This window comes from Candidatus Protochlamydia phocaeensis, assembly GCF_001545115.1.
GTDB lineage: Bacteria > Chlamydiota > Chlamydiia > Chlamydiales > Parachlamydiaceae > Protochlamydia_A > Protochlamydia_A phocaeensis.
On the sequence record NZ_FCNU01000023.1, the window covers coordinates 1 to 57,671 of the forward strand.

Sequence of the window (57,671 nt, forward strand, 5' to 3'; positions counted from 1 at the left end):
ATCGCTACACTGCTTTTGGCGAAGAGACCATCCTCAATGCCAATGGACAAGACATAGCTGCTTCACAAGTCGGCAATCCTTGGCGCTATGCCAGCAAGCGGGTTGATCCGGAAACCGGCTGGATTTACTTTGGCAGACGCTACTACGATCCGGAAATCGGCCGCTGGACCACGCCAGATCCCTTAGGCTTTGCCGATGGCCCCAACCGCTATGCCTATTTGCACCATAATCCATTAAGCGCCTTCGACGCTTATGGATTATTCGAAGAGGATTATCAAGGAGATCCGGCCGACCATCCTATCTACGATCAGGATTTCGAGTATTTTGATACGTTCCATGATAAAGCAGAAATGGAAGCGACATGTGTAGGAGCCGCTCACGCTTTTTGGGACTATGGAATTTGCCAACTCCTCGGCATACAGGAAATGTGCTTTTTAAGCGGCCTTGATAGTTTAAATCTTTCTCAAAACGAAAGAGAACAAATCTTACAAGATCATCATAATACAGTAACAAATCAATGTGTAGCTTGCGAAGACTTCCTACAAGCTCATTTTGGAACGGAGCATGCAAATCATCCTGCCTATCAAACCTATCGCCAGGCCACTTTCATAGCACTAGAGGTGGGAAGCGCTATCTATGCTGGGTATGGTATTGCAAGAAGCCTAACGGGCGTGGCAAGATATGCATCCTTTGAAACATATAAACTTGTTAGTAAATCTATTGGCAAACAATCCACTTTTTCTTTGAAGGGGACCAAACAGTTAAACCATTTTCATCAAGCGGCCCGCAATTTAACTGCAGAAGGAAAAAACAATATAAGAATTTTACGCAATTGGGCTAAAAGTAAAGGTTGGAAGAGGTTCCCTAATGATGGACGACCAGAAAAATGGGGAATTTATATAGATGATAAATTCGAATGGAGACTTTTGATCAAACCCGAAGCTAGTAGTAGAGCAGGTTTAGAGCTAGGTAGCCAAATTCCAAGATTTGATGCAAGATTAGAAAAAGGAGGAAATTATTATATTAATCCTTTTACTGGGCAAATTGGTGGAGAGGAAATAGGAACACACATTCCTTTAGATTTTCCTTATTAATTTCAGATAATGAATTTATGGAGATTTATGCCTGACAGAATTGATTTGCTTATCTCTATTTTATTTGATAATGAAGCAAGAGAAGATGAAAGACATGATGCAGTGATGGCTATGGGAAAGTTTAATGATAAACGAGCCTTGAATGCTTTGTTAACCATCACACTTAATCCCAAAGAAGATAATATTATTTTAAGCTCATGTGGAGAATCTATTGCCCAAATTTGGATAAAACAGAATTCTTTTGATAAGATAGCTTATGATCAATTACCAAGTTTAGCTAAAACGGAAGCTGAAATGTATATTAGAAATAACAAACCGGAATGGACTAAATATATTTGAATATAAAAGATGCCAATTTTTCTAATTAATGTAACAATTCTAAAAAAAACTATTATACTAGAAGAAAAAGAAAAATTACTCGTCGGAATTTTATTTGATAAAAATGCATCTATTACAGAAAAAGATGATGCCGCCATGTATTTAGAAAAATATGATAGTGATTATGTTTTAAATGCTTTAATTAAAGCAGCTCAAGATCCGACTGAAAGTACTACTGTTTTGGAAACCTGTGGAGAATCTATCGGTTCTATCTGGGTAAGAAGAAATCAATTTGATGAGAAATCCTATTATTCTTTAGTTAAAGATGCTCGAGATGGCATTTATTTTGTAGTAGAGAGTAGAAAACCAGATTGGATCAAACAATTTGAGTTAAAATAAGAAATTTTATCATTTTTATAAAAACAAAGATCAAAAAAAAATTGCTCAAATATAAAGTGAATTAATTGCAAATTTTGACAATCCTAAATAGTTGTTGGAAGTACTAATAGTTAGAAAAGCTCTCATTGATCTACTGTAATTAGCCATCCAAGAATTTCGCTTGCTAGGCAATAGTCATGACGCCGAGCTTGGCGCGCCATTACATTAGAGCTAAATGGGCATTTGTTCGCTCCCCTGCACAATCATCAAGGGCATGTCGCTTGCCTGCTCGATGCTAAGATGAGCTTGGCAAGCTTATCGATACATCGCTTTTGGCCAAGAGCCTATCCTCAATGCCAATAAAAAAGAAATAGTCGCTTCACAAGTCGGCAATCCCTGACGCTATGCCAACAAACGAGTTGATCTAGAGATGAGCTAGATTTACTTTGGCAGATGCTACTATGATCCGGAAATCCGCTGCACCACCCCCATAAATTGATTGTAGATAATTAGGCTAAGTATGGTAGACAAGAATTAATTACAGGCCGAGATGGCATAGAGCGAATAAAAATTATCTTATCTGGTGGATATCAGGTAGAACTGGACATTTCGAGTGAATTATAGAAAATAATAAGACAATTAACCATAGATTGTTTATTGAAAATTAATTATACAACAAGAGTAAAAGATGATTAAATCAGAAATTAAACAAAAAATTTTAGCAAGAACAGTTTCTTTAGAAAAAATAGGGATTAGAGATTTGGCTTGGAATCAAGAAGACATCAAAAATTTAATTAATTCAATTATGTTTGATGACATTGGAATATTAGGAGGAAATGTTTATAAAATTGAAGATGAAAATATTATTCCTTTATCGGATAACTGGTCGTGTGATCCTAAAGCTAATGAAAAAAGAGAAGAATATTATTTAAGAAGTAAAATAGTTTCTAAGAAATACATTGAAAAATATCCAGTAAAAGACAATGAAATTATTCTATTTTCTCTCGTATTTACAGATGAAATAGGTTAAATTGAATCTTTATCAAGAAAAGGATCAATAGAACAAGCTCAAAGAATCATCCATGTAACTCCAGAGGTGTCGCTCTTCCACCCAATGCAAAATATCAAATTCCAAGTCATTAGAAAATGTAAATAGATCAGGAAGCTAAGGAGAATATGTGAACGGAAAATTTGTTGAAAGATTAAGAATTGATCCACCAATCGATCCAGGATTTAAACCATGAATATGAATTTCAATGATTTGCCTTGGCATGATGCTAATTTGCAATTTATTTTTATTGATAGACGAACCCCTGGTGAACGTGACATTGTTAGACTTTTAATAGATTGGCCAGAGGATAATAAATCTTCTATCCTTGAATTTAAGGATTGCTATGCTTTAACCGCAAATATGAATTTTGGTGTTATAGCCTGTGAATCCATTTTGACTGCGGAATGTATTTTTGATTCAAAAGAATTAAATTTTATTCGAGAAAAATGGTCAAAAGTAGGAGTCCTTCTCGATAATCTAAAATGCTTTAGAATAGAGACTAATTCCACGAATAGTATAATAAATATTTTTTGTTTGAATTTTGAAATATTAGACTCTTCTAATGAGAAAGAAAAGTTTTAGTTTTATAGGCAGTATTAAAACCCCTAGCTTGGCTCTTAAAAGAAGGAATTTAACATCCTCTGCAATCACCAGAAAGACTGTCCATACTTGATTCACGTAGCTTGTTTAGTCGAGCAGGCTTTTCCTTTATCTATGCCAATCGAATTTTAGTTTGATATTCCCTTGTAGAAGAGTAAATTGGTTACGAAGTTTATAAACGGGCTTTAAATACCTTGTTAACGCTTGCACTTAATCCCAAATAGGGGAATATTATTTTGAATTCATGAGGAGAATTTATAGGTTTGATTTGGATAAAAAGAAATCAATTTGATGAAATCTTATGAATCTTAATTTAGACGAGAATAAATTGAATTGCCTGGTGAAAACTTTATTAGATAAAACAGCTTCTATCTCAGAAAGAGATGATGCAGCAATAGATCTAGGTAATTTTGACAATGATCAAGCTTTAAATGCTCTTCTTACAGTTGCAAGCGATTTAAAAGAAGAGTATTCGATTATGGATGTATGTGGGGAATCAATCGCACAAATTTGGGTTAAAAGAAACCAGTTAGATCTCGTATCTTATAAAAATCTGCATCCCAATGCTCAGTACGAAGCAAAAATGTATATTAAAATCAATAAGCCTGATTGGCTTACATACCTTTGAGTTCAAATGGAGAAAAATTTTGAAGTCCGTTTATGCAGTGATTTAGACTATGAAGAAATGGTTGCAGATATAGTTCATAAAAATAATACATTTGCAACAGTTTCGCAAGAAAAAGGCATAGATAAGATGGAGATAGAAATATTTCCACCAGCTAAAAGTTCATCTTGGATATTTTATCTAGATGATCTAATAAATATTCTCCTATCTGCAAAAAAAAATTTAACCGAATCTAAAAAAATTGAAGAGTAAATAAATTAATAATTAGAAACTGTTGACAAGCAGGTGATCCCAGCCATTTCAATTCAATAAGAGAGCATTAGCTGTATTATTGAAAAGATAACTAGGCTGAAAAAGAAAAATTATTTGTTAAAAACCCTATTGACAAGGTTTTATCAGTAAGACTCTTTCCAATAGATAGAGTTAATCAGGTTGCCCTTTGAAAAATAGGATAAGACCAGATTGATGACTAATGACTGAGTTTTAATACACTCTCCTAGAAGTTTTATAGATGCAAAATGATAACGACTTTAAAATACTTGTAGCTAGTGATATAGATTATGAAAGATTAATCATCTTTTTTAAATACGATAGTAATACCATAGCAGTCCTAGACTGTGAACAGGGATTTGATGAAGCTAATATTAATTTTTTTAATTATGGGAAAGTTATTTTTCAGTTAAATTATAGAAATTTTATTGAAGTTTTGGAGCTAGCATATAATACTTTAAAAGGGTTAAACCAAACACATCTTCCCCTATCGAATCATTGCTCACCTATTATTGATACAAATAACTTTCAAGTTAGAAAGAGCGAATCTACCAACGATAAAATAGTTTTGATTCTAAAACATAGACAAAAAAATTTATTTTTTATAAGTCACTTTAAATTAACCAACGAATATCGAATTAATCTATTAAATGATAGTAATAAAATTGTATGGGATTTTGAACTTCAAAATTTTATTAAAAATTTAAAAGAATCCTATAAGGCATTAATTACAAACAATACTCCATTACCTCCTGTATAAGAATTAACTGAGAAAAGAAAATGGGAATTTTATAACAATAAATTTGACCTTGTCTCATTTTTATGGCCTACTCAGATTGCTTCAAAATTGAATCTGGAGGAGATTTGATTATTCAACTCTTGCTCACGTCAAACATCACCCCGTCATTTTAATAAAATTTTACAAGAAAAAGATGAACCTCACTACATGATCCCTCCTTGCGGTGGAGAGTTAGACCTGCTGACACATGGGAAATACCTAAATAAGGGAAATAAATCATGAATGATAATTTAATTTGGTTGTTAAAATGGTATTATAAGGAATGTGATGGAGACTGGGAACATCAATTTGGAGTCAAAATTGAAACATTAGACAATCCTGGTTGGAGCATTCAAATTAGTATTCAGGAAACTGATTTGCAAGATAAAAAATTTCAAGATATTGATAACGAATGCACAGAAAACGATTGGATTTTTTGTAGAGTTAGAAATGGATTTTTTGAAGGATATGGCGGACCATTAAATTTACCAGAAATCTTGCAGATTTTTAGGGAATGGGCGGAGAGCAATCAAAAGGAATCTTAAAATTAGATAGAAAGAGTTAGTTTGTGAATGAAGTTACCACAGTGCAGTGAAGACTTAAATTTTTACTGCAGAAACACAATAAATGATACATTTCAAATTGTCGATCAATTAGGTGACACAAATGGTTGGAGCAACTACCAGAACCATGGGAGATACCATGACAATAAATCAATTAGAACTGATACTATGGCTCCAAAACTGGTACCAACAATACTGTGACGGAGAGTGGGAGCATAATGAAAATATAACTATTCACACTATAGATAATCCTGGTTGGCATATAACCATAGATTTGGAAGGAACGCATTTTAAAGATCACTCATTTGAAAAAATAAAAGAAGAAAAAAGCCAAAATGATTGGTTTCATTGCTTTGTAAGAAATGGAAAATTTGAAGGAGCCGGAGGCCCTTGCAATTTAGTTAATATTCTTTATATCTTTAAAAATTGGGCAGAACATTGCCAATGCCACCCATCTCTAAACTGACAGCAAAGAATAATATTTAACATTTTATTCTTTGTGAGTTGCAATCCTATCAATGTTGCGGCTTTTTGTTCATTGTAGAATGTTTTAGAGGCTTGTCGTGAAAAAAAGTGTGAAAAATAGCAAAATGAATCTCTATATATTAAGATATCAAATACAGCTAAATAGCACTCAACCAACAGCTATCAAGCTGCCAATTGAGTGCCAGGATTAGCAATAGCTATTTCAGAGGCATTTACAGGCCTAAGAAGAGCGCATCCCTACTTTTTCAAATTTTCCAACTTCGCCGCCAATTTATCAATTTTCTCTTGAATTTTTATAGCCTGTTCTTGAGTGATATCTTGTGACTTAAGTTCTCTACGATATTTTCTTATCCTAGCTGCAATGTTGCGTTTTCTCTTATATTTCATTGCATCTGCAACCGCAGGCAGGCTCTTTTCCGTCTCATCAGCGAGGAGAAAAGGCTTATTTGAGGGCCGCTCGTCTTCTAGAATAGGCTGCCGGTCAGCTTTCTCTTCTGGGCTGATTTGCAACAACTCCATATACTCCTCTTTTTGAACGTCTTTTTCTCCCTCTTCAAAGAAACTGGTTCGTTCATTCCATTTTTCAGCTTCTGCCTCTTCTACCAAGCTTGCTATCTGCTCTTGTAGAATGATGGGATCGAAGTCTTCAATAGTTTCTTCTCTTTCATCAAGATCTAGAGAGGTCTTCAAACGAGTTTCTCTGCTTGGATTTTCATTTTCCGGCGCTTCCTTCTCGCCTTCTCCTGGCTCTAGAGGCGTATCAGTCCCTGCCTGGCGTACATGATTTTCACCGACAGTCTCCCCTCTCTCATCGCCAGAAGGCTCGTCTCTATCTCCTGGAAGTTGAAATGGATAGCCAGGCTGTTCCCTTTCTAGAGGCCGGGACGCTGACTGTTTATTATTACATGCAGGGAGGGGGTTAGACGATTGGCTAAGCCCGGGAGCCGGTGGTGGGCTATTCAAGCTATTTGATAATTGATTAAATCTAGCTAATCTTGCTAAATAGTTTTGCACTTCTTGCTCAGGATAGGAGATGGGAGCTTGTTCTTGGGAAGTAATAAAACTACCCTGTCTGAAAGACACTTTTTGTCCATTAAGAATATCTAGAATAGCTTGCTCCTCGTTTCCTCTTCTCCATCTCGCTCTATCTTGATAACCCACATTAACGCAGCTTTTAACAAATTCAGTGGCATCTTCCTTGGCTTGGTTATAAGCGGCGATTTTGGCATCAAGAGCCGCTTTCTCTTGAGCAAGCGCTAGCCTTTCCTGTTCGATAGCAGATGCTGTGGTACGAGAAGTTGGAGCCGGTTTTGAAGCTTGATTGGTTGCAGATTGTGCCGCCTTACTTAACCTGGAAATTCTGTGTGCAGATGGAATGGCATTGACCCCTCCATTTAAAGCACCAAAGAGGCCATCTCGTAAGATGTTATCCTCTCTTGATTCTCCTAAAGCTGCATCCGCTACCCGTTGAAGAATAGCAGTGGTAGCTCCTGCAAAGGTCCCTCCAATTACAATGCCTGAAGCACTCTCTCCGCCAATCGCATTTATTCCGGATCCGACCAAAGACACGCCTGCGCTGCTTGCGCCTGCTGCCAGAAGCTCTTTAGGCTTTAATTTTTTTTTCATTCCCCCTTCTATCGCTTTTAATGCCATATTCATACACCCGGCTGTAAGCGCATTCGATACGTTAGGATTGGTGGCACAGCCCAATACTTTATTAGTCGTATACCCCAGTGCTTTATTGACCCCTGATGAAACGAGATTAGTGGCAGCATACAAGGCCCCATTTGTAGCAGAATGAAGCCAACTATAATTTTTATTTTCTATCGTGCAAGAGACCTTCAAGGAACTCGTCCCCCAATCCACCATTAGTCTTCCTATCCATTCATATTTCGAATCTCCATGCATGCGTACGCACAGGCCCCCTATCGTCGCCAGGCTAAACATCCCAAGTGCAAACGCTCTGCGATTTAAGTTCACTTCATCAGGTTTAGTTCCAATTTTTGGCAAAATACCGCGTGGATCATATAAACGGAGGTCAGATAAATTGACATTCATAATTACCTTTATCAAAAAAGAATTTTTATAATGCTGTAAAAAAAATAAATGTAACGAGTAAATTTTAATAAAAAATCTAAATACGATCATTCACCAAACAGTTAGAGACAGTAACTCTAATGTCTGGTTAAAATTAGATTTATATAAGAGAATAAGTGAAAAAGGTGCCAAAGCAATTAAACAGATATTATTTAATCTAACTTTAGTGCGTACCTTTCCTTTGAAAGAAATTTGAGCGTTATACTATCAAATACATTATTTCATCGCAATTATCTTGTTTAATACTGATCTATTTCAATATTGAAATCATTTAATCTTTTATTCATAAAATGATTAGATTTTGACAATCCTCTCTTTATCAAGCAATGGCTATCAAGTTGCTTAAAATCAGGCATAGCAATAGAAGAGCATTTCATTTTTTTCATTCCTTCCTTATTCTGTTTAAGCACTATTCTTTAAAGTGAAGGTCTTATATGCCATTCCTTCCCCAGCTCAATAGCCTAAAAGATGATTTGCTGTCTCCTCTTCCTGACTGGATAGCTCCCTTATGGCCATTTGAAGGCGGACAATCCTGTTCCACGCAAAGCCGCATGATTTTGGTGGAGCATCAAATGCATTTGCAAAAAGAAGCTAAATATTATCGTTTGATTTATCGAATAGCCAACGATGCGGATGTGCAGCAGTTCTCTACATTGCGCATGTCTTTCGACCCTTCCTATCAGACCTTAAAGATCCATACCTTGCGCCATTACCGCGGGAATACCTGCCTAGATAAGCTGCAAACCGCTCATATCCGCCTGATCCAAAGAGAGCAAGATCTCGAACAGCATTTATATGACGGTCTTTTATCGGCTGTTATCTTCTTAGATGATGTGCGAGAGGGAGATTTCATTGAATACGCTTATTCCGTTGAAGGCTGCAATCCCGCCGTCAGCCCGCATTTTGGCTATGCTTTTTACCTAGGCTTTTCCGAATCCGTCGAGCACTATTTCATTCGCCTCATCGAACGGGATGGGCATCCCCTCTCTTTTTATCATTATTTGACTGATGTCAGGCCTGTCCTTAAGGGCAATGACAGCGGCAAGGAATGGCTCTGGCATTTATCTTCCCTTAAGGGCCTTCCCTATGAAGATGGCCAGCCTGTTTGGCATCAAAGCTATCCCTATGTCCAAATCTCTTCTTTTCCTGATTGGCAAACCGTTGCTGAATGGGGCCTCAAACTATTCCGGCTTTCTTCCCCTCGCTTAGAGGAATGCTGTTCGCAAGAGATGATCGAACTAGCCAGGGAATGGCAGCAGGCTTTCGCCTCAAAAGAAGAGCAGGCCTTATGCGCCGTCCGCTTTGTTCAAGATAAAGTGCGCTACTTGGGCATAGAAGACGGGATTAACTCCGTTACGCCAAGCGATCCGGTCAAGGTGTTTAAAAATCGCTATGGCGACTGCAAAGATAAGACCCAGCTATTGCGCATCCTTCTCGCCTTGCTAGAGATAGAGGCTTATCCCGTCCTGGTCAATTTCCATTTGTCCCATACCTTGCCCCATCATCTACCTTCACATGCGCTTTTCAGCCATGCCATTTTGCAGATTGTGATGAACGGAAAGACCTATTGGATCGATTCCACCCGTAGCCATCAAGGCGGCTCTTTGCCTGGCAATTATTGTGCCGATTTTCGCTATGGCCTGGTTTTAAAACCTGAAACAACAGCCCTGACTCCTATCCAAGCTTCCCTATTCGGCCACGCGGAATTTTTAACCACTTTCTTCCTCCAATCCGAGAAAGACACGTTAATGGAAGTCAAATCGATCTATAGGGGATTTGAAGCGGATTATATGCGGGGGTATTATCAAAGAACAGGGCAGGAAAAACTATCCCAGCATTATGAGCATGCCTACGCCAATCTGCTGGGCAATTTAAAGGCAGCGCGGCCGCTTGAGATCACAGATGACCGCGAAGAGAATATTTTTACGACAAAAGAATGCTATTCTTTGGAGAGTTTCTTCATCAAAGAGGACGAAGCAAGCACACTTGGTACAGCCAGTATCTTCCCCCATAACCTTCACGCTTATCTCACCACGCTCATTAATCCCGAGCGCACGCACCCGCTCTTCCAGTCTTTTCCCGTGCACCGAAAAGACGTCTATCAGGTGATCCGATCCGACCAAGAGTGGGAGCAAACCGAAGACGAGCAGCATTTTTCCAATCAGGCGTTCAGCTATTGGATTCGTTTAAAGGCTGATAAACAGACATTTATTTTTGATTTTGAATACCTCAGCTTATCCGATCACATTAAAGTGGAAGAGCTGTCCGAGCATCGCCAATTATTGACCAAGGCTTTAGAAAAGTCGGAATTCTGCTTTTCTATGGATTTTTCTGAAAGCAAAGTCGTGCCAGAGACAAAATTCGAAAAAGCAAAGCGGTTATTTATAAATGGAGTACTTGTTTGCTGCATCGCCTTCTTCGCTGTGCTAGCCATTGGTCAAATCATTCGGGGGAAAATAGATTCTTACAAGCGATCTGCACGCGTTCAAGAAGAATATGCCAAGAAAAAAGCCATCCAGGCTGCTGCCCCGCAGCTTCTTGAGGAGGAGAAAAAGGAGCTGGCTAGCGATGACTCAAGCCAGCGATCTCTTTAATCAGAGACCAAATGCTTGATCTCTCTTTTTATCAATAACAGTTTAGAAGGCCCATTCCCAAAGAAAGGGCTTAAAGCTGATTACGCTTGAATGTATAGGCCATAACCGTTGATTTTATCCAATTTGAAAAGGTGGCCTTTATCAATAAGGGCTCGGATAATACGGCGCAGCCAAATGTGTTTTTCTTGTTCTTCCTTTGAAGGTTTATTCGAATCAAAGCCAAGTTGATCATATTGGTTAAATAGATCTTCCTCCCTATCCAGCAGAAAATAGCGCTTCCCTTTTATGGAGGCTTGATCAGAACTTTCTTGAAGGAGCGTGTTGATTTTGGCAATGACCTGTTCTGCTGCCTGTCTTAAAGTCACTTTTTGCTTTTCCCATTTAACCCTTCTGTTTGTTTCATCCCACCCGATCCTTACGCTAATTTGTCCTTCTTCCGTTAAATTTAAATCTAAAGTGTCTACATCAACCTGGATAGGTTCTTTGCCTGTTCGAATCCCTTTTCTTTCATAGAACTCCCGTAATTGCTGATTCGATTCTAATTCTTTTAGCCTGCTTTCTTTTGCCTCCTGAATATCTCCTTCAGGCAGATTAACGACTTGCTTATTAGCTTCTTCTATTACAGTGCCAATTTGTTCTTCTGAGACGCAAGCGATTAAGCCTCGGCTGCCATTCCCTCCCCACGCCCTTTCGCCAGTAAAACCGGTCACCCCATTATCCATATGCTCAAGATCAATCAAACCCACTCGCCTAGAGCCTTGAAACTCCGGCGCCTCATTGAGAATAGGAATATTACGCCATGCCACATCATTGAATTGTGTTTTCGCAACAAAAGTAGCGAGCTGGCGGACTGTTTCATTTAACTGACTAGCCTGTTGATGATACAATTCCTCCTGAGCGCTTTCTGTTGGATTAAAATCAAGGGTCTCTTCTGCAATCAGCGTGTATTTAGCATTGTTAACTTTAATATCTACTTTTTTGGCATGGGGAATGATGAGCTGCCCGAGTTGATGAGTGAGGCACACCCCTTTGGCTTTAATCATATTGGCAAAACGCTCTTCACTAATAGCTTTTGCATCCAATAGTCTTCCGCCTCGAGCAACGGAGCGATGCGGCGGAGCCATTTTAAAAACAAGATTAGGAGCGTCTACTAATTTGAAGATTAAGTTATTTCCTCGGGATAGCCATACAAGGGTATCCTTATCCTCTATCTCATCTCCCCTTTCCTCAATTTGAGCCATTAAACGCTGAAGCTTCACGATGGTATCCGCAGGAATATTCATCCCCTTCTCTAATTTTAATTTGGGATCAATAATCTTAAAAGAATGAGTAGAACGCAAAATGAGCTTGGCCACTAACAGGAAGGTGGGAATAACCACTGTGAAATAAGAGACAACCTTGGCCACCCTAGCTAAAATAGACGAATCCGTATCAGCTAACACAGCCTTCTGTTTTCCGTCTTTCGTTTTGCTTTGTATGACGTGCGCTTTTTTTCCACCTAAATAGAAGTAATTATCAACTATCTCTAGAAGGGAATGGCTGAATGATCGGTCTGACTCTTCATATTTTATCGCAGTAAAGAAATTTATTCCCATTATCCTTGCCTTTGTTAATCTAATAATTATACTCAATATAAGTGAAAGTAATATAGCTGATTTTTATTAATTTAAAATTAAATTTACATAAAGAACAGCTAATTCTAACAATCCTCTTAAAGTCTAGGATCGATTATAAGGATCATTTTGTTCTATTATTTGCTACTGTGAATGAAAATAGATTAATCAATTAACATATCGAACATTTACTACAAAATACGCAAATAAATCATCACTAAATAATTTTAATTTAAAATATTCTAACATTAACAACATAATGTTAAAAGATATTATTTTATAATAATAAAACAAATTTTTTATTATAATTTAAATAGAACCAATATTAAATAAATCAAATTGGTCTATATGAATATAATAAATCCCTTATCTTCTTCATATCATGCAGTAAATGATTTTTCAAACTTATCAGCAAAACAAGCAGCTGCCGTTATTCTTGCCACAGGCGCAATAGCTTTATTAACTCTTCCTTTATTAGGTTTACCGGCTGTGGCAGTATTCCGCTCTTTAGTTAAATTATTTCAACCGACAGAAAAGGGACAAGATACAAGCTCTAAAATTCATAGAATAGCTGTGACTAAAGAGGATGCCGTGTTTACCTCTAAACCGCAACAGTCCAAGCCTCTCAAAGAAGAATTAGCTTCTCGAAAGGGCTTTTTATCCTCTCCGCAGTTCGTGGATCAAACGCCCGAAGGAAAAACAGCCGGATCGGAATCAGAGACAAAATTACCCGAACTGAATAAACCAAAGGCTCCCCTGTCCCAAACAATCCCGTCCAAAAAAGCCGTTCCAGAAAAAACCTCATTGGAAGCCAAAGTAGCAGAAAGCGGCATTCCAAAGTCGGATGAAAAAATAGCGGAAACAGAGAAACAGGAAGCAACGGAATCTGTCGCCACGGTAAAGATAGCCAAACCTTTCATAGAGAGCGCAGAGCTTAAGAAAATCAATCAAGACATCTTAGTTTTGCGAGAGCAAATTGAAAGTTTATCCCATCAATACACGAATGAGCCTATCGGGGCCCGTAAATTAGAGATCTTAGACGAAAAGCAGCAATTAATTGATCAGCATACAGAATTAACTAAAGCAAAAGTAGAATTTGTTAAGACTCATTTTCCAGATAATCCTATTTATGCCCTTGCCATTCCTCAAACGTTAAAAAAGGGAATGATCTTATCTACGGCAGGGAAAAAAGCAAAAATTGAGAGTTTAAAAGAGAAAGGGATTATTTTTAACCCTGCTCTTCCAGCGACAGGTCTTGATCCGTCTGCTGTATTAGGCCCATGGGGAATCAATGAAATGGGAGACCGAGGCATTTACTTCAGCGAAGGAGAGCCTGCCTATTTAGGAGATGAATACCCTATCGCTTTAGGCTGTCAATTAACAGATGATGCGTCCGGCATTTCCATCATGCCCCTATCGACCCTTCGTCACTTTGGATTTACCAATGAGCAAATTAATAAGGGCTTTGATCAGCTTCAAAAAGAATTTAATTTTTTACAACATGATGGCACCTACCCTTCTAACACGGAAATCATCTTTGTAAGAAATGACAATCTTTTGCAGTTAAGTAAGGAATATAAATTAAATATTCAAGGAGATGTCGTAAAAACCTCCGTTAATGGTCCCGTTCATAGTACCTGGAAGGCAAAAGAAAATCCCAACATTCAAGTGTTTAAGAAATCGGATTTCCTTCCTCCCAAAATGGGAAATGTAGACTTCAGTTCATTAAAAGAGGTCATTGGAGAAATAGCTTCTCGCCATGAACCGGAAAACCCTCAAATTAAAGCCTATTTCACAAAAATTAAAGATAAGGCGCTCAATGAAGCCCCTCTGAATATTTCTTTTATACAGGATGTGGGCTACTCTGTCGATCAGGGATTTGCTTTGCCCGTTAAAGCGGGAATTATTTTACAAGAGCCTGACGGTAGGATTTGGATTAGAAAAGTGGCAAACAACTTTGGAGGATATGCGTATTCTTTTCCTAAGGGAGGATTAGAGAAAGGGCTTTCTTTGCAGCAAAATGCGCTTAAAGAGCTTTATGAAGAAACGGGAATGCTGGGAGACATCCAATCGCTGTTAACAGATTATAAAAAGCCGAGTGGCATTGAGAGATATTATATTGCAAACCGGGCAGGAGGAACGCCAACAGAGGCCGGATGGGAAAGTGAATTCATGGTATTAGTTGAACCCGAAGAAGCAATCAATATGCTTAATGTTAAACACGATAAAAATATTTGTCACACCTTGATTGAAGCTAGGAATAAAAATAAAAGCCTTCCTTCTCTTTCGCTCAATGGTCCTGTTATTAAGCAAATCGACGATCAAGGCAGATGTATCGTCTTTGACAATCACTTGAATAAGAACATTTTCTTTAAGCCTCTTAGAGGCGGGCAAAAAGACATCGTGATAGAGGCAGAAATAGCCGCTTCTTCCCTAGCCAATCGCATGATGGGCAATTTGATTCCTGCGTCTTATCGAGCAGAAAGGAATCAAGTGAAGGGCCTAGGACAGGAAGCCCTCGACTTTAGTAAAACGAACTTGCCGGGTGCAATAGGAACCCCTGGAGCAAGCGATGAGAGGTCTTTTAATATCCAACAACTCACCCAACCCCAACTCGAGCAATTATTTGCTCATAGTCTAGTCGATTGGATTATATCAAATACGGACGTCTTTCCTCATAATTTTGGTATCGATAAACAGGGAAATGTCGTGGGTTTTGATAAAGGACAGGCCTTTAAATATTTTAAGGGAAGCCGTGTCCAAACACCGCATGCCGCTCTGGGAATCGAGTCGAGCCTTCCTACCCACCAGCCAAACTTTGATGACTTGCAAGAAGATAAAAGCGTTCATGTTCACGCCCTATTGAGAGATCAATTAAAAAGCAAGCAAGTCGCAATCGATTTTTCAGCACCCATTATTCAACAAACGATCAGCTCGATTAAAAATCTAAAAAAAGATGAAATAAAAGAGATATTTGGAAAATACGCGTCTTTAGCTTTTCCAGGTCAAGAGGAAGCATTTATTGATAGTGTCTGGGATCGGTGCCAAGATTTGGAAAGAGCTGTTAATCAATTTAAAACAAAATATAACCTTTAATTAATTATTTCTTATAAGGATAAATATGAATCCCATTACCTCTCATCCATGCCAACACCATTCTTCGGAAGAATGTCAAACCAATATCCGGCTCATTCAAACAGAATGGCAAGAAAAAAACATTCTATTAATTCTTCCCAGCGAGTATCCGGCTATAGAAACGTGCGAAAAGCTACATAAAGAGCCTTTATTTAGCGGCATTCTTGTATTGGACAATTTTGGCGATAAGCTGCCTAAAATAATTGAATTTAAGCTAATTAGACGAGATACGCCCATTAAGGTCATCAAAGAAAATGTTTGCAATTACTTAAGTAAAAAGACTTCCGATCTTGCTTTGGCTCTTTTTCCTACATCCGCCGCCTTAAAAAATGAGGATGACCTTTTTAATACCTTAAACTTTCACGGCCTAGGAGGCGAAGTCATTCATCTGCGCAATCTATCTCAGAGAAATCCAGAAGAAAGTTTTAAGTAAGAGGGAGGGGCAATTTTTATTGGATTGATTTAGGAGCTCTCTATTTTACCGAGGCACATTCAGAAAGTAATTGGAATTGACCTCGGTATTTTTCTCTTTTCTGCTTGCTATTCATTTCCATATTTCATAAATCAAAAAAAGATGAGGCATTCATCCGTCTCCTTCGAGTTCCGAAATTTGCTTCTTTTATTTCAACTCTTGGACACTCCTCAGACAACCCGCACTATAATCTCTTGTCATCTGTCGCTGTGGTATTCAAAAAACAAGGAGTTGACTATGGCAACAAGAGGAAGTTATTCAAACCGCCAAAGAACCGGCCAAAAAGCGAGTAGAGCAGTCTCTTCTAAGTATGGCACGGACCTTTATCGCTCTCGAGGCCGGTCCCAAATGAGCCGCCAAGAGGCTGGCCGTAAAGGGGGGTTGATTGTGGCTTCCAAATACGGTCCGGATTTTTATCGAGAGATAGGAGCGAAAGGCGGCCATGCGCGCAAAGGAAGCAAGCGATTGGAGTCGTTCATTGAGGGACAAAGTTAAAATGACCTCCTCGCGCTAAATGCCGAGCTCCAAATTCTCTTCGCAATTATCTCTTTTTGAGTTAAGATGATTTTTTTTAACTCAAATACGCCTTAACTGTTGAAGGGATAATGAAAAAATTCATTTTTATTTGTTTGCTCGTAATGGGAAGTTTATTCACTCATTTTGCCCATGCCCTCCTCTTCGATAGCCTAGGCAAAGGCGTATATGCCGGCGTCCGCGGAGGAGTCTGCTTCTCCGAAAGACAATCTCATTCGCATGCCACTTTTAAATTTGAACCAGGCTATTACCTTGGCGGCGCAATCGGCTACCAACTTTGCTATCTTCGATTTGAAGGAGAAGTCAATTATCAACGGACAGCGTTAGATACCGTCAAATTGGGATTCCATAACCCCCGCATCCATGGCGCCACTTCCACTTGGTCCTGCATGGGCAACGGACTGTTCTATTTGCCTGTCTACCTTTTTGTACAGCCCTATATTGGAGCTGGCATCGGATATGCGCATACTCATACGCATTGGAACTATAAGAGCACCGACTCTTGGATTTTTGGCTATGCCAAGCGTAAACATGACTCTACTCAGAATGGACTGGCCGGACAACTCATCGTCGGACTCTCTTATCCTCTTCTTTGCGATACAGACTTGGGACTAGAATACCGCTATTTTAGACAAGATAAAGATGTGAAAACTCATCGATTGGGATTAACATTCAACCTCGTCTTCTAAAAGAATGTCTTAAAACTGCTAATGACCTAAAAGAGATTCTAACAAATCCCTTTCTTCTTATCTCTTGTTAATTAATACAGCAACTTCAAACTTATTATTAACTATCTAATTAATAATAAATAAATAATTTATTTCATTTTAATAAAAATTAATGTAAAATAAAATACCAATTAAAAAAAACAACAAACAAGAGGTGATTATGATTAACTACTTAGTAGCTAGACAAATTGATTTATGGGGAGAATATCTTTCCAATAAGATTGAAAATAAAGATATTAAAAATATTCTTTCTACTATTTTCAAAGTCTCCCAAGCCGTTGCAGCTATGAGTGTTTTTACTCTTGCGGGAGCAGCCATCAGTCCTGTCGGAGCCTCTGTTGGTTTTGGAGTAGGATGTGCTTTAGTCGGCATGCATCTTGGCGCTGGCGTATTGCGTCCTTTTGTGACCTCTCGGGATGTATTGCAAAAAATTGATACGCTTGATCAATTTGCAAGCCTTGCGACTAAAACGGCGAATGCAATTGGCGTGACGATGATTGCCTCTGGAGCAGGCATCGGGCCTCTGGCTACTGCTGTAGTTGGGCTTGTGATGGCTTTATCTAGCGTTACTGTATACAACGACTCGGCTGCTAAATCTTACACAAATCGCGCTTTAGTATTCTAAGCCTCCAAAAGACTGCCGAAAATCTTAGATTTAGGCTCTAAATATCATCCTAATAGTGATATTTAGAGCCCTCATTGCTATTTTAACATTGCCTATCTTATTGCCGCGGGGGCAGAGATCCATTCTGACTAGGAGCTTTTTGCTTAGCAAAAGTGAGGATGACTGATCCCGGGATGCTGTTCGCGCTCACTTCTCCCTGTTCGGTATTTCCATTGGGATCCTCAAGAGTCCATTTACCTATAATTTTGCCATTCTCAAAATCGGCTTCCAACTTTTTGCCGTTGGCATAAAAGAGAAAACCTTTGCCATGCGGCTTACAATTATCAATTTCCCCTTCATACCTATCGCCATTGGGATATTCAATGCTTCCTAATCCTTCCATTCTTCCTTCATTGAAAAATCCCTGCAGCTTTATTCCTTGGAAAGTCGTAATCATGCCAGAACCATGGGCTTTGCCATTCTCCATATTTCCCGTATACTTAGTGCCATTACTATAAATAATCGTTCCTACAGGGGGAAAATTTCCATTTTCAAAAATTCCTTCAAGGACTATTTCTTGTAAAGGGATTGAAATTCGGCCAAATCCGTGAAAGCGTCCTTTGTCAAATCCGCCCTCATACGTCCTTCCTGCCAAAGTTGTCAGCTTTCCTTGACCATGCGGTTTCCAATCCTGAACGTCTCCTTCATAGGTATTTCCATTGGATTCTTTGATGGTTCCTTGCTCAAAATTTCCTTGTTTAAAGGACCCGTTGAACATTTTGCCATCCTGGCGAATCCAAGTCCCCTCACCATACGGTTTCAAATTGCGAATTTCCCCTTCATAGGTATCTCCTTCCGGATATTTAATGGTTCCTTTGCCTTCAAGGTTGCCCTGTTTAAAGATGCCTTTAAACATTTTGCCATCCTGGTGAATCCAGATTCCGTTTCCTTCCAGTTTATTATTGACAATTGTTCCTATTACGCACTCTCCATTTTTGAGAAGTTCGATTTGAGAAAAACTGACATCAGGAAAGATGTTCCTTGCCTTCAAAATTCTTTCTGCAATCTTTTCCATCTGATCATCATCTGGAGTATGCGAATGAATAATAGAAGGAGCTGGAGTAGCTGGCATAGCCGCCATATAAACAGGTTGATTGAAATAGAAAGGCTGCATGGAGACGGAAAATGGGGGCATTTGTTGGGAAGGAAAACTCAACGTTTGATTGGCGATTGGGGGAATAGGAAAAGGAGAGGCATTCATTTCAGGTGAAAAGAAAATGTTAGGAAATAAGCTTCTAAGAGGCGGTAATATATTTCCATTTGGCGGAATATTTGCCTGTTGAAAGCCAAGTGCCTGCTGAGCGACTGCTACAGTTGGCGGAGGAGCGTCCCTCTTTTCTCTTTGAGGAGGAGGATTTGGGTTTGAAGACAAGTGATAATTTACGCCAGAAACAGATTGAAAAGAATAAGACATAAACACTCCTCTTAAATTGTTATAAAGCTATAAATAGCGTAATAATACTATTTAGATATCGAATTGTTCACAATAAAAATACATTCCAAATTAGTAAACAAAAATTTTACAACTTAAAAATCTAACGAATTAAGAACAGATTTTCTTTGTTTAGAAGCCGCATTCCATCCATAACAACCTATTATTTAACCTAGATTCGAGATGATTTTTAATCTAGGCGTGCCCTTAGGAGAAAAGGACGCGCCCTCGAATCTAGGTCATCAACCGTTTTAGGACAGCTACTTAAGATCGGTGGTATAAAGAAACAGGTAGGTCGTTCTCAAATTTGCCTTCATAGCGCTTGCCATTCCTGCATGTCAAGATGCCCTGGCCATTCGCCATGCGATCGGCCACCTCGCCTTCATAGCGATCTCCATTGAGATATTCAATGGTTGCCGTGTTGCCTTGAAGGCTGCCGTCCACAAAATGTCCCTTCAACTTAATTCCGTTGATATAAGTAAATATTCCCTCGCCATGAGCTTGGCAATCTCTGGTCTCTCCTTCATATTGATCCCCATTTGAAAAGTAGATTCTGTCTATTTTCTCTATTTTTCCCTGCTTGAATGTCCCCTGGAATTTAGATTGGTTGGCTTTTATGAGCATGCCATACCCATTTGGCTGGACTTTCGTGAAATCCTCCATTTTGGAAACATCTCCTATATAGAGATCTCCGTTCTCTAAATGAATCGTTCTGCTCATGAGAAATTTTTCATTTTCAAAGACGCCGCTTCTCTTGATCTTCGCCTGATTATTAGAAGTGAAATGCCCTTTAAAGCCATTATCTTCTTGAAATATTCCTTCGTAGACTTCCCCGGATCTGGTCATGAGCTTTCCTTTGCCTCTCGCCTCTCCCTTGATGAGAAGCCCAATGTAAATATTGCCATTGGGAAGCTTCATTGTCCCATTCCCTGTCAATATTCCAAGATGTCCATACGGAAAATTGCCCGTATAGATTTTCCCATTCATGCAAATCCATGTGCCTTTGTCTTGCGGTTTCCAATCGACAATTTTTCCTACGTAAATTGTTCCATCCGCAAACTTAATGACACCCGATTGCGCTATTCCCCTGCGGAATTGCCCTTCATATCTTATCCCGTTCCTGCAGAAAACCTCTTGACCCTCCAGCTCGCCCGCTATCACGCCTCCACTTACCTCATTCCCCTCACCTGCCTGCTCTATGGCCGCCTGATTGTCATTCATTGTATGAAAAAGAGGCCGCGCCAGCTCTACTACGGGATGCCTGATTTCTTGCTGATTAAGCATTTGCCTCTTGCCCGCGGGATCTGCTTCCTCTTCTTCCTCAAGCCCCCGCTTTTTCATGGAACTCTGCGGCACGCTTTGAGGAAAGCCCAGCACTTGTTGAGCAACAAAGGGAATAGGCAGGGAATAGCAACTTGGACTAATCGGAGGAATAAAAGCTAGATGGCCAGGAAAAAATAAAGCATTTCCCGGCATAGGAATAGTGGGTCTGCCGAATGCTGAATCTTTTTGAAAATCAATCGCTTGTAAAGCAATATTTGTAACAGACGATGGCCCTGCCGCCTGCCTTTGTTGAGAAAATAAAGTTTGTATAGGAATTAAAGAACGATTCCCATTAGACGCATTAATATTATTATCATGCATATATATTCCTTGTAATAAATATTTATATCAAACAATTCAAACACAAAAGAGCCGATAATTATATATTCAATTGAATTATTGACAATAAATTTCAAATAAATCTGTGCTTATTTTATTTAATTATTAGATTCAACAAGGAATAAAGCTTATATCAATTCCAATCAAAGATTTTTTCAGAATTTTAATAAGCAAATAAAGGAGGGAAAAAGGGCGAACGGCTAGATGTGCTTAGGAGGCCATTCGTTTTCTTTATCTTTGGGCTTTCCGCATTCTGCGCAAGAATAAATTAAGTGAACCATCTACTGTCTACTTTGTAAAGGATGCCTTTAAGCGCATGCTCGAATTGGAATTTTAATTAAAATTGAGCACAGGCTGCGATTAAGCAGCCTGTGCAGACAAATTACTCAGCGAGAGCAGGTTCGTCTTCGAAGTTGAAAACGAGTTCTTCTTCTTGCTCGCTGTCGACAAACTTCTTGACGCGTTTGTGGTGTTCAAAGCCCGTTCCACCTGGGATGATGTGTCCCATGATGACGTTTTCTTTGAAGCCCATGAGGTAGTCTGTCTTACCGGCGCATGCCGCTTCTGTCAAGACACGGGTAGTATCTTGGAAGGACGCTGCCGAAATGAAAGATTCCGTGCTCAAGGATGCCTTAGTAATACCCAACAAGACAGGCGTTGCTTGGGCCGCTTTTCCGCCTTCCTTGCTGACTTTAAGGTTTTCTTGTTCGAATGCCTTCTTATCGACTTCCTCGCCATACAGCAAGCTTGTATCGCCTGGATCGATGACGCGGACTTTCTTCAGCATCTGGCGGACGATAATTTCGATGTGCTTATCGTTAATATCAACCCCTTGCAGACGGTAAACTTCTTGTACCTGGTTGACCAAGTACTTCTGCAGTTCGCGCACGCCGCAGATATCGAGGATTTCGTGCGGAATGACTAAGCCGTCTGTCAGCTGCTGTCCTTTTACCACGTGGTCACCGCGCTGAACGATCAAGTGTTTTGTATGAGGAATGAGGTGCTCTTCTTCCATTCCCGTCATTTCGTCGCGTACAACGACAATGCGCTTGTTCTTCTGAACGCCGCGGAAGTCCACGACACCGTCGATCTTGGCGATCTCGGCCGAATCTTTCGGCTTGCGCGCTTCAAATAACTCGGCTACGCGTGGCAGACCGCCCGTGATGTCCTTCGTCTTGATGGCACTACGTGGCAGACGTGCAAGCATCTTACCGGCTGTCGCATATTCGCCTTCTTCAACGGAGATAATCGCTCCGGCTGGCAGAGGATAGGTTCCAACCAGCTCTTCGCAGGCTTGGTCGGCATAAATGGCAATCTGTGGATGCAATTCGCCTCTATGCTGCTTAACGATCAGCTCAGCCTGGCCTGTTTGCTTGTTGACATCGCGTTCGGTTGACAAGCCTTCGACCAAGTCTTCGTAGCGGACGTAACCTGGGCGGTCGCAGATAATTGGAATGCTGTGCTGTTCCCACTCGGCGATACGCATGCCTGGCTTCACTCTAGATCCATCTTCGAGCAGAATCTTTGTTCCCAACTCGACGTTGAATGACTGCAGAGGTTCAATCGACTTTGTCGCCAACAACTTCTTGTACTCATCCAGCGAACGGCCTTCATCACGCACGATGTTCAAGCGTCCGTTCTTGTTCAATGCCACCCATGGACCTTCTTCGGTCTTAACGGTACGCAAGTCAGTATAAACGAGAAGTCCGTCATCATCGGCCACAATTTCTGGGCTGATGCCCGCAGACGCGATACCACCCAAGTGGAATGTACGCATCGTTAACTGTGTTCCGGGTTCACCGATCGACTGAGCAGCAATAATACCGACGGCTTCGCCCATGCTGACAGGACGGCTATTGGCCAAGTTAATGCCATAGCACTTCGCGCAAACGCCGCGGCGTGTTTCGCAAGTCAGAACCGAACGGATCCGGATGCTTTCAATACCGGAGTCATCGATGGCTTCCGCTTGCAGAACAGTAAGCGTATCTCCGCTCTTTGCCAGCAGTTTCGTGCTATCGCCCGGCTGATAGATGTCTTCGCAAACCGTACGGCCGAAGATACGATCTTTCAGAGGCAGGAGCTCTTCCTGTCCTTGCTTAACGGCTGATACGTCAATACCGTTCAGCGTGCCGCAGTCCTCTTCCGTAATGATTACATCTTGCGCAACGTCGACCAAACGACGAGTCAAGTAACCGGAGTCCGCTGTTTTAAGAGCGGTATCCGCCAACCCTTTACGCGCACCGTGGGAGGAAATGGAGAATTCGATAACCGATAGACCTTCCCTAAAGTTGGACGTAATCGGAGATTCGATAATATCTCCCGATGGCTTCGCCATCAGACCGCGCAACGCACCCAGCTGTCTGATCTGAGATTTGTTACCCCGCGCACCGGAGTCCATCATCAAGTACAAGGGGTTCATCGCGCTGTCTTTGACTTCGCTGATCAACTTAAAGAGCTCTTCAGAGAGAACGTCCGACACTTCTGTCCAGATACTGATCGTCTTAGAATAGCGCTCGCCCTCTGTGATGATACCGTCCTCGTATTGCTTTCTGACTAAAGCCACACGCTCGTGGGCGTCTTTCAAGATTCTTTCCTTGATCGGCGGAATCTTCACGTCGCACACACCCATGGACAGCGCAGACTTTGTCGCTTCCGCAAAGCCCAAGCTCTTCAGATTGTCTAAGAAACGGACTGTTCCTTCCAAGCCGGCTTTCTTGTAGCACTGCATGACCAACTCGCCCATTTTCTTCTTAGGCAAGCTATAGTTCTGGAAGCCGAGCTCTTTTGGCACAATCGTATTGAAGACAACGCGGCCTGGGGTGGTTTCGATAATTCCGTTTTCGGTACGCAGCTTAATCTTCTCATGGATGCGCAAGCCGCGGTTGTAGTCATAGCGGTTTTCGCCATTGGGGCTCTTCTTGCCGGCCTCGAACCAATTATAGCTTCCGCTCGCTTGAAGGGCTAAAAGCACCTCTTGGCTGTCGCGGAACACGCGCGTCTTCAAGCCGTGGTCTTCGCGGATATACAGCGGATCGAGCATCAAATAGTACAATCCCAACGTCATATCCTGAGAAGGAACCGCAACAGGCTTGCCGGAAGAAGGCAAGAAGATGTTGTCCGGAGCCATCATCAGCAACTTCGCTTCGAGCTGCGCTTCGATCGAGAGAGGAACGTATACGGCCATCTGGTCGCCGTCGAAGTCCGCGTTGAACGCCGAGCAGACGAGAGGATGGATACGGATCGCTTTACCTTCGATCAGAACAGGTTCAAATGCTTGGATACCCAAGCGGTGAAGCGTAGGCGCACGGTTCAGGAGGACAGGGTGACCTTTAATGATGTCTTCCAAAACGTCCCACACCTCAGGCGCGTGGCGCTGAATCATTTTCTTAGCGGAACGGATGGTGTACACATAGCCGAGGTCTTTCAAGCGCTTGACAATGAAGGGCTCGAATAGCTCAAGGGCCATCAATTTGGGCAGACCGCACTGGTTGAACTTCAGCTCAGGACCAACGATAATGACCGAACGGCCGGAGTAGTCCACACGTTTACCGAGCAGGTTTTGACGGAAGCGGCCTTGCTTGCCCTTCAGCATTTCAGACAAAGACTTCAGCGGACGGTTGCCGGCGCCCATGACAGGATGGCCATGACGGCCGTTGTCAAACAACGCATCGACAGCCTCTTGCAACATGCGCTTTTCATTGCGCACAATGACTTCCGGTGTCTTCAGCTTTAAAATGGCTTTCAAACGATTATTACGGTTGATCACGCGACGGTACAGGTCGTTCAAGTCGGAAGTTGCAAAGCGGCCGCCATCGAGAGGAACCAATGGACGCAGATCCGGTGGAATGACAGGCACGCAAGACATGACCATCCAATCCGGCTTGTTGTCGGAAGAGACGAAGCTTTCAATGATTTTTAAACGCTTTGCCAACTTCATACGCGCTTGCTGAGACTTCGTCTTGCGCAATTTCTCTTTCAGGTCAACGAGCTGTGATTGCAAGTCTTCTGCCGCCAGCAAATCGCGGATCGCTTCGCCGCCCATTTTGGCAACGAAGGCATCGCGTCCCCATTTTTCTTGCGCTTCGCGGTATTCTGTATCGTTAAGCAGCTGTTTTTTCTCCAAGTCCGTCTGGCCTGGATCGATGACCACATACTCTTCGTAATAAATGACGCGCTCGAGATCGGCAGACGTCATTCCCAAGACATTACCGATACGGGAAGGCATGGTTTTGAAGAACCAAATGTGGACAACAGGCACAGCCAGATCAATGTGGGCCATGCGCTCGCGTCGGACTTTTGATAAAGTCACTTCTACGCCGCAGCGGTCGCAGACAATCCCTTTGTGCTTAATTTTCTTATATTTTCCGCATGCGCACTCCCAGTCACGAGTAGGTCCAAAGATTTTTTCGCAGAAGAGACCGCCTTTCTCGGGCTTGAAGGTTCGATAGTTGATTGTTTCAGGCTTCTTGATTTCTCCGCGGGACCACTCATTACGTATGACATCGTCAGAGGCAATCTTGATGGTTAACTTATCAAATTGCCCATCGTGCTGATTTCTTTCAGACATTTATGTCTCCTAACAATTTTGTTAAATTTTTAAGCTATCTAGGCATGCCTTCAAAATGCTAACGCCCTAGATCGGAGTGCTTTTGCCCTCAGTGAAACTTTGAGCCAGGGACAATATGGATGTCATATTGCCTCAACTCAACAACTTCACCCTGGGCAAACTAATCTCGAAGCTAGGATGCTAGCATTTTGAAGACATGCCCTAATCAGACAGACTATTTTTTTAGTCGGAAAGAAGACACTCGCTGCCTAGTTGATCAGCGAGTGCCTTCCTTTTTCAGTTTCGATGGTCGATTGTCTGTTCAGATTATTGTTCGTCAACAGCTTCTGTGTAGACGTTCAAGCCAAGACCTTGCATTTCCTTGATCAAGACGTTAAAGGACTCTGGCGTACCAGACTTGAGGAGGTTCTCCCCTTTAACGATTGATTCGTAAATGCGTGTACGTCCTGCAACGTCGTCTGACTTCACGGTCAGAAGTTCTTGCAGAAGGTGAGCGGCTCCATAGGCTTCAGCAGCCCATACTTCCATCTCCCCGAAACGCTGTCCACCCATCTGAGCTTTACCGCCCAATGGCTGCTGGGTAACAAGCGAGTAAGGACCAACGGCGCGAGCATGGATCTTATCTGCTACTAAATGACTTAACTTCAGCATATAGATATAGCCAACCACGACGCTGTTATCAAAGCGTTCGCCTGTGCATCCGTCATATAGGAAGAACTTGCCGTCTCCTGGCAGACCTGCTTTTCTCATCATTTCCCAAATCTTTTCTTCCGGGAAACCTTCGAATACAGGGCTCTTGACATGGATGCCGGTGCTTGCGGCGGCTATGCCCAAATGCGTTTCAAATAACTGACCCATGTTCATACGAGACGGTACGCCCAATGGGTTGAGGATAATTTCAATTGGCTGTCCTGTCGATAAGAAAGGCATATCTGCTTCCGGAACAATTTTGGAGACAACCCCTTTGTTTCCGTGGCGTCCGGCCATTTTATCGCCGACTTGCAGTTTACGCTTAGAAGCGACATAGACTTTCACTTGGCGGATGACGCCTGGATCCAGATCTGTATCCCCTTTGCGCATAAACTCTAACTGCGTTTTGTATTGCGTTTCGACGGTTTGCAAAGCAATCTCGTAGTCATGCAGCGTTTGCTTAAGCGTATTGTAAATATCATTTTCGGGCATTAAGAGATCTTCAACGTTTTCCTTCTCCAATGCTTCGATCATGTCTTGCGTGATCAGATTGCCTTCTTCAATAATAATCTCAGCTGTTCGGCGGTGAATAATATTGCCAGGTGCAATCTCGTTCAATAAAAGCGCACCGACACGTTCGTGCTTTTCTGTACGCAATTCCGCTTGCTTAGCTTTGTATTCACGCTGAATGTCTTTCAGCTTAGAGGCCTCCTCTACCAATTCATCATCTGTTTTAGATAAACGGTCGCGGCGGCTGAATACCTTAACATCCATGACCACGCCTTCGGTTCCGGGAGGGGCAACCAAAGAAGCGTCTTTGACATCGGATGCCTTGTCTCCGAAGATGGCACGCAGCAAGCGCTCTTCGGGAGCCAATTCAGTCTCTGATTTAGGCGTAATCTTACCGACTAAGATATCGCCTGGCTTCACTTCAGCGCCAATGCGGATAATCCCGTCATCGCCCAAGTTGCGCAAGGTCTCTTCCGATACATTCGGAATATCGCGCGTAATTTCTTCCTTTCCAAGCTTCGTATCGCGGGCTGTCAGCTCGAACTCTTCGATATAAATCGATGTATAGTAGTCTTCGCGCAGCAGCTTTTCGGAAATGATGATGGCGTCTTCGTAGTTGTATCCGAACCAAGGCATGAAGGCTACGAGAACGTTTCTTCCAAGCGCTACCTCGCCTTTGTCTGTCGCTGGACCGTCAGCCAGAACGTCCCCGGCCTTGATTTTATCGCCAACATGGCAAAGCGGTCTTTGGTTGATGCATGTTCCGGCGTTCGAACGAATAAACTTCTTCAAATAGTATGTTTTCTTTTCCAAACGGTTGTCATCTGGAGAAATGACAATCTTCAAGCCATCGACATATTCAACCACGCCGTCTTCTTGCGCAATCAATACGGCACCCGAGTCGCGGGCCGCTCTTGCTTCCAGACCAGTTCCGACAATCGGAGCTGTTGGCTTTAAGAGAGGAACGCCTTGGCGCTGCATGTTGGATCCCATCAAAGCACGGTTCGCATCGTCATGCTCCAAGAACGGAATCAATCCAGTTACGATCGAAACCAGCTGCTTAGGCGAAACGTCCATATGCGTGACATTCTTCGTGTCCGTTTCAAATTGCTCGCCACGGTAGCGCGCCCAGCAAATAGGCTCAACGAACATATTATATTCATCAAGCGGGGCGGAAGCCTGCGCAATAACGCACTGCTCTTCTTGGTCTGCTGTCATGTATTCGATTTCGTCCGTCACAACGCCGTCTCGCACCATGCGGTAAGGCGTTTCAATGAATCCGAATTCGTTGATCTTGGCGAAAGAAGAGAGAGAAGAAATCAAACCGATGTTCGGTCCTTCGGGCGTCTCGATCGGGCAAATACGGCCATAATGGCTGGTATGCACGTCGCGCACCTCAAATCCCGCACGGTCGCGGTTCAAGCCGCCAGGTCCCAAGGAAGACAAACGACGCTTGTGCGTCAGCTCTGCTACCGGGTTTGTTTGGTCCATGAACTGAGACAGCTGGGAGCGACCGAAAAAGTCCTTCAACACTCCGGATAATCCCTTCGCGGACACGATTTTTCCAGGAGTCAGCGTATCGGAGGAGAAATCGAATAGGTTCATGCGCTCGCGGATGATTTTCTCCATGCGGGCCAGACCGATGCGGCATTGGTTCTGAATCAATTCACCGACAGAACGCACGCGGCGGTTGCCCAAGTGGTCGATATCGTCGATAGAGGACTCTTCGCTTCCGCTCTTCAATTTAATCAAATACTTTAAAGCCCCGATCACATCTTCTTTATTCAATGTAACCGTCTGTAGCGTTTCATCGTTCACTTCAAAACCAAGCTTGCTATTCAACTTATAGCGGCCCACACGGCCTAAGTTATAGCGCTTAGGATCGAAGAACAAGCGCATCATCGCAGAACGGGCATTGGACAAGGTCGCAGGTTCGCCTGGTCGGATTTTGCGGTAAAAATCTTTCAAAGCCGATTCATAAGAATCGGTCGGATCTTTGGCCAGCATCTTAATGATCGGACTGGTCTCATCCGCATCTTCTGCGATGCGAATCACGTCAATGCCTGCATCCATGATGCGCTTCAACATGGCAGTCGTCAGCTTTTCGGATGCCTTACCAAAGACAAGCCCAGAATCTTCATCAATGACATCCTGTGCCAGAATCTTTCCAACCAGCTTGGCAAATTCCTTCTCATTCTTAATCTTGTATTTGCGGGTCGTAAAGAATTCTTCGATGATATCGCTATTGGAAGAGTAACCTAAGGCACGAATGAAGGTCGTCGCTAAAATCTTACGGCGGCGCTTCTTGCGGTCAATATAGATATGGATCAGGTCGTTGGTATCAAAAGCTCCCTCAAGCCAACTTCCTCGATAAGGAATAATGCGGAAAGAGTAAATGACGTTACCGCGGGAGTGGCGTTCTTGCTCAAAGCAAATACCTGGGGAACGGTGCAGCTGGGAAACAACGACGCGCTCAGCTCCGTTAATAATAAAGGTCCCCTTGTCTGTCATGACAGGGATCGTTCCCATGTAAACTTCTTCTTCTTTAATCCCGGTCTCATCTGTGAGGCGGAACTTTACTTTTAGGGTCACATTATAAGTAATCCCACGGCGAATGCATTCTTCGGGGCTATACTTAGGGACGCCTAAATTGTATGACAGAAATTCTAAAATCGTTTTCTCGTCATAGGATTTAATGGGGAAAATTTCAGTAAAAACCTCTTGCAAACCAATATTTTCCCTTTCATCAGGAAACTTATCTGCTTGAAGAAATTGATTGTATGACTTAATCTGAATTTCTATCAGATTTGGAAGATCAATGATTTCTTCCTTATCAATAAAACTCTCGCGTTGTGGCGGCCTTTGCAACATTATGAAGGACTCCTACTATGGCTTTACTTGAGACGAATAGATATAATGGACTCGATATTTTTCTAAATGGCTGCTCGCTTGATTCATAAAATACCGATGTTAGTTAAATTTTCGCCAATTCCCCTTCCCTAAACGATGTCTAGAAAGCAGGGTTGCCAAAAATTCACAGTTTTACAATAAACTCAGGATTTTGAATTTTGAGAGATGGATTCGAACCAATCCAGCTTTCAAAAGCCAAAAACATCTTCTAGCGCGGGAAGTGTCCACTGCCAGAAACAATCAACAAAAGAAAAATAACATGGGAGAAAACGGGTCGAGTTGAATTGTAAGGAATTTTCCTGCATCTATTAGAACCCTAATAGTAATTATATCTTAAAAGCTTTCAAAAATCAAGTATAAAATAAAGCAATACCAAGAATAAGAGGTTTCCCTCTCATTCTTGGCTGAATTTCAAAGAATCGACTGGATTAGAGTCCTTTTAAAGTGACTTTTCCGCCAGCTGCTTCGATTTTCTTCTTGATGTCTTCTGCTTCAGCTTTTGGAGCAGAGGCTTTTAATTCTTTAGGTGTTGCTTCAACGAGGTCTTTCGCTTCTTTTAAGCCAAGGCCTGTGATTTCGCGAACAACTTTGATGATTCCAATTTTCTTGTCAGCTGGAGCATCTGTCAACGTAACTTGGAAGTCTGTTGACTCAGCAGCTGCAGCTGCTGGGGCTGCTGCGCCAGCTGCAGGAGCGGCTGCTACTGCGACAGGAGCTGCGGCTTTAACGCCCCACTTTTCTTCGAGAAGCGACTTAAGTTGAGCCATTTCTAAAACGGTCAATTGGCTCAATGCATCGACTAGTTCATCTGTTGATTTCTTACTCACGGTATTACCTCTTAATTTCTAAAACTTGTGTTAATAAATTTTAACAATGGATTAAAACCTTAGCTCTCACTGGCTGCGCTTTCTTCACTCTGCTTAGCTTTATTATCCAAACAGTATGCCACGCTAGCAAGAAGGGCTTCCACAACCGCCAAGGTTTGAGCCATCGGAGCTTCCAGAGTACTGAGGAATTGAGCTCGCATTTCATTTTTACTTGGCAATGTAGACAGCTTCTCGACATCAGCTGCTGCATAAAGCTGGCCATCAAAACGGCCGCCCAATACTTGGATCGCCTTCTCACGCTCTTGACTGAACTTGAAAACCATTTTGGTTGTTTCAATCGGATCTTGTCCTAAAAAGACCAGACCGATATGCCCTGTCAAAGTGGATAAGTCCAGTTCAATTCCTGCATCTTCAGCAGCTTTAAGCAAGACGCGCTTGCGAACAACTTCTATATCACCACCCATTTTACCGATCTGGCGACGAAAATCGTTGGCCATATTAGCTGTCAAACCGGCATAATGCATAATGACGAATGATGGAGAACGCTCGATTTTGTCTTTAATCTCTTGTTTAAGGAGTTCTTTTTCTGGTCTCATATGTCTATCACTCCCTAGCTGCTAAATCTGATTCGCGTAGGTCAATTTTTAGGCCAGGCCCCATTGTAGAGGAAATGACCAATGATTTCATATAGTGACCTTTGGCAGAAGCAGGCTTCGCACGTTGAATTGCCGTTAGAAACGCTTGAATATTCTCTACTAATTTCTCGGCAGAGAAAGACAGCTTTCCTACTCCGTTATTAATCACGCCATGACGATCGAGTTTAAACTCAATCTTACCACCTTTAAGTTCTTGAACAGCTTTGGCGATATCCGTTGTCACTGTTCCAGCCTTAGGAGTAGGCATCAAGCCTCTTGGTCCGAGAACCTTACCCAACTTACCTACGTCACGCATCATATCAGGTGTTGCAACGACAGCATCAAAATCTGTCCAACCCCCGTTGACTTTTTCTAAAAGTTCTTCGTGACCCGCATAATCGGCTCCTGCTGCTAAGGCTTCTTTTACCTTATCGCCTTTCGCGAAAACGAGAATTTTCATCGTTTTACCCGTTCCATTCGGTAATGAAACAGTTCCGCGAACGCTTTGATCCGATCTACGAGGGTCAACGCCCAGTTTTAAAGAAACTTCTACCGTTTGATCAAACTTCGCAGGTAGGCATTTCTTTAAAATTTCGACAGCTTCTTTTACGCTATATGCTTTTGTCACATCCAGCGAGCGAGCTATCTCCCGAGTTCTTTTACTTGGACGACCCATATTTTATTCTCTACTCGTTTATGAGTTCAATGCCCATGGAACGAGCTGTCCCTAAGACAATATTTGTTGCCATTTCCAAGTCAGCAGCATTCATATCTTGCATTTTTTCTTCTGCAATTTTACGCGCTTGCGAACGAGTAATTTTAGCGACTTTATCGCGGTTGGGAACGCTCGAACCCTTTGCTGCTCCTGTTGCTTTCTTAAGCAATTCAGAAACAGGGGGCTTCTTGGTTATAAATGAAAACGACTTATCTTGATAAACAGTAATCAGAGTAGGAAGGACATCTCCAGCCATGCTCTGTGTTTTTGCGTTAAATTCCTTACAGAAAGCCATGATGTTGACACCAGCAGCACCCAAAGCTGGTCCAATTGGAGGTGCTGGATTGGCTTTACCTGCAGGAATCTGCAGCTTGATAACTTTTACGACTTTTTTTGACATATTGTCCTCTATACTTATTATCTAACAGATAATTCCTGCTTTTCGAACTCGCACTTGGATAGAGGCGTCCACATACGATTTGCGCTCAGGTTTTATCTTATTCAAACACACCTAATCAAAGGGAAATAAAGTATACAAGAAGAGACAAGAAAACTCTAGAGTTTTCTTTTGCTTTTCTTACTTTTCTTGTTTTTCCCAAAAAATTAATAGAAATTAGGCGTTTTCCGCTTCCTCTGAAATTTCTTCTACTTGTGCAAATTCCAAATCATCTACGCGGGTATCACGCCCGAAAATAGAGACGAGCACGCTTAAGCGGCCTTTATCATGGAAAACTTCCGTCACAGTACCAATAAAGTTAACAAACACTCCATCGATAATTTTGACGCGGTCTCCCACTTCAAACTTATGCTTTTGCGTTACTTTCTGCTTTTTATCTTCCAGATCTCTTAAAATTTCATTAACTTCGGCATCCGTTAAAGGGGTCGGTTTATCCCCACCCAAGAAATCGATGACTCCATTGGTGTTTTTAACATACTGCCAAGATTCATCATCCAAGTTCATTTTGATCAGGAGATAACCAGGCCAGAGACGTTTTTCAACAATATGCTGCTGCCCTTTCTTAACTTCGGATACATTTTCGGTAGGCAATAAAATCTGCTCAACCTGATCAGCCATCCCCTTCAATTCGAGATGCTCTTCAAGCGCTTTCTTGACTTTCTTTTCGTGCGTGGATAGCACTTGCACAACATACCACTTAAACATGTATTACCTTACAGTTGTCTGATTCCTGCACAGAGAAGACCTATTTAAAGCCATCAACCACCCACTAAGCGAAGCAACAGGCTTAATCCATTTAATACGCCTTGGATCATTAAATCCATAAAGTAAATGGACATTCCAAAAACAAAAGTCGTAAGCACGACGATTTTGGTATAGGCAATCAGCTCTTCCTTACTTGTCCATTGGACTTTTTGGATTTCGCTTTTGATATCAGCTACAAAGTCACGCACTTTTTTTGTGCTTAACGCATTTTCTGTAACAGTATGTTGTGTCTTTTTTATATCCATGGACTTTACTTCTGCACCCACGTTTGTACCTCTCTTGCCTGACACCAATTCTATGACTTTATCTATCGAGGACCTTATTTATCGAGTGCGGAGGGATTCGAACCCCCGACCGACGGCTTTGGAGACCGTTGCTCTACCAGCTGAGCTACACACCCAAACGATTAATGCTAATGAGAGTCACAATAAAAGGGTAGGCGCGAAAGCCTACCCTTTAACACTTTTTGAAACAGCCGATTACTTAATGATCTCGGAAACTGTTCCGGCACCGATTGTACGACCACCTTCACGGATAGCAAAACGCATCCCTTTTTCCATCGCGATCGGAGCAATCAATTTTACGGTAATTTCAACGTTATCGCCAGGCATAACCATTTCAACACCGGCAGGTAGTTCGATTGTACCTGTCACGTCTGTTGTACGGAAGTAAAGCTGTGGACGATAGCCGGAGAAGAATGGCTTATGACGGCCGCCTTCTTCTTTTGTCAATACGTAGACAGGCCCTTTAAACTCAGTGTGGGGTGTGCAAGTACCAGGAGCAACGAGGCACATTCCGCGCTCGATGTCTGTCTTATTCAACCCTCTTAAGAGGATACCCACGTTTTCACCGGCACGGGCTTCATCCAACACTTTATTGAACATTTCAAGACCAGTCGCTACTGTGTCGCGTGTTTCGCCTAAGCCGACGAGCTGCAATTTATCGTTGATCTTAACAACACCGCGCTCAACACGACCTGTCGCTACTGTACCACGACCGGAAATAGAGAACACGTCTTCAACCGGCATCAAGAATGGCTTATCAGTTTCACGCTGAGGTGTTGGGATCTGCTCATCAACAGTCTTCATCAATTGCTTAATGGCCTCAACATACTTAGGATCGCCTTCCAGCGCTCTTAATGCAGACCCTCTGATGATTGGAGAGTTGTGGTAGCCTTTAGATTCGAGCAGTTCGTGCAGTTCCATTTCAACGAGGTCGAGAAGCTCTGAATCGCTTTCACCGAGCATGTCGACTTTGTTCAAGAACACAACGATAGCTGGAACTTGCATCTGACGGGCTAACAAGATGTGCTCACGCGTCTGAGGCATCGCACCGTCTGTTGCAGCCACAACGAGAATCGCACCGTCCATCTGCGCAGCACCTGTGATCATGTTCTTCACATAGTCGGCGTGACCTGGGCAGTCAACGTGTGCGTAGTGACGATTTTCTGTCTCGTATTCTACGTGAGTAGAGTTAATCGTAATCCCACGCGCCTTTTCTTCTGGTGTATTGTCAATAGAAGCGTAGTCTCTAAATTTCGCTCCGCCTGCTTCGGCGAGAACTTTTGTAATAGCAGCGGTTAACGTCGTTTTTCCGTGGTCAACGTGACCGATGGTTCCTACGTTGACGTGAGGCTTTTTCCGCTGAAATGTTTCTTTAGCCATTTTACTTCCTCCGTTAAGCTCGAGTAAAATATGTATATTTTGTTTTGTTAATGTTAAGTCTGCCCAGAATAGGAATTGAACCTACGACCTTTTGCTTACCATGCAAATGCTCTACCACTGAGCTATCTGGGCAAGCTAATCTTGCAAAAGCGCCTTTCTACCTGTGATCAAAAGTCAATAAGTGTAGAGAGTCAAACAAAAAAAATCAACACTATTTATGTTGACTTTAGCGCTGTCGAAAAATAATTCTTGCCTTGCTTAAGTCATAAGGCGACATCTCAACAGTGACGACATCCCCAACTAAAACACGGATATTCTTCATCCGCATTTTTCCACAAAGATGTGCAATCACATTTAATCCATTCTGAAGGGTCACTCGGAAATGCATATTAGGAAGCAATTCCTCTACCGTCCCTTCAATCTTTATTGTATCTTCTTTGGCCATGTTCCTCTTATATAAGGACTAAACAGTATCGACACCCCCTCTAAACAATAAGGAGCATCTTCGAAATAGTGACTAATAAGTTAACATTTTATAGATAAATGTCAAGAAAAAAGAGAGGAAAATCAGATTTCAAGCGTCAGGACAAGGAAAAATCGCCCTCTAGATTAGACTCTGCTCAACAATTTTTTTATCATCTCTTGCCTATCTAACAGTTCCCTGAAAAAACTTTTTCCATTTTAGCCATTTTTCCGCTGTCATCAGTCCAACCCCTATCTAGACAAAGGCCTCATAAAAAAATAAGAGACTCAAGCGAAGAGAACGCTTCATTCCTCAGTGAGATTGTAAACTATCCTCAATAGAAAATTATAGTACACATTGCATTTACAATCAAAATTAAATTAAAAACACTAAAAAGTTAAACATCAAATAAAATACTAAAAACACAACAAAATAAATAAATGTTAAAATAAAAATATAAATATCAATTAAATATTAAACAAACTAGTTAAATCAATAAAACCATTAATTACTAAAGGTGGAAAAATTATGATGAATACTAGTTATTCTCCCTCCCCAGAACCCCAGCCACAGCCTGTTTTATCGAGTCTCTCCCAAGGAGAAATTGAAAAGACGTTAGCACAGGCTGAAATCAAAGTCAGCGTTGATCAAGAAAAGCAAGTCGGAATTATTGAAGTAAACGGGCGGAAATTTGCCGTTCAATTAGTCAATGTTAACAACGGTACATCTTTAGATAGTACAACGTTAGAGCGCATCGCCAACCGCGTAGCCTATATGCTGGTATATAGCAATCTTCTCAACAAGGAAGAAAAATTTGAAGGCGCAACGATCAACCGGCAAGGCATCCAATTAAAAGACCGCACCATTAACCATGAAGGCGCCTTGAAGGATGCTTATGAACAGCTCGATTCAATGTTGACTCAAACAGGCAGTCAGTCGCCAACTACACCGACGACAATTGCTGTCCAGCATCAAGAGACAGAAGCGGATAAATGGGTGCAGTCGTTGGAAAGACAAGGATTAATTGTGCCTGGCCAATTAGAAGCCATGAAGAAGTATGGAACTTCTAAAGTCATGGTAAATGGCGTATTTAGTCCCGCAAGGGTTAAAGAGCTAGAAGAGGCGGAAAAAGGACAGAAAAAAGGAGCGCATAAACCTTTTCCATTAGCTAGAATTGGAAATTCGATCACAGGGTTTTTTAATCGCTCTAAAAGAATGAGCAAAGCAGACGAGCCGCAACCTCAAGCTGAGATTAGAAGTGCCCCTAAAGGGGAAATAAAAAGACCTGAAATAAAGATTAAAAAACCAGAAGTGCAAACCAACAAGCAGGAGCAAACAAAAGGCGCCGAATCTGTTGAGAAACAACATTTCAATTTAGATGAACTAGACAAGGCGGGACGTACCCAGCTCTCTGTTATGAAAGAAATCGCACAAACGGAAGCCAGCTATTTAGATGGGCTGGTCGAAGTGAAGGATAGAATAGATAGGATGTTATCCTCCACAAAACATCCAGAAAAGTACCCTGTCATGAAGGAAATGCAAGGGCGCTATCAAGTCATGATCGATAGATCGACAAAACTTCACGAGCAGTTGGTAAAAATTTTAAATGAATCGTCTTCTATAGATGAGGCAACAGCCCAATGCCATGGTCTATTCTCAAGCAAAGATTTTAAAGCGTATGTGGAGGATTTGACGTTTTGCGCCTTAAAACTTGAAGACCTCGCCAAAGAGGACAAGGATATACAAAAAGACCCTAAATGCGCTGGAATTGAAAAAAATGCCATCCAAAAGGCAAATGCAGAAGGCAAAGGGGCGCTTGCAATGGCCAATATGAGCTTTTTCATTACCCCTATTCAACGAGGACCTCGCTTCAGATTACTGCAAGCAGAATTATTAAAAAACACGCCAGCCAATGCAGCTGGTTATGAAACCGGCAAAACAAGTCAAGAAACGATTAAAAATTTATTGGAAAATGTCAACGAAGCCAAGAGACAGGCTGAGAAGGAAAGTTTGGAAAAATTCAGCGCTACCGTTACAGGGCAAATCACAGTAAAAAATAAAGATGAATTTATTGACACCTTGAGAAGTGCCGTCATTGGGAAACCGACAGCAAGGGCTATTTTCGGCAAAAAGCAAAAATTTAATTTCTCTGAGATCAATCCAAATAATCTTAACACTTTCTTTGAAGCTGTTAATAAAAATGCAACTCTCTCCATCGAAGAAAAAAAGAAGGCGCTTACCCAGCTAAAAACAATATTAGAAGAAGAAAAAGGCTCCTTTAGTCTTTCTCAAAAGAATATCCTGTCAAATCTTGTCACTATTATAGATGATTTTTTAAATCCCCCACCTCCGGCGGATTCCCAAACGGTTACTGAAAAGTGAGGGCGATCATTTTTCGAAAAAGTGTATTAACCTGAGCAAGGAGCCATAGATGCCCCCATATAGTCCCCTGACTCAAGCCTTCTACAAGAAAGACAATACTTGCAAATGTCGGCGATTACGTATTAAGGACATGCCCTAGAAGCGTACAGCATGAGATAAAGCATCAGGATGGGCGCAATCACAGATAACCACCCTAGCGGTGAAGAGAGGGCCATAACAAAGTAGCCAATCCAGATCACCCATTCAAAGAAGTAATCGGGATGCCGCGCATATTTCCAGAGGCCCTGCTTGCACACTATTTCCCCATTTCCAGGCGTTTGCTTAAAGCGTTCAAGCTGCCTATCGGCAACAGCCTCTCCGCTTACACCAGCCATCCAAATCAGCAGCCCAAAAACTTCGCATGTCCCAAAAAAAGGCAAAACGTTTTGACTCATCAAAGCAAAGGGAAGAGACAAGACAGCTGCAAAAAGTCCTTGCAGCAAGTAAAGTGTCAATGCTTTCAAGGTAATCGGACCTGGCAATAGAGGACTATGGAGCACTTTTTGATAACGGGGATCCTCTAGCCCCTGGTGGAATCGGCTGATCAAATGAAGGACAAGGCGCAATGCCCAAATAGAGACCACTGTCAAGACAAGGAGGCGACGCCAGACATACCCTTCGCCCAAAATAAAACTAATCAAAGCGGCTAAAATGAAGCTTAATCCCCATCCGATGCCTGCCAAGCTGATATTCTTTTGGATTAAATAAATCATCCATAAAAGCAGCATGAAGGCTTCGATAACTAACAGGCTAATTCCCATTGGGAGCAGGAAGTCAAGCATACAACATCCTTTTTTATTAAAGATATGTTTTAGCTTTTTGGGATTAAAAAACCAAGTTTATCCTCCTCATAAAAACATTTATGCCTTACAATAAAATTAAGCACTTAAGTTATTATAACCTTTGAAACTTAAAAGATTAGAGATTTATGTTCGATTCTTGTTTAGAAAAACAGCGTTTGGTCAAGGCTCAATTCTCAGATTGCCAAACAGAAGAGGCCAAATACCAAAAAATCATTGAATTAGGCCGGAAGCAATCGGGCTTGTCCGATGCAGAAAAAACCTCATCCAATCTTGTCAAGGGATGTCAAAGCCAGATGTACTTAGCGTCCCGCTTAACGGGCAATCAAGTGTTTTTCAGTGCGGAATCTGACGCTTTGATTTCAGCAGGATTGGCAGCGCTATTGATTCAGGTATATAGTGGAGAGACGCCCGAAACAATTTTGAAATGTTCTCCCTCCTACTTAGAAGAATTGGGAATCAATGCCAGTCTAACTCCCAATCGGGCCAATGGCTTATACAGCATTCATTTACGCATGAAGCAAGATGCGCTTAAATGGCTGATGCAGGGTGAAAAAACTCAAAATCCAGGTTAAATAGGCTTGTCCCTATTCTCTTTTGCAATCTGTGGGCTTTTGGGCTTATAAATCCGCCTTTTGTGTGATAAGCAGATCAGGATTACGCAAAGGACAAGGCGCTGAGAAAAAAATTAAAGGACAGAAAGATAAGACATTCTCATCCTAGCAAATTGTCCCCTCGCTCAAATGAACGTGAATGAGGGGAAAAACGCTTTCTTTCCTACACGCCTTTCCGCCTCTGCATTAAGGCGCTGCAAAAAAAGCGATTATTTATTTGCCGCCATAGGTTTATCGTCACGTACATCGAACTCCAGCTTCCACTTTCTTCCCTCATGAGAGACGCACCAGAGCTCCAATACCCCCAATTCGGTAATTTTGGACTTCAGCTTAACGCGTACGGTTTTCCCTTCGCTTTCCATTCTATCCAACCTTGTTTCGATAGGATGAAGCTCTGTCAACTCTTGCTTCCAATTACGTAAAACCGTTCCGACTTGCGGCTCCGTCCCATTCGATAATTTAGGAGTGGCATGGCTAAAAAAGCGGAAAGTCGCCAATTCGCCCAACACTAAGGCGAACTCTTGATTATCCAGCTCTTTTTCTTCGCCTTCTTCCATTCCAAAAGGCACAATGCAAATAGCCCTAAGCGGAGGACTGATCCCTGGAACAGCCGGGACGGCCTCTTCCACGCCAATAAAATAGCTACGGCTTGTTCCCCCTCTAATGCGGATGGCATGGCCTAGGCGCGCTAGCCCATAATAAGCCGCTCCCCGGCTGACGGCGCAATCATAATCCGCCCCTGGCAACTCCTGGACGGCCGGTTTTTTTAAATCTTTCGCCCATTGGTTCAGCAGATGCATAATTTGCTTGCGCAACGCTGCCGCTTTCATTGTTCCTCCGTTAAAGAGCACAGCTGTCGGCAGTACAAATTGGTCCATTTGGGCCGTGTCCGATTCCCCTGTCATGGAAAGGAACTTGGCAAGTTGGCAAGAGATGCGAGGATCTTGGACGTAGGGCAGCCCGATTTGCTGAATGCCTGAGCGGCGCTCTGTCGGCGAACGCTCTTCAGGACCGACAAGGGGAATAAATCCATCGACGACCAATTTTTGCACTTCTTCTTGGGTCAATTCCGTTTTAAGGGTATTCCCAATCAGGCGGCTTCCCCTTCCCAAAATGGTAATATCTATGCTAGCAGGCGCCTCTTCGCTTAGCAAACGCTCCTTAGCTTGACGGCATTGATGCACAAGAGATTGCAATTGCCACGCATCAATGGAGTGGCCCTGGTCTTCCAATTTTTGTTTGGCCAAATAAGCCAACCCCAAGTCGATGTTATCTCCGCCAAGCAGCAAATGGGATCCCACAGCCAAGCGCTTCAAGGATAAATTGCCTTCCGTTTCTTCAACGGCGATCAAGCTAAAATCGGTTGTCCCTCCGCCGATATCGACGACCAGGACATAGTCGCCAACCTTTAAGATATTGCGCCATTCATCCGCATGCGCATGCAGCCAGGAATAAAAGGCCGCTTGGGGCTCTTCCAACAGAATAATCTCAGGATAGCCTGCTTTTTCGGCTGCTTCTTGGACAAGCTGCCTTGCACTAGGATCGAATGAAGCAGGGACAGTAATCAAAATATGCTGTTTGTTAAAAGGCGTGCCCGGTTTAGAGAAATCCCAGGCTTCCCGTAAATGCTGCAGAATTTCGGCGCAAGCTTCCAGCGGGCTCATCTTTTTATCGATTTCTTCCGAATCGAAAGGCAAAAGCTTCTCGCGACGGTCGATGCCAGTATGGCAAAGCCAAGATTTGGCTGACGAAATTAAACGGGAAGGCAGCTCTCCCCCTCTTTCCCTTGCAAACGTTCCGATGGCATAAGGCCTTTGCAAATCCCATTCGATGGCGGCTTGATGGGCAGATAGCTCTTCGGGTAGCGGATAATAAATAAAAGAAGGCAAAGAAATGCTTTCTCCTTGCGTATTGGCACTTATAACCTGGGCAATCCGCGCTTGTTCAATCGAGGGATGCTGATGCTTACCCTCTATCTGAATAGGCGTATAGGCCATTGTACAATTAGTCGTTCCAAGATCAATACCAATAATATAAGACGCTTTTTTCATTATGAACCCGATTTATTTGATTTCAATTTCAGCAGGGCAGATCACATCGGTCGCCTGTTCCCCTGTCTTTTTTGGAAGAGAACGCTTGTGCGCTTTCCATCCTCGATGGACCAATACTCCTGAGAAAGGCGGTTCCCCTTTGATCTTGCCGACGACTTTAATTTCAGAAGGATCGTATCCTTTAGGCACTTGAACCATTGTTCCTTCCGGCTCACTTTTCAAGGGGCGAATGGTGACCAGCTCTTCCAGCAATTGAGCGCTGTCCTGATGGATCTTACGTGCGGCAGCTCCGACTTGGGCATCGCTAAACGCACTGATATCTTCTTTTAAAAAATCAATCAATCTGCCTGCTTGTTGCAAATAATAAAGAAGGCGAAGATGTGATTGGTCCGCCGCTTCAATCTGTTTAGGAGGCTGTTCTTCGACAAATTGTTTAGCTTTTTCGGGGTCTTTAAAAGCTTTCATAAAAGCTTTAAACGCTAGTCCCAATCCCATAAATTCATTCCTTGCTATCGTTTTTTATAAGAATTCAACCAACTTAAAATTTTTTAGCAATTATTTGTCAAACGTTCTTCTATTTAGATCCTGTCGTCGAATTCTTAACGGCCTAGAAAGAACCTTACTCTTGAATGTAGACAATCAGCAATTCGACGACAGTTTCTTACAGTCCGGCCCCTTCTTTTTGTTGTTGGATAATGAGTTGGCAGGCCTCAAATATTGAGCATGTAAAGCCCGAATGAATCAAAATCTCCAAAACGAGGGCAAAAATGAAAAAGGCTAATACAACTAACAAAAGCGGCTTTCCGCCAGGCACCCGATTTTCTGCAGGAAAATGCAGATAATAGCGTCCGACCCAAACCATTAAGACCGGCATGATTCCGTTGAGAATAGAATCTCCAAATCCTCCAGAAGTATCTAAAGCCAATAAAAAGATCCTTTCAAAGTAGGCTGCAAAAATAAAGGTTGGGATTATAATTAAAAGCCCCAACAGAATTTTTCCCTTTCCTGTCTTTTTAATTTTTAATCCATCGGACAGAAAATCCATCAATCCCAATGCCATGCCCAGAAAGGAAGTGACCAAAGCAAAGAAAGCAAAATATTCGGCTAGAATCGACACCCATTCGCTTCTGACATGTTCGCGCAGGAATTGAGTAATCGGCTCTCCCACTTCAAGGGCTTTTAAAAGACTGTTTGGCCCATGCACAGGAACAATGCCCAATACCAACCATTGCCAAAGCAAATAAACGATCAAGGTAATGGTTGTTCCTCCCATAATCGCCCACCGCAAGGCTTTAACGTTGCGGCGTAGATAAGGGGTTAAACTGGGCAGCATAGTCTGAAAGCTAAAAGTTGTCAGCAATAGGGGAATGGCAAGAAAAGATGTCGTCCATTTGCGATGCGAAAGAAACTCTAGTTTTACTTCAGATATTCCTGTTCCCACCAAGGCAAAATAAGCCGCGATCATGGCGACAAATAAAATTGTATTCACCCGTCCAACAAATCGGTTGCCGAGGTAAATAATTCCTCCAAAGCAAACAATAAAAAGAAGGCAGCTTATCTCTTTTGAAAATTCCATCCCCATCAAGTTTGCCGCTCCATTTGCAACAAGCGATCCACCTGCTGCCGTATAAGCCACAATCGAAGCATAAGAAATGAAAAGATAGACAACCCAGCTTACTATCCGTCCAATTGGCCCTAAAATCGTTGAAGACATTGTAATAACATGCGCCCCCTCTTTCATCCAGAGATTAACCTCTAATAATAAAAGAGCTGAAGCTGTCATAGCCAACCAGCATAGCACCATCATAATGGTGGATGGCACAAATCCGCTAATTCCTGTGGCAACGGGCAAGGCTAGCATTCCTCCCCCGATACATGTCCCCGCAACTAAAAACATGGCCGATAATAACTGTCCTTTTTGAGAAATCGCTGAATTCTCTTCCTCCACTTCTGTCCTCCCTATGGGGTTTGAAAATTAAGAATACTCGTATTCCACTTGCTTCCGGCCAATACAGATAAAAGCTTTATTCAAAGCTGAAAGCAATATAAATACCGCATAATTATAGAGCTTTAACAGTTATGCGAAAAGAATAAATTTGTAGTGAGGATTTTTCAATAAAAAGAATCTTTTTTCAAAGAAGCTTGCAAGGCAAATTGCCTGGATAATTAAACGTTGGATTATCTTCTGCAGGTGAGTGAATAAACCTGAGTTTTGCATTTATGTGCCTGAAAGTTAAAGCAGATTGTGAGGCAAAGGTAAAATCCGCTTTTAAAACGCTAAAAGGTATATTAAAACCACCAAACTCAGGTTAATAAAAGAGCTCGACCAAAGAACCGGGCCAAACCAGAAAACCAATAGGGACTAAACTCCCCTCACTTGCCGCTGAAAAGAGCGAAAAATTTCCCTAAAGCCCCAGCGATAGGGCTGATCCTGCCAAATATCTGTTTTTTCTCTAGAATGCTCGATGAAAGCAAGTTTATGGGGATATTGATGAATTAACTCTTCTCTATACCGCTGCAAGTCTTCCTGGGAAAGCGTAGCCGCACTATTAATTTCTACTTTAATTTCCTGAAGGCTAGAAGTCAGCTTTTCCAAGGCAAGAGGGACATTTACCCCTTTATAACAATTATCTTGAATGACTAAGGTTTGATTATTTTCCAGCGTCATAACCGGTTTCAATACTTTTTTCCCAAAACCTAAGCCCGCCTCAAAGCAAAGCGCGTCAAGCTGAGCATTGATTCGCTCAAATTCCCTGCTTGGATCCCTTAAACGCCTTTCTAAAAAATGCAAACTGCAAAGGAAAGCCCGTTCCATTGTTTGCCTGCGTTTTTCTTTTTCAGACGAACTTAACTGCGAACGGCAATCCGCTTGAATAGTCGGGGCTTCGCTGCTCAGCCCAAAGCCATGATTGCTGAATTCTAAAATGATTCCTCGGCGATAAGCGAGATCCAGTAGTTCAAGCTTCTGCTCCAGTGAAATAAACGCGGAAGACAGGCGAAAGCGGGGTTGATTGCCCGGTTCAACCGCATATTTGATACAAAGGCGAGGATCCATGCTCTCAAATTGCTCTGTCATTCTCAGTATTTGAGCGGGTGAAAAAGACCGATTCCTCTCCCTTGCTTCCTCCCATTCCTGCGCAGAAATTGGCAAAGTAGTCAAAAATTGTTTTATCTTTTCGATACTTAAGCGCCGCACCTGAGCATCTGTTAAACCTGTAACAGCGCGCGAAGACAACCGTTTGAGGAACATTCCCAGACATCCCAATGCAAGCGATGTAATTCCAAACCAAATATAGCTAGGAGGAACCGCTCTTGCCGCAAAGACTCTTTTTCCTATCCCACACCCTCCAATGACAGCTCCCATTCCTCCAATCAGTTGGCAAAAATTTCCCCAGTATTGCAGGGACTGGCTATGCGACCGCGCACGGCGAGCAACTTCAAAATCCCCACTCCTCCTCTCGGACAAAGGCAAAACTAGCGAATGGATATAACTCATATTCTTCCTTATCAACTGTCGCTTATTGCTCATTGTCTATCCTCGAGATTACTTTCCCGCATCCAGCCTATTAACCAGAGTTTGACGACAACTGCTTAAACAATATTGTTATCAGATCAATTTAGTTTGCTAACATTATTACAACAATTAAAAAAATAAATTTGATAATGATAATTAAAAAAAGTTAAAATAATAAAAGAATATACTACAAAATGTAATTTTATCGATATTAAAATTAGTAAGGCAATATGACTGACATTCCTCCCTCTTTTCATTCCATTCAAAACCAAGCTCCTGGAGCCGAGAACCAAGCGATAGAAAGCCCCAAAGCCCGGGGTAAATCTTTTATTTCTTCCATGCTGGAAAAGATGAGTGAAAAAGTGAATCAATTCGCTACTCATCTGGCTTTTGGGAATCAAATGGCTCAAATTGCTGATCGAAGGGCGATTCTTTCCCATCAGGCGCAAAATATTAGCCACATGCTCGCGCCCTTGCAATTATCAAAAGATCAATTAGAAGACAAAATTAATTCATTTAACCAAAAGCAGAAGCAAATAGAGGAAGAGTATCAAGAGATAAGTGCTCAGATAAAACAATTAGAGGAAAAGGAGAAAGAATTAGACTCGCGCCATGAACTTAGCCAAACGCCGGAAGAGAACGCTTCAATTTTGAAAAAAAAGAAAACTAACAGTAAAGAGAAAGAGGAATTGACGAGTAAGCGATCCGAATTGATTCGGCAATTCAGCTCGATCTCGGATAATAAATTGAATGCATTTATAGGAATGCAGCAGATAGAAGATAAAATAAAAAACACTAAATTGCAGAAAACAAGCGCCCAACTGCATACAGAGCTTTTAGATTCCAAAGAAGCTTCCTTAAAAGAGTACATAGCTACCCTATCCTTCTCCAGCAAAATCAAACTTATCTTTCTGCAAGCTGCAGCGAAGACATCCCTTATTGGCTCAGCAATTGTGCGGAATCTCATTCATCCAGCCACAAAAGAATTAACGTATGAAGCCATTTCTGCAGCAACCCCTGAAGCTCTCCAAAAAGCCAAGATGGAAATGAAGAAACCGAACGCAACAAAAGAGGCCGAAAAAGCGTATAATACGCTTCGGTACCAAGAAAAAGTCTCTGAAGCCATGCGGGCAGTTGAAGAAGACATTCAGTTGGGAAATGCCGAGCGGATTAACATTTTTACATCCGATCATCAACAGCTCGATGGCTGCGTGATCTATGGCGGGCCGAATAAAGGAGAAAATCGCCCTGTTTTAGTTATGTCGCAAGGAAATTTAATGACTTATGAGCTGAGCTATGAAACAGCCAAGGCCTATGCAAAGGAATACGGCGTCAATGTCGTCCTTTATAATCCTCGTGGAATCGGACATAGTCTTGGAAAAGAGAACACAACCGGAGAAGCGGTTACAGATTGTAAAGCAGCCATTGAATATGCCTCCCAACGTTTCTGTCCCGATAATCCCCAAAAATTGGCTGTCTATGGACATTCCCTGGGAGGAGGAATTAGCGCAACGGCATTAAAAGAGCTCATTCAGGAAGGCGCTCTTCCCAAGGGGGGCATCGGCCTTTATACAAACCATCATTCCTTCTCTTCTTTGCAAGGATTTATTTCAGGCCAAGCAAATAAGAATCTTTTTACAATTGGATCGATCGCCCTAAAGTTGATCGGACTGAATACTCTGGATGCTGAGCAAGCGGTTTCCAAAAACAGGCTTGCCAGTAAGGTCATCGTTGCAACCGGGGAACAAGATGATTTAATGAAAGGTCAAGGAAGGCTGCGCGATCGGCTGCTATCTATTTTCAAGTCTGAGGAGTGGCAGAAAAAAGATGTCAGCTTTATTAGCCTCAACGCTTTCGGCCACAATGATGAAATAGAATACGCGAGCTCCGACTATCGATCGAATATACAAAATTCAATAGAGTTTATGCGCGATAGACAAAAGACGCTTGAGACGAAATTAGAGCAAAAAAATTTAGATGACTTTGAAAAGTTGGAACTTCAAAGCGATCTTGCCCAACTTAGGGATCGTTTCCAACAACTACAAACGGATTTAGCTCATCTGAATCATTACCATGCCCAATTCATGGAATGGGCGACTACCTAGGGTATCGCTATTGCCACTACAAAAGACACCAAAATTGATTGACGACCATTTAATGATTGACGTTTTAAGCCAGTAAGAAGACAATTCTTATTAATTCTTTTTATTATTCACCTTATCATTAATAAAGAAGGGGTTCTTTCGCAGCGATTGAAAGCCTTATTAATGAGATGGACTTTATTCTAGTTAATTTTATGTCTTTGGTTATTGAGAACCTGTCTTTTTCTTATTCGAATAAGATCATTCTAGACAATCTTCACCTAAGCCTTGGCCAAGGAGATATCGGAACCTTAATCGGCGCTTCCGGTTCAGGAAAGTCTACTTTATTTAAGTTATTGGCCGGTTTATTGCCGCTCCATCAGGGAAGCATTTACATTAATGGCCATTCCCTTGATTCACCTGAGCGGACTTCCTGTATTGCCTATATGATGCAGCAAGATCTTTTACTTCCTTGGCGTACTGTCCTTGCAAATGTCATGCTTGTAGCCGAACTGGGACTCCATCCTAATCCTCAAGCCTTACAAGAAGAAGCCTACCGTCTCTTAGATGAAATGGGGCTTCGCCCTTATTTAAATTATTATCCCGAACAACTATCTGGAGGCATGCGGCAGCGGGTCTCTCTTGCCCGCTCCTTGCTGCAGAAACGGCCGATCCTTCTCTTGGATGAACCTTTTGGCGCTTTGGATGTCGGCCTAAGAGAACATCTCTATCAGCTCTTGCATCAAGTGAGAGACAAATACGGCACAACGATTTTAATGGTTACCCATGATTTCCGAGATGCCCTTTCCCTATCCCAGCACCTATTCCTGCTTTCCCAAAAGCGGATTTATAAAAAATGGACGCTTTCGAGCGACTTCAAATCCGATTTTATCAAAATGGGGCATTTACAGACCGAACTACAAGCCCTGCTCAATTACTCCCCGACAGATTAATCGAACAGCAGCCCACTTTTCTTTGTTGACTGAATTTGGTTTTGTCTTTTGAACGGATGGCAAAACGCAGGTTGTTAAGGCGGATTTCTTGGCGTATCAACGTAAGGCGTATCCTGATAAGAGACTTGCCGCATTTGATTAAATAAAGAGGGATAAAAAAAATAGATCACTAGGAAAATAGCTAATACGCCAATCCAAAACAAGATGACAACCCAACGATTCACTTGAAAAGAAAACAATTGATTTTTCATCCTTCCTCTTTTAACTTTAAATATTTAGAGGCTACCGTCGAATCCATCCTGGTCTAGGCTTGCATTCTTCCTAGTGAGAAATAATCTCGAATATAGACGATTAGCCCTTCTACGCCAGTCTATTTAAACAAACTAACTCTTCTTGAATTCCGCCAGTAATGCGTATATATCCGTTAGGGTCCAAGTATACGTCGTATTCCATTCGCACACCAAATTCCCCTGGAAGATAAATTCCCGGTTCGACAGAAAAGCAAGTTCCGGGAATTAAGAAGCGGAAATCATGCGTTTCCAAATTATCCAGATTGGCCCCCGGTCCATGGACGTCCTCTCCGATATTATGACCTGTCCGGTGAATAAAGTAAGCGCCATATCCGGCCCCTTCAATGACATCTCGGCACGCTTGATCGACCTGCCACCCTTGAAGGGATTTCCCTTCTTCGTAATGCTTTTTAATAAAAGCAGTTGCAAGGTCTCGGGCCTCCTTTACAATATGGAAAATGGCTTTTTGCTTATCTGTCGCTTTGGAAGCCGCAACTCCTACACGCGTGATATCGGCATACACGGCCCTGGGCTGATTGCGCTTGCACCATAGATCGAGAAGAATGAAGTCCCCGGGCCTGATTTCTTTGGCCTTTTCTTTGGAAGGGCTGTAATGGGGATCTGACGAATGCTCGTTTACGGCGCATGTGGGAGGATCAGAGGTCAGGCAATCCTTTTTCTTCATTAAGTCGAGCATAAATTGCTGCACTTGGTATTCATTAATTCTTTCACGAGAAGAAAGCTTACTCTCAATCAAGCTCCATGTTTGATCGGCGATGCCCTCGAGGACAGCAGCTGCCTCTAGATGGCTTTTTACTTGTTCCTCCGTCCACACGCTTGTATAACGCTGCAATAGATTGGCCGAACTGACGATCTCAGAGCCTGCCTTGCGCATCAATTCAACAGTTCCTGCATCTACTCGAGAAAGGACCGGCAAGGCATTATAAGGGGAATATTCCATGGCAATTTTCGGCTTCGTGACGGCAAGGGAAAATAGAATTTTTTCCAATTCTTGCCATCCCCTGTAGGCTTGCTTGATTCCCGGCAGATGATCGAGCACGTAAGGTTCGACAAGAGAGACGATTTTGATGGGCTTGCCCTCTTGAGGGATCCAATAAAAAAAACGCCTTGTCAGCATTTTACCAGGAGGAATATCCAAAAAAGTATAGGCTAACGGATTGCATCGCTTAAAATCATATAGGAGCCACCCTTGCACATCCTGTTCTTTCAAGTCGCGCTGGACGTCTTTTAGTTTTTCTTCAAATGTCATGCTAGTTTCCCTTTATCAACCTGATTTTGAATGTTTCGGCTTTGGTGTGTGTCAAAGGGCAGAAAAATTCAAAATCAAGCTATTACAATAATTGATGAGCGCGCAGCCAAAACTCAAATGCGTGCCAAATTTCAGGAGAAATTGTTTGCTGATCGGCTAACGTAGGAATAGTCAGTTGCCATGCCTCCAGTTCCCACTGGCGCGTTTTCTCACTTTTATCGGGCTGATAATGGCAATAAATGGCAAAGGCTTCATCTGGATGCAATCTAGAATAATCAATACTTTTTTGTAAGGCTTTTTTAAATCGATCAACGAAAAAAGGCTGAGAATAAGGGGTTTTCTTATTTGCTAGAAAGATCAATTCATAATAGGAAGGAATTCCAAGCTCGGTCAGCTTGAAAAACCGCGTAGGGATTCCCAAGCTACGCAAATGCGCCGTTTCAATATTCCAATAAGCGCCATAAATGACATCGACTTTCTTCATTCCAAGCGAGGTGACCAAATCAAACCCCACATTAAGCAATTCTTTCGGATAAATGGAATGATTAGACAAAAGCGCTTGCAAGGTTTGCGCTTCCTTTCCCCCTGTACAAAAGCCAAATTTCTTTAAGTTCAAATCTTGCAAATGCTGAACGCCTTCTTTATCGCGGAAAATGAGGGCGTTTAAAGGCTCCTGAATAAGAATGCCAATGGGTTCAAGCTCTGCCTGTTTTTGGAAAGTCCGGATGGTATGAGGCATATAAGATAGCGCAATCTCGCACTGTTCCAAGAGCAAATAAGTGGTCGAATGGCCGGGCTCTTGCAACTTTTGGATCTGCAGGTTGATTCCCTCTTCTTGAAAAAATCCTTTCTTTAGCCCGACATAAAGCGGAATATGATTGGGATTGGGAAGCCAATCTAAGACTAAGCGGACTTGCCCCGAACCGGCATTGCGCTGGCAGCTATAGATAAAGGCTGCGCTTGCGGTCAAGATAAGAAAAGACTTGGCCCACCTTGAGAGGAACGCCTGCTTGATCAATAGTTTTAATGGCCGCCGCTGCGAAGCTAAGCGTTCACAAGAGACAGTGATAAAATAAAAGAGATAGCTAAGCAGCGTCAAGCATAAGAGGGCGGCAAAGTTTGTTTCCAAATCCATATCGCGGCGGCTTTCCATCATCAATACCCCTAATCCCTCTTGAGAGCCTGCCCATTCTCCCGCCACTGCAGCGATGCCTGCAATAGCTGCTGCCAGGCGCAATCCGCTGAAAAAATGGGGCAGCGCCCAGGGCAGCTTTAGCTTTGTCAAGACTTGCCAAGTTGTCGCTTGATGCGTTTTAAAAAAATCTTCAAATTCTTGGGGAACAGAGCGCAATCCTTGATAAATGTTAATCGTCAAAGGAAAGAAAACCATCAAAGCTGTTGGAATGACAATCGCGGTAAAAGACCAGCCAAACCATACCACCATAATAGGAGCTAAGGTAAACATCGGAATGCACTGCACTAAAATGAATAAGGGCTGCAAAACGGAAGAGGCCAATCGCGAGCGGTCCATTATCCAGGCAGAAGGGAAAGCCGCCAGCAAGGCTATCGCCAATCCAGCGACCATCTCTTTTAGCGTAACAATCGTATGAAACCCAAAGCGGTCAGCTTTATCCCATAAGCGGAGAATAACTTGCGATGGAGAGGGAATGACAAAAATGAAATCATGATTAAAATAATTAAACAGCTCCCAACTTATAAGGAAGGCTATTAAAAAGAATGTAATGGGCAAAACCTTCTTCATTCGTGCTATTATTGACTCCGAGAATTAATGGTTTAAGCACTGGATTAAGGCCATTGCGGCGATCAAGCGAAGAGTCTGAGAAGGCTCCTTAAGGGCTTCAATGAGAAAAGGCACAGAGGTCATCGATCCAATCCGCCCTAACCCTTCCAAAATTTTGGCCTTTGTCTCTTTATCGCTTTCTTGATACCCCTGCTCCAATACCTTAATCGGGCTTTCTTCGTGCGACCATAAAGAGAGAACAAGAGCGGCCTGGATGCGGACTTTGGCCTGAGGATCTTGCAAAAGCTGTTGAACTAAATCAATGGCAGCCTCATCTCCTTCCGTAAGCAGCAAAGCAGACGCCATTGCCGAAACACCCCAAGACCGCTCGGATAAAAACTGGCGAATCGATTCTTGAGCATGCGGAGCTTTTAAAATCGCTAAGATATTGAATAGTTTTAAGCGGATAAGCTGATTGTCCGTTTCGGGAGTAGAAAGCCCGCTTTCCCCTTTTTTCAGCGACCGGCTGTTTATCGAAGAAAATATCCCGCAATCCATCTCACACCAGCGTTCTTTCTCCTGATCCATAATTTGCCCTATCATAAAAGCCGCTTTGGCACTCGCCAGCCGCTGCCCAACTAATCCAAGGGCTAAATTTAAACGAACATAGGGATCAGAATGAGAGTCTAAAAGTTGCAACGCATAGTCAGCTCCATATTTCCCTGCTGCTGCCAAAGCCGCGGCAGCAAGCACGCGCACCTCTCGCCTTTCACTTGCCAAATAGGCATAAAAGGCTTGCTGTCCCTCTTCGGGAGCATAAAGCGTCAACAGCCAGGCGGCAGAAATGCCAACTTTGAAGTTCGCATCTTTAGTTGCCCTTCTGGCTAAATCCAAAACAATCTCTTTCTCCTCTTTAGGCCTAAGCAATCCCAATGCCTGAATGGCAGCCGTGCGCACGTCCGGCTGATAATCAGAGGAAAGAAGGATCAACTGATCTAAATCTCGCATAGACTGAAAGTGAGCGATGGCTTGGCAAGCCAGCAAGCGCAATCCCGCCCGATTGCTGGAAGCCAGGCGGACGATCTCATGGCGCTGAATTTCATCTAAAATGTCCAGAAGGGATTCTATCGCCAGCGCTTTTTCTTCAGCTAAGCTTTCATTCGATGCAATAAGGGCTTCCAAGTCCGGCTGCAATTCGGCTACTTTCATTCGTCCGATCGCTTCGATGACCTCCTTCCTCACAAGCCACATCTTCTCTTCCCTAAAAAGACGCTTCACTTCGTTGACAAGCTTGGCGTCATGCAAATGGCCAGCCAATTTGACAGCAACAGCTCGGATGGCATAATTGGGATCCCTCATTCCTTGAAAAAGAATATTGACGCCTTTTGTATCTTGAGCAAAAAAAGCTGCCAATAATGCCATCTGGCGCATAATCAACGAAGAAGAGTGCGATGCTTTATTTAATATTCCCCAAGCCATCTCTTCAATTAATTTACGCGGCAACTCTTTTTCTGGAAATGCCGATCGATAATCATCCCAAGCCCTTAACATCTCTTTTTCCCAGCCTAAATGGGCTAAAGACCGAATATAAGCTTCATGAACAAAGTCGCAGCGAGGATAAAGATCAAGCGCTTGCCTGGCCTCTTCATATGCAGAGGCAAAGTCTTTGATGATAAAGTGGGCCTGCACCCTCCTAGCCCTTATTTGAGGATCTGATAATGGATCTGCAAAAAGGGAAAAGGAAAAAAAAGAGGCTGCGAAGATGACGATCAAATAGGCTGGCCATTGCAGGCTAAACAGAAAATATGTTTGCCTCCGCAAGAAACGCTTCTTTCTATTGAATAGAGTCTCTCGGTCATGCTCCCTTTTGCTAAGGCCCATGTGGCCATGCCGCTTGGCTGCTTGCATAATAATCGAACACTCTTTAAGCATTCGCACAGCAGCTAGATTTGATCAGCTGACTAAGAGACTTAAATTCAGCAGCGCGGGAATCTTTAAGCAATTCAAAAAGGACCGTTTCTACGCAGCTAATTCGCGCGCCCTCATCCCGCATTTCGGCAATCGCCGTGGAGAAATCATAAATAGAGCGTGAGGCAATCGCGTCGTTGAGAACCGTGACTTGCTTGCCTCTTTGCAGCAGCCCTTTTACTGTTTGCAAGACACAAATATGGGCTTCGATTCCCACTACAACCCATTGTTGATAAGGCAAACCGCTTAAATGCTGGGCAAACGCTTCATCGTCCAAGCAAGAGAATGTAGATTTAATCCAAGGCTGATAAGCCTTCCCCAACAATGTTTTGATAGGCATTAGCGTTTCACCCAATCCCTGAGGATACTGTTCGGATATCAGCATGGGCAGGCCAAGGATTTCAAATCCCTTGATAATTTTAAAAATCCCCTCCAAAGCCTCTACGCTTCGTTCAACGGAAGCAAACACTTTAGCCTGCATATCTACAATTAGCAAAGCTGTCTGAGAACGGTCTAAGGTAAATAGTGGCATACCAGCGTTTCGATCCTTTATTTCCGGAAATATGAATGTTAAGAGAACTAATTAATAGGCCTGGACAATCCTATTGGAAGGTTAGGCAATAGAGCCCAAGCGCCTGCCGCCAATGAGATGAAAATGTAAATGGAAGATAATCTGTCCCGCATTCGACCCATTATTGGTCAACAAGCGATAGCCATCTTCAATATGAAACTGCTTCGCTAATTGCTGGGCTACAGCCATGATTTCGCTTATCAAGGGAAGATCGGCTGCCGTGATGGATTGCAAGTCGGGAATCTCTTTTTTAGGCATGATAAGAAGATGGACGGGGGCCACGGGATGAATGTCTTTAATGGCTAAAATACGCTCATTTTCAAACACTTTCTCTGACGGAAGTTCCCCCTTGATAATTTTTGCAAATATCGTTGCCATAAACAGACTCCTTCGCTTGTTTTAGCGTATATTCTAAAGCTTTTAATGCATCTTCGCGTGTTTCCCAAACAGAAATAAAACGTCCTTTATGACAAAAAATGGCGCCAGGAATACCGGATACACGCTTGAGGTCTTCATCCAATAAGCCAGCCCATTCTTTAGGCTGAGGCAATCGAACTTTCATCCGATCTTGATAAGAGGGGGGAATTCCTCGCAACTTCCAATGTCCGCCCGATGGCATAATGACAAATAAGGCCGGATGATCCTCTCCATTAAGCTCAAAAAAGATTTCCAGCCAAGGCAGATTTTGATCAAAAATTAAGCATTCCTGCGACTTGGCCATGCAATCCGCAACAATTTCTCGGCACGATTGCGTATATTTGAATCTTTCCCATAAGCGGTGCAAATGCTCAAAAACGAATTTCAACGCTTGATGAAAAGCTTGATTCTGCTCGTCTGCTTCGCAATCATAGCGGATAGGAGTAAAATTCGAAACAACATGCGAAAAGGAACAATAGCCCGGAATAAGCGGATCGCGCCCATTATCATGAGCATCTACCCCCATGATAAGCGTATGATTGAAAAACTCATACTCGTTCGGCTTTAAAAATCCCCGTTCCTCTAAGTATTTTAAAATCATTCCAGCACTGCTTAAAGGCCCTTGATAATCTGCTTGATGGTGATCAAAGAGCTTAGCAGCAGGATCATACACGCCTCCTACATCGCAGATATATTCACACGTGCTCAAAAGATGCAAATCACGCGTGCGAATGATCTTATCTTCATCAATCAAATTAAAAAGCATTAATAGGGCACATGCAGTCACCTCATCAGCATGAAAAGTCCCGTCATGTGTCCCACAGCTTCGCGGAATCTTGTTTGTATCCATCTCGATAAGCCTTATCCTTTTGGAGCGCCTTACCTATTCGCTTGCAAACTGAGAAGATTGTCTACGGCATGCTATTGAAAAAGCCTAATCTTTCGCCTTATTCATTCGAAACACTGACTTTAGAGACATTCTGAATTGCTACCGGCCTGTTCGAAATGATTTTCTCTCTAGGAACTCGCAACGCAGGCTAAGAAATTATGAATTCAGAGAATGTCTCTTATAACAATCCTCCTGATAACTAAAAACAGCTCTAAAACAAATAAAAAACAATTATGGCACAAGGATATTTTTATGTAAAAGCCCAAATCTATCCAAAATAAAATAAAATTTAAAAAACCTTATACTCAATCGATAAAAGTTAAACCTAGCTATACCTCACTTATATTTAGCTTTTTACTGCTTCATGAAAAATTTTCTCTTCAAAAACATCCCTATTAACCTGCGTTTGGAGGTTTTGCTCTTAGAGAGTGTATTAAAAACCTAATAGCCTAGATTCGCGTTCTTTTCTCCTAATAGCAATTGGATTTAATATGCCTCTTATCCTAGGCTTCAGCCTAAGCAGTTTTTAACGCACACTTCAAATTTTTCCTATGTTATGAACATTTTTTGAATTTAACCCCTTCCCCTCCCTTTCTTAAAGATCTGTTTTTCAACCCCTTCAATCAAATCATCACAAATAACTGACTGTTAATTGTTTAATAAAACAACCATTTCCTTTCTTCTTCTTGAATAGAGCTTTACACCTCTGGTTTCCTCTCAGGGCAAGCCCTAAGTTACAAATACCTCGTCTACAAAATTTCCACATTTTTAAAATCTTAGGGTGAAGATTTAAGGCAAAAAGGCATACAAAAAGCATACACTTTCGTTTAACAGAAAAGCAATTGAGCGATTTCTTTCTCGAGAACGTAAATTTTAAGTCATTGAAAAAGAGCGAATATTCACGCCTAAATGTTGGTTTTGTCACATCGACTGCATCCAATTAAAAATTAAAGAATTTTAGTAGGCGAGTTAAGGAAGGATTAGGCTGCGCCTCTTTTAATTATGGATTTCCATTTTTTATAAAAAGATTAAGCACCTGAGCGTGGAGTTTTTCTGCTCTTTGGAATGCGTCAAAGCCTCGAAAATGAACAAATGGCAGAGCGGTCAATATAAAAAAATAGGCACTGCCTTGCCATTTGTTCAGCTGCAAGAGCTTTCACGTTAGTCAAAAGGGCAAAAAAACTCCACACGCAGGTTAATAGAGAAGCAATTACAAAGTAGATGAAAAACAAGAGATCTTGTATTTTGATTTTTGCTCTCTGCTTGCTACTGCCTTCGAATTTGCTCTTAAAAGGATAAATGCAAAGCCATGGAAAACTATTTAGATTTTAGCCAATACGATTTAGCCACACCTGATGGTTCAATTACGAACTTAACGCATATTAATGAAACAACGGCAGAGGCAATTGTTTTTATTCCCAATATTTCGCCTCGCTTTGTCGGATTTAATATTGAACCTCAATCGATTTATTTTAACATTAAGAGCACCCTTGCCCAGCTGGGATTAGATGGAGTCGGAATCGCTTTTGAGCTCGACTTAAAAAATCAATGCGCGCAGGTTCAAGTTCAGCTGCATGCCATAGGGCCAATAGCGGTAGAAATGTTGAAGCTTTTGCAGGTTGGGTCTTCGATCGGGAAGCTATTTGCTGCTGACGAACGCCGCCGCGTTCGCGATCCTGACTATCTTGCCCGTATGTTTGGTCGTTCGGATCGCTGGGGGCAGCCTTTGCTGTCATTAGGCGGATTGCATGGCAGTAACGACCTTATTTTAGATAAAGTGGACGGCCGCACAGTCGCCTATCTGACTTTGCAGAATGGACGTGTCATCTACGATTCCTCCATCTACGGCTTCCTTCCCACCTTATCCAAAGCGTTGGTTACGGGATCAAAAATGAGGGACATCCTTCGTTTACATCAAGAATGGAAGCCGCTAATGACGCGAAATGTAAACGAAAATGAAATCCTTCTCGTCCGCACCCTTCCCTTGCATATTAGGACAGTTTTTGCGCGCGTTGTAGATAACCTCCTTTCGCCAGGCTATCACCATACGTCTGCTTCAATTTTGCAGCCTGATACGTATGCATCCGGGGATATTTATGAGCTATTTGGGAATAGTAAAAGAGAAATCACCGATATTCCTTTAGAGTTCTATACGCTTGAGCCTTATCGTGAGCACGTCTTCTTTTCCGACCGCGATCAGCTGCAAACCTGTTTAGAAGACAGCAAAACATTGTTCGAAGCCTTTGCGACCGCTCCCCTTCCCCTTGAGAACCGGGCGGCTGTTTTTATTGTGAAAGGACAGCAGCTTAAATCTCTTAAATCGGAAGATTGGATTAGCCGCGAGACCCGCCTTCATGAATTTCCCGGCCCCTTTCATGGGACCAGGCAGGCCTTGATGGTTGAGCGTTATATCGAGCAACAGCCCTCTTATCCATTTTTAAAAAGCATTGATAGCGGAGGAATCACTAGCCAAGGCATTTTATTAACCCGCTATTTTCCTTCCCCTTTGATGAAGCGTATGCTTTTGAGCGATCAAGTCCAGCGCTGTCTGAAGGGCATTTACTTTCAATATCCTTCCTTGTCTGGACTGAATTTTTTCTCTGCGGAAGATCGGGCATTGCTTCATGACTTGGAAAAATTTGCCATCCCCGTTTTTTGGGTCGACGAGATAAGCGGGCAAATCTTGCAATACATTCAAAAACCGGATCGCGATTCCGGCCTTTTTGTGCCCCTTAATAAAGTAGACATGTTTCTAAAATCAACTGTCTTTGGCATTTATGGATCCAATCTAGTT

Annotated in this window: 46 protein-coding genes, 2 tRNA genes and 1 pseudogene (1 of these 49 running past the window's edge); 21 read left to right on the forward strand and 28 right to left on the reverse strand. The window is 42.4% G+C overall.

Annotated elements, in window-relative coordinates; genetic code table 11:
• From BN3769_RS08720 to BN3769_RS08765, 10 genes are all read left to right on the forward strand, one after another.
• Nucleotides 1-1,094 (forward strand): RHS repeat-associated core domain-containing protein (locus BN3769_RS08720; RefSeq protein ID WP_195155566.1); only part of this gene is annotated, 1,094 nt, incomplete at its 5' end.
• Between the two features lie 27 nt (nucleotides 1,095-1,121).
• Nucleotides 1,122-1,433, forward strand: a complete 312-nt coding sequence (locus tag BN3769_RS08725) for a hypothetical protein (RefSeq protein WP_068469656.1) — start codon at nucleotides 1,122-1,124, stop codon at nucleotides 1,431-1,433.
• Nucleotides 1,434-1,442: 9 nt separating this feature from the next.
• On the forward strand, nucleotides 1,443-1,811 hold the full coding sequence (locus BN3769_RS08730; protein ID WP_068469657.1) for a hypothetical protein: 369 nt from the start codon (nucleotides 1,443-1,445) through the stop codon (nucleotides 1,809-1,811).
• A gap of 667 nt (nucleotides 1,812-2,478) precedes the next feature.
• Nucleotides 2,479-2,820: an Imm40 family immunity protein gene (gene imm40 / locus BN3769_RS08735; protein WP_068469659.1), complete on the forward strand. Its 342-nt coding sequence runs from the start codon at nucleotides 2,479-2,481 to the stop codon at nucleotides 2,818-2,820.
• Nucleotides 2,821-3,030: 210 nt separating this feature from the next.
• Nucleotides 3,031-3,423: a hypothetical protein gene (locus tag BN3769_RS14480; RefSeq protein ID WP_079989489.1), complete on the forward strand. Its 393-nt coding sequence runs from the start codon at nucleotides 3,031-3,033 to the stop codon at nucleotides 3,421-3,423.
• Between the two features lie 319 nt (nucleotides 3,424-3,742).
• Nucleotides 3,743-4,069, forward strand: a complete 327-nt coding sequence (locus BN3769_RS08745) for a hypothetical protein (protein WP_068469661.1) — start codon at nucleotides 3,743-3,745, stop codon at nucleotides 4,067-4,069.
• A gap of 6 nt (nucleotides 4,070-4,075) precedes the next feature.
• Nucleotides 4,076-4,318: a hypothetical protein gene (locus BN3769_RS08750; protein WP_068469663.1), complete on the forward strand. Its 243-nt coding sequence runs from the start codon at nucleotides 4,076-4,078 to the stop codon at nucleotides 4,316-4,318.
• Nucleotides 4,319-4,577: 259 nt separating this feature from the next.
• Nucleotides 4,578-5,096, forward strand: a complete 519-nt coding sequence (locus BN3769_RS08755) for a hypothetical protein (protein WP_068469664.1) — start codon at nucleotides 4,578-4,580, stop codon at nucleotides 5,094-5,096.
• A gap of 257 nt (nucleotides 5,097-5,353) precedes the next feature.
• Entirely contained in the window at nucleotides 5,354-5,659 is a 306-nt protein-coding gene (locus tag BN3769_RS08760; protein ID WP_068469666.1) for an immunity 53 family protein, read from the forward strand.
• A 157-nt stretch (nucleotides 5,660-5,816) separates the two neighbouring features.
• Nucleotides 5,817-6,143 (forward strand): immunity 53 family protein, encoded by a 327-nt coding sequence (locus tag BN3769_RS08765; RefSeq protein WP_068469908.1) that lies wholly within the window; start codon nucleotides 5,817-5,819, stop codon nucleotides 6,141-6,143.
• Nucleotides 6,144-6,400: 257 nt separating this feature from the next.
• On the opposite strand, the gene BN3769_RS08770 is transcribed toward BN3769_RS08765, so the two are convergent.
• Entirely contained in the window at nucleotides 6,401-8,221 is a 1,821-nt protein-coding gene (locus tag BN3769_RS08770; protein WP_068469668.1) for a hypothetical protein, read from the reverse strand.
• A gap of 473 nt (nucleotides 8,222-8,694) precedes the next feature.
• Between BN3769_RS08770 and BN3769_RS08775 the strand changes: the two genes are divergently transcribed.
• Nucleotides 8,695-10,854: a DUF3857 domain-containing protein gene (locus tag BN3769_RS08775; RefSeq protein ID WP_068469670.1), complete on the forward strand. Its 2,160-nt coding sequence runs from the start codon at nucleotides 8,695-8,697 to the stop codon at nucleotides 10,852-10,854.
• An 80-nt stretch (nucleotides 10,855-10,934) separates the two neighbouring features.
• Here the strand turns inward: BN3769_RS08775 and BN3769_RS08780 are convergent, their stop codons facing one another.
• Entirely contained in the window at nucleotides 10,935-12,449 is a 1,515-nt protein-coding gene (locus BN3769_RS08780) for a DUF648 domain-containing protein (RefSeq protein ID WP_068469672.1), read from the reverse strand.
• Nucleotides 12,450-12,815: 366 nt separating this feature from the next.
• Between BN3769_RS08780 and BN3769_RS08785 the strand changes: the two genes are divergently transcribed.
• From BN3769_RS08785 to BN3769_RS08805, 5 genes are all read left to right on the forward strand, one after another.
• Nucleotides 12,816-15,563 (forward strand): NUDIX hydrolase, encoded by a 2,748-nt coding sequence (locus tag BN3769_RS08785; RefSeq protein ID WP_068469675.1) that lies wholly within the window; start codon nucleotides 12,816-12,818, stop codon nucleotides 15,561-15,563.
• Between the two features lie 25 nt (nucleotides 15,564-15,588).
• Complete coding sequence (locus BN3769_RS08790) at nucleotides 15,589-16,035, forward strand: hypothetical protein (RefSeq protein WP_068469677.1); 447 nt, start codon at nucleotides 15,589-15,591, stop codon at nucleotides 16,033-16,035.
• Between the two features lie 276 nt (nucleotides 16,036-16,311).
• A complete protein-coding gene (locus tag BN3769_RS15050) occupies nucleotides 16,312-16,569 on the forward strand; it encodes a KGG domain-containing protein (RefSeq protein WP_068469679.1) in 258 nt (85 codons plus the stop codon).
• 110 nt (nucleotides 16,570-16,679) lie between these two features.
• A complete protein-coding gene (locus BN3769_RS08800) occupies nucleotides 16,680-17,297 on the forward strand; it encodes an outer membrane protein (protein ID WP_068469682.1) in 618 nt (205 codons plus the stop codon).
• Nucleotides 17,298-17,496: 199 nt separating this feature from the next.
• Nucleotides 17,497-17,961 (forward strand): hypothetical protein, encoded by a 465-nt coding sequence (locus BN3769_RS08805; protein WP_068469684.1) that lies wholly within the window; start codon nucleotides 17,497-17,499, stop codon nucleotides 17,959-17,961.
• 97 nt (nucleotides 17,962-18,058) lie between these two features.
• Here BN3769_RS08805 and BN3769_RS08810 read toward each other — a convergent pair whose 3' ends face one another.
• From BN3769_RS08810 to infA, 14 genes are all read right to left on the reverse strand, one after another.
• Nucleotides 18,059-19,414, reverse strand: coding sequence for an MORN repeat-containing protein (locus tag BN3769_RS08810; RefSeq protein ID WP_068469686.1), 1,356 nt, complete (start codon nucleotides 19,412-19,414; stop codon nucleotides 18,059-18,061).
• A gap of 282 nt (nucleotides 19,415-19,696) precedes the next feature.
• A complete protein-coding gene (locus BN3769_RS08815; protein ID WP_068469688.1) occupies nucleotides 19,697-21,076 on the reverse strand; it encodes an MORN repeat-containing protein in 1,380 nt (459 codons plus the stop codon).
• A 400-nt stretch (nucleotides 21,077-21,476) separates the two neighbouring features.
• Nucleotides 21,477-25,661, reverse strand: coding sequence for a DNA-directed RNA polymerase subunit beta' (gene rpoC, locus BN3769_RS08820; RefSeq protein WP_068469690.1), 4,185 nt, complete (start codon nucleotides 25,659-25,661; stop codon nucleotides 21,477-21,479).
• Between the two features lie 306 nt (nucleotides 25,662-25,967).
• Nucleotides 25,968-29,732: a DNA-directed RNA polymerase subunit beta gene (rpoB, locus tag BN3769_RS08825; protein ID WP_228840661.1), complete on the reverse strand. Its 3,765-nt coding sequence runs from the start codon at nucleotides 29,730-29,732 to the stop codon at nucleotides 25,968-25,970.
• A 467-nt stretch (nucleotides 29,733-30,199) separates the two neighbouring features.
• Nucleotides 30,200-30,598 (reverse strand): 50S ribosomal protein L7/L12, encoded by a 399-nt coding sequence (gene rplL / locus BN3769_RS08830; protein WP_068469692.1) that lies wholly within the window; start codon nucleotides 30,596-30,598, stop codon nucleotides 30,200-30,202.
• Between the two features lie 59 nt (nucleotides 30,599-30,657).
• Entirely contained in the window at nucleotides 30,658-31,194 is a 537-nt protein-coding gene (gene rplJ / locus BN3769_RS08835) for a 50S ribosomal protein L10 (RefSeq protein ID WP_068469693.1), read from the reverse strand.
• 7 nt (nucleotides 31,195-31,201) lie between these two features.
• Nucleotides 31,202-31,909, reverse strand: a complete 708-nt coding sequence (gene rplA, locus BN3769_RS08840) for a 50S ribosomal protein L1 (protein WP_068469695.1) — start codon at nucleotides 31,907-31,909, stop codon at nucleotides 31,202-31,204.
• A gap of 10 nt (nucleotides 31,910-31,919) precedes the next feature.
• On the reverse strand, nucleotides 31,920-32,348 hold the full coding sequence (gene rplK, locus BN3769_RS08845; protein ID WP_068469697.1) for a 50S ribosomal protein L11: 429 nt from the start codon (nucleotides 32,346-32,348) through the stop codon (nucleotides 31,920-31,922).
• A 213-nt stretch (nucleotides 32,349-32,561) separates the two neighbouring features.
• On the reverse strand, nucleotides 32,562-33,110 hold the full coding sequence (nusG, locus tag BN3769_RS08850) for a transcription termination/antitermination protein NusG (protein WP_068469699.1): 549 nt from the start codon (nucleotides 33,108-33,110) through the stop codon (nucleotides 32,562-32,564).
• Nucleotides 33,111-33,163: 53 nt separating this feature from the next.
• Nucleotides 33,164-33,415, reverse strand: coding sequence for a preprotein translocase subunit SecE (secE, locus tag BN3769_RS08855; RefSeq protein ID WP_068469701.1), 252 nt, complete (start codon nucleotides 33,413-33,415; stop codon nucleotides 33,164-33,166).
• Nucleotides 33,416-33,497: 82 nt separating this feature from the next.
• Nucleotides 33,498-33,570 (reverse strand) — tRNA-Trp (locus BN3769_RS08860).
• 79 nt (nucleotides 33,571-33,649) lie between these two features.
• The gene (gene tuf, locus BN3769_RS08865) at nucleotides 33,650-34,834 is read right to left on the reverse strand and encodes an elongation factor Tu (protein WP_068469704.1); all 1,185 of its coding nucleotides are present in this window, start codon (nucleotides 34,832-34,834) and stop codon (nucleotides 33,650-33,652) included.
• A 60-nt stretch (nucleotides 34,835-34,894) separates the two neighbouring features.
• Nucleotides 34,895-34,966: transfer RNA gene (locus BN3769_RS08870), tRNA-Thr, on the reverse strand.
• A gap of 94 nt (nucleotides 34,967-35,060) precedes the next feature.
• A complete protein-coding gene (gene infA, locus BN3769_RS08875) occupies nucleotides 35,061-35,279 on the reverse strand; it encodes a translation initiation factor IF-1 (protein WP_068469706.1) in 219 nt (72 codons plus the stop codon).
• A 546-nt stretch (nucleotides 35,280-35,825) separates the two neighbouring features.
• Between infA and BN3769_RS08880 the strand changes: the two genes are divergently transcribed.
• Nucleotides 35,826-37,679, forward strand: coding sequence for a RhoGEF domain-containing protein (locus BN3769_RS08880; protein WP_068469707.1), 1,854 nt, complete (start codon nucleotides 35,826-35,828; stop codon nucleotides 37,677-37,679).
• Between the two features lie 122 nt (nucleotides 37,680-37,801).
• On the opposite strand, the gene BN3769_RS08885 is transcribed toward BN3769_RS08880, so the two are convergent.
• Nucleotides 37,802-38,500 carry a DUF1295 domain-containing protein gene (locus BN3769_RS08885; RefSeq protein WP_068469709.1) on the reverse strand — a complete coding sequence of 233 codons (699 nt, stop codon included), beginning with the start codon at nucleotides 38,498-38,500 and terminating at the stop codon, nucleotides 37,802-37,804.
• Nucleotides 38,501-38,646: 146 nt separating this feature from the next.
• Here BN3769_RS08885 and BN3769_RS08890 point away from each other — a divergent pair, with 146 nt between their 5' ends.
• Complete coding sequence (locus BN3769_RS08890) at nucleotides 38,647-39,093, forward strand: SufE family protein (protein WP_068469711.1); 447 nt, start codon at nucleotides 38,647-38,649, stop codon at nucleotides 39,091-39,093.
• 248 nt (nucleotides 39,094-39,341) lie between these two features.
• Here BN3769_RS08890 and BN3769_RS08895 read toward each other — a convergent pair whose 3' ends face one another.
• The 4 genes from BN3769_RS08895 to BN3769_RS08910 form a co-directional block, all read right to left on the reverse strand.
• The gene (locus BN3769_RS08895) at nucleotides 39,342-41,183 is read right to left on the reverse strand and encodes an Hsp70 family protein (protein ID WP_068469713.1); all 1,842 of its coding nucleotides are present in this window, start codon (nucleotides 41,181-41,183) and stop codon (nucleotides 39,342-39,344) included.
• 12 nt (nucleotides 41,184-41,195) lie between these two features.
• Nucleotides 41,196-41,678, reverse strand: coding sequence for a DUF2760 domain-containing protein (locus BN3769_RS08900; RefSeq protein WP_068469715.1), 483 nt, complete (start codon nucleotides 41,676-41,678; stop codon nucleotides 41,196-41,198).
• A gap of 166 nt (nucleotides 41,679-41,844) precedes the next feature.
• On the reverse strand, nucleotides 41,845-43,131 hold the full coding sequence (locus tag BN3769_RS08905) for an amino acid permease (RefSeq protein ID WP_228840662.1): 1,287 nt from the start codon (nucleotides 43,129-43,131) through the stop codon (nucleotides 41,845-41,847).
• Between the two features lie 414 nt (nucleotides 43,132-43,545).
• The gene (locus BN3769_RS08910) at nucleotides 43,546-44,679 is read right to left on the reverse strand and encodes a hypothetical protein (protein ID WP_068469717.1); all 1,134 of its coding nucleotides are present in this window, start codon (nucleotides 44,677-44,679) and stop codon (nucleotides 43,546-43,548) included.
• A 248-nt stretch (nucleotides 44,680-44,927) separates the two neighbouring features.
• Between BN3769_RS08910 and BN3769_RS08915 the strand changes: the two genes are divergently transcribed.
• Both BN3769_RS08915 and BN3769_RS08920 read left to right on the forward strand, forming a co-directional pair.
• Entirely contained in the window at nucleotides 44,928-46,802 is a 1,875-nt protein-coding gene (locus BN3769_RS08915; RefSeq protein ID WP_068469719.1) for an alpha/beta hydrolase family protein, read from the forward strand.
• Nucleotides 46,803-46,993: 191 nt separating this feature from the next.
• On the forward strand, nucleotides 46,994-47,731 hold the full coding sequence (locus tag BN3769_RS08920) for an ABC transporter ATP-binding protein (RefSeq protein ID WP_068469913.1): 738 nt from the start codon (nucleotides 46,994-46,996) through the stop codon (nucleotides 47,729-47,731).
• A 74-nt stretch (nucleotides 47,732-47,805) separates the two neighbouring features.
• Here the strand turns inward: BN3769_RS08920 and BN3769_RS14750 are convergent, their stop codons facing one another.
• From BN3769_RS14750 to BN3769_RS08950, 7 genes and pseudogenes are all read right to left on the reverse strand, one after another.
• Entirely contained in the window at nucleotides 47,806-47,982 is a 177-nt protein-coding gene (locus BN3769_RS14750) for a hypothetical protein (protein ID WP_154017869.1), read from the reverse strand.
• A gap of 109 nt (nucleotides 47,983-48,091) precedes the next feature.
• Nucleotides 48,092-49,291 (reverse strand): M24 family metallopeptidase, encoded by a 1,200-nt coding sequence (locus BN3769_RS08925; protein ID WP_068469721.1) that lies wholly within the window; start codon nucleotides 49,289-49,291, stop codon nucleotides 48,092-48,094.
• An 82-nt stretch (nucleotides 49,292-49,373) separates the two neighbouring features.
• Complete coding sequence (locus BN3769_RS08930) at nucleotides 49,374-51,053, reverse strand: ABC transporter substrate-binding protein (RefSeq protein WP_068469724.1); 1,680 nt, start codon at nucleotides 51,051-51,053, stop codon at nucleotides 49,374-49,376.
• Between the two features lie 24 nt (nucleotides 51,054-51,077).
• Nucleotides 51,078-52,964 (reverse strand): HEAT repeat domain-containing protein, encoded by a 1,887-nt coding sequence (locus BN3769_RS08935; protein ID WP_079989491.1) that lies wholly within the window; start codon nucleotides 52,962-52,964, stop codon nucleotides 51,078-51,080.
• Nucleotides 52,957-53,532, reverse strand: coding sequence for an isochorismatase family protein (locus BN3769_RS08940; RefSeq protein ID WP_068469727.1), 576 nt, complete (start codon nucleotides 53,530-53,532; stop codon nucleotides 52,957-52,959). Before BN3769_RS08940 ends, BN3769_RS08935 begins: the two co-directional genes overlap by 8 nt.
• An 81-nt stretch (nucleotides 53,533-53,613) precedes the next feature.
• Nucleotides 53,614-53,949 carry a histidine triad nucleotide-binding protein gene (locus tag BN3769_RS08945; protein WP_068469729.1) on the reverse strand — a complete coding sequence of 112 codons (336 nt, stop codon included), beginning with the start codon at nucleotides 53,947-53,949 and terminating at the stop codon, nucleotides 53,614-53,616.
• A gap of 16 nt (nucleotides 53,950-53,965) precedes the next feature.
• Nucleotides 53,966-54,838: pseudogene (locus tag BN3769_RS08950) on the reverse strand (MYG1 family protein); the annotation flags it as partial.
• 1,348 nt (nucleotides 54,839-56,186) lie between these two features.
• Between BN3769_RS08950 and BN3769_RS08955 the strand changes: the two are divergent.
• Nucleotides 56,187-57,671 carry the 5' portion of an LOG family protein gene (locus BN3769_RS08955; protein ID WP_068469731.1) on the forward strand. It continues 630 nt past the right edge of the window, so only the first 1,485 of its 2,115 coding nucleotides appear in the window; its start codon is at nucleotides 56,187-56,189; the stop codon falls past the right edge of the window.

What these genes read in the sequence shown, in the direction of transcription:
- BN3769_RS08775 (WP_068469670.1), top strand. Translation starts at nt 8,695, where the DNA reads ATGCCATTCCTTCCCCAGCTCAATAGCCTAAAAGATGATTTGCTGTCT.
- rplK (WP_068469697.1), bottom strand. Translation starts at nt 32,348, where the DNA reads ATGTCAAAAAAAGTCGTAAAAGTTATCAAGCTGCAGATTCCTGCAGGT.
- BN3769_RS08910 (WP_068469717.1), bottom strand. Translation starts at nt 44,679, where the DNA reads ATGAGTTATATCCATTCGCTAGTTTTGCCTTTGTCCGAGAGGAGGAGT.
- BN3769_RS08770 (WP_068469668.1), bottom strand. Translation starts at nt 8,221, where the DNA reads ATGAATGTCAATTTATCTGACCTCCGTTTATATGATCCACGCGGTATT.
- BN3769_RS08915 (WP_068469719.1), top strand. Translation starts at nt 44,928, where the DNA reads ATGACTGACATTCCTCCCTCTTTTCATTCCATTCAAAACCAAGCTCCT.
- BN3769_RS08785 (WP_068469675.1), top strand. Translation starts at nt 12,816, where the DNA reads ATGAATATAATAAATCCCTTATCTTCTTCATATCATGCAGTAAATGAT.
- rpoB (WP_228840661.1), bottom strand. Translation starts at nt 29,732, where the DNA reads ATGTTGCAAAGGCCGCCACAACGCGAGAGTTTTATTGATAAGGAAGAA.
- rplA (WP_068469695.1), bottom strand. Translation starts at nt 31,909, where the DNA reads ATGGGTCGTCCAAGTAAAAGAACTCGGGAGATAGCTCGCTCGCTGGAT.
- rplJ (WP_068469693.1), bottom strand. Translation starts at nt 31,194, where the DNA reads ATGAGACCAGAAAAAGAACTCCTTAAACAAGAGATTAAAGACAAAATC.
- BN3769_RS15050 (WP_068469679.1), top strand. Translation starts at nt 16,312, where the DNA reads ATGGCAACAAGAGGAAGTTATTCAAACCGCCAAAGAACCGGCCAAAAA.
- BN3769_RS08900 (WP_068469715.1), bottom strand. Translation starts at nt 41,678, where the DNA reads ATGGGATTGGGACTAGCGTTTAAAGCTTTTATGAAAGCTTTTAAAGAC.
- BN3769_RS08885 (WP_068469709.1), bottom strand. Translation starts at nt 38,500, where the DNA reads ATGCTTGACTTCCTGCTCCCAATGGGAATTAGCCTGTTAGTTATCGAA.
- BN3769_RS08790 (WP_068469677.1), top strand. Translation starts at nt 15,589, where the DNA reads ATGAATCCCATTACCTCTCATCCATGCCAACACCATTCTTCGGAAGAA.
- BN3769_RS14480 (WP_079989489.1), top strand. Translation starts at nt 3,031, where the DNA reads ATGAATATGAATTTCAATGATTTGCCTTGGCATGATGCTAATTTGCAA.
- BN3769_RS08935 (WP_079989491.1), bottom strand. Translation starts at nt 52,964, where the DNA reads ATGCTTAAAGAGTGTTCGATTATTATGCAAGCAGCCAAGCGGCATGGC.
- tuf (WP_068469704.1), bottom strand. Translation starts at nt 34,834, where the DNA reads ATGGCTAAAGAAACATTTCAGCGGAAAAAGCCTCACGTCAACGTAGGA.
- BN3769_RS08725 (WP_068469656.1), top strand. Translation starts at nt 1,122, where the DNA reads ATGCCTGACAGAATTGATTTGCTTATCTCTATTTTATTTGATAATGAA.
- imm40 (WP_068469659.1), top strand. Translation starts at nt 2,479, where the DNA reads ATGATTAAATCAGAAATTAAACAAAAAATTTTAGCAAGAACAGTTTCT.
- BN3769_RS08750 (WP_068469663.1), top strand. Translation starts at nt 4,076, where the DNA reads ATGGAGAAAAATTTTGAAGTCCGTTTATGCAGTGATTTAGACTATGAA.
- BN3769_RS08800 (WP_068469682.1), top strand. Translation starts at nt 16,680, where the DNA reads ATGAAAAAATTCATTTTTATTTGTTTGCTCGTAATGGGAAGTTTATTC.
- BN3769_RS08730 (WP_068469657.1), top strand. Translation starts at nt 1,443, where the DNA reads ATGCCAATTTTTCTAATTAATGTAACAATTCTAAAAAAAACTATTATA.
- BN3769_RS08760 (WP_068469666.1), top strand. Translation starts at nt 5,354, where the DNA reads ATGAATGATAATTTAATTTGGTTGTTAAAATGGTATTATAAGGAATGT.
- BN3769_RS08930 (WP_068469724.1), bottom strand. Translation starts at nt 51,053, where the DNA reads ATGAAGAAGGTTTTGCCCATTACATTCTTTTTAATAGCCTTCCTTATA.
- BN3769_RS08940 (WP_068469727.1), bottom strand. Translation starts at nt 53,532, where the DNA reads ATGCCACTATTTACCTTAGACCGTTCTCAGACAGCTTTGCTAATTGTA.
- BN3769_RS08745 (WP_068469661.1), top strand. Translation starts at nt 3,743, where the DNA reads ATGAATCTTAATTTAGACGAGAATAAATTGAATTGCCTGGTGAAAACT.
- BN3769_RS08780 (WP_068469672.1), bottom strand. Translation starts at nt 12,449, where the DNA reads ATGGGAATAAATTTCTTTACTGCGATAAAATATGAAGAGTCAGACCGA.
- BN3769_RS08805 (WP_068469684.1), top strand. Translation starts at nt 17,497, where the DNA reads ATGATTAACTACTTAGTAGCTAGACAAATTGATTTATGGGGAGAATAT.
- nusG (WP_068469699.1), bottom strand. Translation starts at nt 33,110, where the DNA reads ATGTTTAAGTGGTATGTTGTGCAAGTGCTATCCACGCACGAAAAGAAA.
- BN3769_RS08765 (WP_068469908.1), top strand. Translation starts at nt 5,817, where the DNA reads ATGACAATAAATCAATTAGAACTGATACTATGGCTCCAAAACTGGTAC.
- BN3769_RS08890 (WP_068469711.1), top strand. Translation starts at nt 38,647, where the DNA reads ATGTTCGATTCTTGTTTAGAAAAACAGCGTTTGGTCAAGGCTCAATTC.
- BN3769_RS08895 (WP_068469713.1), bottom strand. Translation starts at nt 41,183, where the DNA reads ATGAAAAAAGCGTCTTATATTATTGGTATTGATCTTGGAACGACTAAT.
- BN3769_RS08815 (WP_068469688.1), bottom strand. Translation starts at nt 21,076, where the DNA reads ATGCATGATAATAATATTAATGCGTCTAATGGGAATCGTTCTTTAATT.
- rpoC (WP_068469690.1), bottom strand. Translation starts at nt 25,661, where the DNA reads ATGTCTGAAAGAAATCAGCACGATGGGCAATTTGATAAGTTAACCATC.
- BN3769_RS14750 (WP_154017869.1), bottom strand. Translation starts at nt 47,982, where the DNA reads ATGAAAAATCAATTGTTTTCTTTTCAAGTGAATCGTTGGGTTGTCATC.
- BN3769_RS08920 (WP_068469913.1), top strand. Translation starts at nt 46,994, where the DNA reads ATGTCTTTGGTTATTGAGAACCTGTCTTTTTCTTATTCGAATAAGATC.
- BN3769_RS08925 (WP_068469721.1), bottom strand. Translation starts at nt 49,291, where the DNA reads ATGACATTTGAAGAAAAACTAAAAGACGTCCAGCGCGACTTGAAAGAA.
- BN3769_RS08755 (WP_068469664.1), top strand. Translation starts at nt 4,578, where the DNA reads ATGCAAAATGATAACGACTTTAAAATACTTGTAGCTAGTGATATAGAT.
- BN3769_RS08880 (WP_068469707.1), top strand. Translation starts at nt 35,826, where the DNA reads ATGATGAATACTAGTTATTCTCCCTCCCCAGAACCCCAGCCACAGCCT.
- BN3769_RS08945 (WP_068469729.1), bottom strand. Translation starts at nt 53,949, where the DNA reads ATGGCAACGATATTTGCAAAAATTATCAAGGGGGAACTTCCGTCAGAG.
- BN3769_RS08810 (WP_068469686.1), bottom strand. Translation starts at nt 19,414, where the DNA reads ATGTCTTATTCTTTTCAATCTGTTTCTGGCGTAAATTATCACTTGTCT.
- infA (WP_068469706.1), bottom strand. Translation starts at nt 35,279, where the DNA reads ATGGCCAAAGAAGATACAATAAAGATTGAAGGGACGGTAGAGGAATTG.
- secE (WP_068469701.1), bottom strand. Translation starts at nt 33,415, where the DNA reads ATGGATATAAAAAAGACACAACATACTGTTACAGAAAATGCGTTAAGC.